The sequence below is a fragment of the Sphingorhabdus sp. genome (assembly GCF_046292425.1).
Lineage (GTDB): Bacteria > Pseudomonadota > Alphaproteobacteria > Sphingomonadales > Sphingomonadaceae > Sphingorhabdus_B.
Window position 1 is genome coordinate 1 of record NZ_JBKBQV010000006.1, and the last position, 57671, is coordinate 57671.

General features: G+C 54.7%; 56 protein-coding genes and 1 tRNA gene (1 of these 57 running past the window's edge). 25 read left to right on the forward strand and 32 right to left on the reverse strand.

Translation table 11 applies throughout. From position 1 onward, the window contains the following. A partial coding sequence (gene hemN / locus ACK4S7_RS02315) for an oxygen-independent coproporphyrinogen III oxidase (RefSeq protein WP_409644123.1) occupies positions 1-1224 on the forward strand: 1224 nt, incomplete at its 5' end. On the opposite strand, the gene ACK4S7_RS02320 is transcribed toward hemN, so the two are convergent. The 4 genes from ACK4S7_RS02320 to ACK4S7_RS02335 are packed head-to-tail and all read right to left on the reverse strand — an operon-like array spanning position 1208 to position 3946. Further along, complete coding sequence (locus tag ACK4S7_RS02320; protein ID WP_409644125.1) at positions 1208-2026, reverse strand: hydrolase 1, exosortase A system-associated; 819 nt, start codon at positions 2024-2026, stop codon at positions 1208-1210. The two genes, hemN and ACK4S7_RS02320, sit on opposite strands and share 17 nt — an antisense overlap. After that, complete coding sequence (locus ACK4S7_RS02325; RefSeq protein WP_409644127.1) at positions 2014-2706, reverse strand: hypothetical protein; 693 nt, start codon at positions 2704-2706, stop codon at positions 2014-2016. Before ACK4S7_RS02325 ends, ACK4S7_RS02320 begins: the two co-directional genes overlap by 13 nt. After that, positions 2703-2963: a phosphopantetheine-binding protein gene (locus tag ACK4S7_RS02330; protein WP_409644129.1), complete on the reverse strand. Its 261-nt coding sequence runs from the start codon at positions 2961-2963 to the stop codon at positions 2703-2705. The genes ACK4S7_RS02325 and ACK4S7_RS02330 overlap by 4 nt, the downstream gene beginning before the upstream one ends. A 14-nt stretch (positions 2964-2977) precedes the next feature. After that, positions 2978-3946 (reverse strand): GNAT family N-acetyltransferase, encoded by a 969-nt coding sequence (locus tag ACK4S7_RS02335; RefSeq protein ID WP_409644131.1) that lies wholly within the window; start codon positions 3944-3946, stop codon positions 2978-2980. A 105-nt stretch (positions 3947-4051) separates the two neighbouring features. On the opposite strand from ACK4S7_RS02335, the gene ACK4S7_RS02340 reads away from it, so the two are divergent. Together ACK4S7_RS02340 and ACK4S7_RS02345 are read left to right on the forward strand one after the other, a co-directional pair. Next, on the forward strand, positions 4052-5665 hold the full coding sequence (locus ACK4S7_RS02340; protein WP_409644133.1) for an acyl-CoA ligase (AMP-forming), exosortase A system-associated: 1614 nt from the start codon (positions 4052-4054) through the stop codon (positions 5663-5665). Continuing rightward, positions 5662-6888, forward strand: a complete 1227-nt coding sequence (locus ACK4S7_RS02345) for a pyridoxal-dependent decarboxylase, exosortase A system-associated (RefSeq protein WP_409644135.1) — start codon at positions 5662-5664, stop codon at positions 6886-6888. The genes ACK4S7_RS02340 and ACK4S7_RS02345 overlap by 4 nt, the downstream gene beginning before the upstream one ends. Positions 6889-6897: 9 nt before the next feature. Here the strand turns inward: ACK4S7_RS02345 and ACK4S7_RS02350 are convergent, their stop codons facing one another. Beyond that, positions 6898-7092 (reverse strand): zinc-finger domain-containing protein, encoded by a 195-nt coding sequence (locus ACK4S7_RS02350; protein WP_409644137.1) that lies wholly within the window; start codon positions 7090-7092, stop codon positions 6898-6900. A gap of 53 nt (positions 7093-7145) precedes the next feature. Next, complete coding sequence (locus tag ACK4S7_RS02355) at positions 7146-7700, reverse strand: DUF4402 domain-containing protein (protein ID WP_409644139.1); 555 nt, start codon at positions 7698-7700, stop codon at positions 7146-7148. A gap of 137 nt (positions 7701-7837) precedes the next feature. On the opposite strand from ACK4S7_RS02355, the gene ACK4S7_RS02360 reads away from it, so the two are divergent. From ACK4S7_RS02360 to ACK4S7_RS02370, 3 genes are all read left to right on the forward strand, one after another. Continuing rightward, a complete protein-coding gene (locus tag ACK4S7_RS02360; protein WP_409644141.1) occupies positions 7838-8755 on the forward strand; it encodes an ABC transporter ATP-binding protein in 918 nt (305 codons plus the stop codon). After that, positions 8756-10330 (forward strand): L-aspartate oxidase, encoded by a 1575-nt coding sequence (gene nadB, locus ACK4S7_RS02365; protein ID WP_409644143.1) that lies wholly within the window; start codon positions 8756-8758, stop codon positions 10328-10330. It begins immediately after the preceding gene. A gap of 69 nt (positions 10331-10399) precedes the next feature. Next, positions 10400-11641: a dipeptidase gene (locus tag ACK4S7_RS02370; protein WP_409644145.1), complete on the forward strand. Its 1242-nt coding sequence runs from the start codon at positions 10400-10402 to the stop codon at positions 11639-11641. A gap of 4 nt (positions 11642-11645) precedes the next feature. Here ACK4S7_RS02370 and ACK4S7_RS02375 read toward each other — a convergent pair whose 3' ends face one another. Continuing rightward, positions 11646-12848 carry a M20 family metallopeptidase gene (locus tag ACK4S7_RS02375; RefSeq protein WP_409644147.1) on the reverse strand — a complete coding sequence of 401 codons (1203 nt, stop codon included), beginning with the start codon at positions 12846-12848 and terminating at the stop codon, positions 11646-11648. A gap of 116 nt (positions 12849-12964) precedes the next feature. Here ACK4S7_RS02375 and ACK4S7_RS02380 point away from each other — a divergent pair, with 116 nt between their 5' ends. Beyond that, positions 12965-13165, forward strand: coding sequence for a hypothetical protein (locus tag ACK4S7_RS02380; RefSeq protein WP_409644149.1), 201 nt, complete (start codon positions 12965-12967; stop codon positions 13163-13165). Between the two features lie 29 nt (positions 13166-13194). Here ACK4S7_RS02380 and ACK4S7_RS02385 read toward each other — a convergent pair whose 3' ends face one another. From ACK4S7_RS02385 to hflK, 3 genes are all read right to left on the reverse strand, one after another. Next, the gene (locus tag ACK4S7_RS02385) at positions 13195-14691 is read right to left on the reverse strand and encodes a trypsin-like peptidase domain-containing protein (RefSeq protein ID WP_409644152.1); all 1497 of its coding nucleotides are present in this window, start codon (positions 14689-14691) and stop codon (positions 13195-13197) included. A 118-nt stretch (positions 14692-14809) separates the two neighbouring features. Then, positions 14810-15655 (reverse strand): protease modulator HflC, encoded by an 846-nt coding sequence (gene hflC / locus ACK4S7_RS02390; protein WP_409644154.1) that lies wholly within the window; start codon positions 15653-15655, stop codon positions 14810-14812. After that, positions 15652-16770 (reverse strand): FtsH protease activity modulator HflK, encoded by a 1119-nt coding sequence (gene hflK, locus ACK4S7_RS02395; protein WP_409644156.1) that lies wholly within the window; start codon positions 16768-16770, stop codon positions 15652-15654. Before hflK ends, hflC begins: the two co-directional genes overlap by 4 nt. A gap of 71 nt (positions 16771-16841) precedes the next feature. On the opposite strand from hflK, the gene ACK4S7_RS02400 reads away from it, so the two are divergent. From ACK4S7_RS02400 to ACK4S7_RS02420, 5 genes are all read left to right on the forward strand, one after another. Next, entirely contained in the window at positions 16842-17816 is a 975-nt protein-coding gene (locus tag ACK4S7_RS02400; RefSeq protein ID WP_409644159.1) for an Mrp/NBP35 family ATP-binding protein, read from the forward strand. Continuing rightward, entirely contained in the window at positions 17813-20089 is a 2277-nt protein-coding gene (locus tag ACK4S7_RS02405; RefSeq protein WP_409644162.1) for a molybdopterin cofactor-binding domain-containing protein, read from the forward strand. Before ACK4S7_RS02400 ends, ACK4S7_RS02405 begins: the two co-directional genes overlap by 4 nt. After that, positions 20089-21087, forward strand: coding sequence for a ferrochelatase (gene hemH, locus ACK4S7_RS02410; RefSeq protein WP_409644264.1), 999 nt, complete (start codon positions 20089-20091; stop codon positions 21085-21087). Before ACK4S7_RS02405 ends, hemH begins: the two co-directional genes overlap by 1 nt. A gap of 111 nt (positions 21088-21198) precedes the next feature. Next, positions 21199-21921 (forward strand): acetoacetyl-CoA reductase, encoded by a 723-nt coding sequence (gene phbB / locus ACK4S7_RS02415; protein WP_409644164.1) that lies wholly within the window; start codon positions 21199-21201, stop codon positions 21919-21921. 13 nt (positions 21922-21934) lie between these two features. Beyond that, a complete protein-coding gene (locus ACK4S7_RS02420) occupies positions 21935-22159 on the forward strand; it encodes a ribbon-helix-helix domain-containing protein (protein WP_409644166.1) in 225 nt (74 codons plus the stop codon). A 280-nt stretch (positions 22160-22439) separates the two neighbouring features. On the opposite strand, the gene ACK4S7_RS02425 is transcribed toward ACK4S7_RS02420, so the two are convergent. The 9 genes from ACK4S7_RS02425 to ACK4S7_RS02465 form a co-directional block, all read right to left on the reverse strand. Beyond that, on the reverse strand, positions 22440-23072 hold the full coding sequence (locus ACK4S7_RS02425; protein ID WP_409644168.1) for a LuxR C-terminal-related transcriptional regulator: 633 nt from the start codon (positions 23070-23072) through the stop codon (positions 22440-22442). Between the two features lie 76 nt (positions 23073-23148). Then, complete coding sequence (murA, locus tag ACK4S7_RS02430; protein WP_409644170.1) at positions 23149-24429, reverse strand: UDP-N-acetylglucosamine 1-carboxyvinyltransferase; 1281 nt, start codon at positions 24427-24429, stop codon at positions 23149-23151. A gap of 36 nt (positions 24430-24465) precedes the next feature. Next, a complete protein-coding gene (locus ACK4S7_RS02435) occupies positions 24466-25068 on the reverse strand; it encodes a 2-hydroxychromene-2-carboxylate isomerase (RefSeq protein ID WP_409644172.1) in 603 nt (200 codons plus the stop codon). Beyond that, the gene (locus tag ACK4S7_RS02440) at positions 25068-25796 is read right to left on the reverse strand and encodes an SDR family NAD(P)-dependent oxidoreductase (RefSeq protein WP_409644174.1); all 729 of its coding nucleotides are present in this window, start codon (positions 25794-25796) and stop codon (positions 25068-25070) included. Before ACK4S7_RS02440 ends, ACK4S7_RS02435 begins: the two co-directional genes overlap by 1 nt. Next, a complete protein-coding gene (gene clpS / locus ACK4S7_RS02445) occupies positions 25793-26134 on the reverse strand; it encodes an ATP-dependent Clp protease adapter ClpS (RefSeq protein ID WP_409644176.1) in 342 nt (113 codons plus the stop codon). Before clpS ends, ACK4S7_RS02440 begins: the two co-directional genes overlap by 4 nt. Positions 26135-26340: 206 nt before the next feature. After that, a complete protein-coding gene (locus ACK4S7_RS02450) occupies positions 26341-26973 on the reverse strand; it encodes a phasin family protein (protein ID WP_409644178.1) in 633 nt (210 codons plus the stop codon). A 100-nt stretch (positions 26974-27073) separates the two neighbouring features. Beyond that, positions 27074-28213, reverse strand: coding sequence for an acyl-CoA dehydrogenase family protein (locus tag ACK4S7_RS02455; RefSeq protein WP_409644181.1), 1140 nt, complete (start codon positions 28211-28213; stop codon positions 27074-27076). A 140-nt stretch (positions 28214-28353) separates the two neighbouring features. Next, positions 28354-29547 (reverse strand): acyl-CoA dehydrogenase family protein, encoded by a 1194-nt coding sequence (locus ACK4S7_RS02460; RefSeq protein WP_409644183.1) that lies wholly within the window; start codon positions 29545-29547, stop codon positions 28354-28356. Positions 29548-29610: 63 nt separating this feature from the next. Next, entirely contained in the window at positions 29611-31251 is a 1641-nt protein-coding gene (locus ACK4S7_RS02465; protein ID WP_409644185.1) for a PHA/PHB synthase family protein, read from the reverse strand. A gap of 99 nt (positions 31252-31350) precedes the next feature. Between ACK4S7_RS02465 and ACK4S7_RS02470 the strand changes: the two genes are divergently transcribed. The 4 genes from ACK4S7_RS02470 to ACK4S7_RS02485 all read left to right on the forward strand — a co-directional run bounded on the left by ACK4S7_RS02470 (position 31351) and on the right by ACK4S7_RS02485 (position 35698). Further along, a complete protein-coding gene (locus ACK4S7_RS02470; protein ID WP_409644187.1) occupies positions 31351-33177 on the forward strand; it encodes a DEAD/DEAH box helicase in 1827 nt (608 codons plus the stop codon). An 87-nt stretch (positions 33178-33264) separates the two neighbouring features. Beyond that, positions 33265-34476 carry an LL-diaminopimelate aminotransferase gene (locus ACK4S7_RS02475; RefSeq protein ID WP_409644189.1) on the forward strand — a complete coding sequence of 404 codons (1212 nt, stop codon included), beginning with the start codon at positions 33265-33267 and terminating at the stop codon, positions 34474-34476. A 1-nt stretch (position 34477) separates the two neighbouring features. After that, complete coding sequence (locus ACK4S7_RS02480; RefSeq protein ID WP_409644191.1) at positions 34478-34942, forward strand: acyl-CoA thioesterase; 465 nt, start codon at positions 34478-34480, stop codon at positions 34940-34942. Positions 34943-34969: 27 nt separating this feature from the next. Further along, positions 34970-35698 (forward strand): class I SAM-dependent methyltransferase, encoded by a 729-nt coding sequence (locus ACK4S7_RS02485; RefSeq protein WP_409644193.1) that lies wholly within the window; start codon positions 34970-34972, stop codon positions 35696-35698. Between the two features lie 6 nt (positions 35699-35704). Here ACK4S7_RS02485 and ACK4S7_RS02490 read toward each other — a convergent pair whose 3' ends face one another. Continuing rightward, positions 35705-36241, reverse strand: a complete 537-nt coding sequence (locus tag ACK4S7_RS02490; RefSeq protein WP_409644195.1) for an adenine phosphoribosyltransferase — start codon at positions 36239-36241, stop codon at positions 35705-35707. A gap of 239 nt (positions 36242-36480) precedes the next feature. Between ACK4S7_RS02490 and ACK4S7_RS02495 the strand changes: the two genes are divergently transcribed. Beyond that, complete coding sequence (locus ACK4S7_RS02495; RefSeq protein ID WP_409644197.1) at positions 36481-37389, forward strand: hypothetical protein; 909 nt, start codon at positions 36481-36483, stop codon at positions 37387-37389. An 82-nt stretch (positions 37390-37471) separates the two neighbouring features. On the opposite strand, the gene rplL is transcribed toward ACK4S7_RS02495, so the two are convergent. The 5 genes from rplL to rplK form a co-directional block, all read right to left on the reverse strand. Next, a complete protein-coding gene (gene rplL / locus ACK4S7_RS02500) occupies positions 37472-37843 on the reverse strand; it encodes a 50S ribosomal protein L7/L12 (RefSeq protein ID WP_409644200.1) in 372 nt (123 codons plus the stop codon). An 88-nt stretch (positions 37844-37931) separates the two neighbouring features. Further along, complete coding sequence (rplJ, locus tag ACK4S7_RS02505) at positions 37932-38447, reverse strand: 50S ribosomal protein L10 (protein WP_409644202.1); 516 nt, start codon at positions 38445-38447, stop codon at positions 37932-37934. A 289-nt stretch (positions 38448-38736) separates the two neighbouring features. Continuing rightward, the gene (locus ACK4S7_RS02510; RefSeq protein WP_409644204.1) at positions 38737-38865 is read right to left on the reverse strand and encodes a hypothetical protein; all 129 of its coding nucleotides are present in this window, start codon (positions 38863-38865) and stop codon (positions 38737-38739) included. Between the two features lie 1719 nt (positions 38866-40584). Continuing rightward, positions 40585-41280, reverse strand: a complete 696-nt coding sequence (gene rplA, locus ACK4S7_RS02515; protein ID WP_409644206.1) for a 50S ribosomal protein L1 — start codon at positions 41278-41280, stop codon at positions 40585-40587. Positions 41281-41284: 4 nt separating this feature from the next. Further along, the gene (rplK, locus tag ACK4S7_RS02520) at positions 41285-41716 is read right to left on the reverse strand and encodes a 50S ribosomal protein L11 (protein WP_409644208.1); all 432 of its coding nucleotides are present in this window, start codon (positions 41714-41716) and stop codon (positions 41285-41287) included. A 253-nt stretch (positions 41717-41969) separates the two neighbouring features. On the opposite strand from rplK, the gene ACK4S7_RS02525 reads away from it, so the two are divergent. Next, positions 41970-43247: a sensor histidine kinase gene (locus ACK4S7_RS02525; RefSeq protein WP_409644210.1), complete on the forward strand. Its 1278-nt coding sequence runs from the start codon at positions 41970-41972 to the stop codon at positions 43245-43247. A gap of 28 nt (positions 43248-43275) precedes the next feature. Further along, positions 43276-43728 carry a hypothetical protein gene (locus ACK4S7_RS02530; RefSeq protein ID WP_409644213.1) on the forward strand — a complete coding sequence of 151 codons (453 nt, stop codon included), beginning with the start codon at positions 43276-43278 and terminating at the stop codon, positions 43726-43728. A gap of 33 nt (positions 43729-43761) precedes the next feature. Here ACK4S7_RS02530 and nusG read toward each other — a convergent pair whose 3' ends face one another. Together nusG and secE are read right to left on the reverse strand one after the other, a co-directional pair. After that, entirely contained in the window at positions 43762-44298 is a 537-nt protein-coding gene (nusG, locus tag ACK4S7_RS02535; protein ID WP_409644215.1) for a transcription termination/antitermination protein NusG, read from the reverse strand. A 42-nt stretch (positions 44299-44340) separates the two neighbouring features. Beyond that, entirely contained in the window at positions 44341-44541 is a 201-nt protein-coding gene (gene secE, locus ACK4S7_RS02540) for a preprotein translocase subunit SecE (RefSeq protein WP_409644217.1), read from the reverse strand. A gap of 230 nt (positions 44542-44771) precedes the next feature. Here secE and ACK4S7_RS02545 point away from each other — a divergent pair, with 230 nt between their 5' ends. After that, on the forward strand, positions 44772-45677 hold the full coding sequence (locus tag ACK4S7_RS02545; protein WP_409644219.1) for a DUF808 domain-containing protein: 906 nt from the start codon (positions 44772-44774) through the stop codon (positions 45675-45677). Positions 45678-45730: 53 nt separating this feature from the next. On the opposite strand, the gene ACK4S7_RS02550 is transcribed toward ACK4S7_RS02545, so the two are convergent. Continuing rightward, on the reverse strand, positions 45731-46948 hold the full coding sequence (locus ACK4S7_RS02550) for a dicarboxylate/amino acid:cation symporter (protein WP_409644221.1): 1218 nt from the start codon (positions 46946-46948) through the stop codon (positions 45731-45733). 419 nt (positions 46949-47367) lie between these two features. On the opposite strand from ACK4S7_RS02550, the gene ACK4S7_RS02555 reads away from it, so the two are divergent. The 4 genes from ACK4S7_RS02555 to ACK4S7_RS02570 all read left to right on the forward strand — a co-directional run bounded on the left by ACK4S7_RS02555 (position 47368) and on the right by ACK4S7_RS02570 (position 49428). Further along, on the forward strand, positions 47368-47727 hold the full coding sequence (locus ACK4S7_RS02555) for a YidH family protein (protein ID WP_409644223.1): 360 nt from the start codon (positions 47368-47370) through the stop codon (positions 47725-47727). A 223-nt stretch (positions 47728-47950) separates the two neighbouring features. Next, complete coding sequence (locus ACK4S7_RS02560; RefSeq protein ID WP_409644226.1) at positions 47951-48712, forward strand: TonB family protein; 762 nt, start codon at positions 47951-47953, stop codon at positions 48710-48712. Positions 48713-48797: 85 nt separating this feature from the next. Next, on the forward strand, positions 48798-48944 hold the full coding sequence (locus ACK4S7_RS02565; protein ID WP_409644228.1) for a hypothetical protein: 147 nt from the start codon (positions 48798-48800) through the stop codon (positions 48942-48944). 76 nt (positions 48945-49020) lie between these two features. Beyond that, positions 49021-49428: a host attachment protein gene (locus ACK4S7_RS02570; protein ID WP_409644230.1), complete on the forward strand. Its 408-nt coding sequence runs from the start codon at positions 49021-49023 to the stop codon at positions 49426-49428. Positions 49429-49652: 224 nt separating this feature from the next. On the opposite strand, the gene ACK4S7_RS02575 is transcribed toward ACK4S7_RS02570, so the two are convergent. The 4 genes from ACK4S7_RS02575 to ACK4S7_RS02590 form a co-directional block, all read right to left on the reverse strand. Beyond that, positions 49653-49728 (reverse strand) — tRNA-Trp (locus tag ACK4S7_RS02575). 104 nt (positions 49729-49832) lie between these two features. Next, entirely contained in the window at positions 49833-52175 is a 2343-nt protein-coding gene (locus ACK4S7_RS02580) for a TonB-dependent receptor (protein WP_409644232.1), read from the reverse strand. 152 nt (positions 52176-52327) lie between these two features. After that, complete coding sequence (locus ACK4S7_RS02585) at positions 52328-53701, reverse strand: glutamate--cysteine ligase (protein WP_409644234.1); 1374 nt, start codon at positions 53699-53701, stop codon at positions 52328-52330. A 49-nt stretch (positions 53702-53750) separates the two neighbouring features. Further along, entirely contained in the window at positions 53751-55709 is a 1959-nt protein-coding gene (locus ACK4S7_RS02590) for a proprotein convertase P-domain-containing protein (protein ID WP_409644236.1), read from the reverse strand. 220 nt (positions 55710-55929) lie between these two features. On the opposite strand from ACK4S7_RS02590, the gene ACK4S7_RS02595 reads away from it, so the two are divergent. Further along, on the forward strand, positions 55930-57671 hold the 5' portion of the coding sequence (locus ACK4S7_RS02595) for a CshA/CshB family fibrillar adhesin-related protein (RefSeq protein ID WP_409644239.1). The gene runs 115 nt beyond the window's last position; 1742 of the gene's 1857 nt are visible here — the first part of the coding sequence; its start codon is at positions 55930-55932; its stop codon lies off the right edge, out of view.

Genomic DNA, 57671 nt, shown 5'->3' on the forward strand with positions numbered 1-57671 from the left:
TTTATAAAGGGTGTCCGCGATATATCGGCAGAGGCACCAATATCGCTGTATCTGCACATTCCCTATTGTCGCGAGATCTGTTGGTATTGCGGTTGCAATACGGGCGCGGCGTCCAAGGAAAAGCGGCTGACCAGTTATCTCGCTGCGCTTGAGGCCGAGATAATTCAGGTTGCAGAACGATTGGACGGCCGCGGCCGGATACGGCATATCGCCTTTGGCGGCGGCAGCCCCAATGCTATCGCGCCGGTTGAATTTGTCCGGTTGATGGACCGTGTACGGACCATGTTCAGGTGCGACGACCCGCAGATTTCGGTGGAACTTGACCCGCGCATTTTTAGTGTTGAATGGGCAGCCACGCTGGCCCGGTGCGGTGTATCAAGGGTCAGCCTTGGCGTACAAAGCTTCTCTGACTCTATTCAGCGCGCCATTGGGCGAACACAGCCACTGCACATGATTGAAAATTGTATCTGGCAGCTACGTGAAACAGGCATCAAGGGCATTAATTTCGACCTGATGTATGGTCTTCCAGGGCAGTCCCAGCAGGATCTGTTTGAAACACTGGAAATAACAGCGGGACTAGCACCCGACCGCATAGCGCTTTTTGGCTATGCCCACATGCCACAGCTTTTTCCCCGTCAGCGAAGGATTGACGATAGCGCATTGCCCAATTCTGCAGAGCGTTTTGCAATGGCCGAACTTGGATATAGATACTTCACAAAAGCGGGATACGCCGCGATTGGTTTTGATCATTTTGCTAAGCCGGACGATAGCCTTGCGATCGCGGCGCGGGTCGGAAAGCTTCGCCGGAATTTCCAAGGTTTTACCGATGACAACAGCGATATTCTGGTCGCGATGGGGGCAAGTGCAATTAGCCATTTTCCCGACTACATCATCCAGAATGCAAAAAATGTCGGCGATTACCGAGCGCTCGCATCGGCGCATCAAGTGTGCGCTGTACGCGGCGTGGTGCGTAATGCCGACGATCAATTGCGCGGTAAGCTAATCGAAAACCTCCTCTGCACTGGCAATTCGGGGCCTATCCCCGACGCAATGCGGGACGAGATTACCACTGGGATGCAGCCATTTGCCGAACGGGGTTTAGCGCGGCTGGACAATGGCTGTATCATCATTGAGGCAGATGGCGTGGCCTATGCGCGCGCAGTTGCGTCTCTGCTTGATGCCTATCGGCAGCCAGCAACGCGGCAATTTAGCCCTGCTGTTTAAGGACGTGTTCGACTTGTGCATATAGCCATGCCCGTGCAGGCGGCTCGGCAAAGCTGTGAGACGCTGTGTTGAAAGACACCAAAGCAATGTTCGCTTTTTTGCGCGCGGATCTAAACGCTTGTGATTTCCAGGCCGCCTGAAAAGCTATGGCCGTCGTATCGCCCTTGGCAAGGCATATCGTGATTGGCATGTCCCGCACCGCAAGTTGCTTTCCAAACCGCGCTGCAAGCTGTGAGGATGGGTTAAGTGTTATCGCACGGGCAATGCCTATTGCGAGTTTACTGATGTTAATCCTGCCGGCCAACAAGTCGTAAAAGCTTCTGGGGCTCTTTAGTCTCGCCCGGTATCGCGCGCGGATAGCGGCGGCGTTAATGGCCGGGTTTGAACCGCTGGCCTGCGCCGGATCAATGGTCCACGGGTTGGATAAAATTAGTGCGCAAAATTCTTCTGCGTGGGGGAACGATAAAAGCGCCGTGGCAGCGTCGCAATTGCCAATGCCGACCACGCGGCGGATGGCAGGTGCGCTTGCGCGAAATGCCGACAATGCCGCTGCTATGTCGTCGGCGCTGTTCTCGAAACCCGTGTTAAGCCCCTCGCTATCGCCAACACCGCGCCGGTCGAAGCGAAAGACAGGGTAGCCCAACGCCTGTATATGACGTGCCATGTCGGCCTGGCCTGCAAAAGTGCCACTACGGATTTCGTTGCCGCCGCTGATGATCAGCAATCCGGTTGTCCCGTCAGCCATGTCCAACGTGCCGGCAAGATGATCCACACCACATATAAAGCCGACTATCTGCCGCACGTCGCACTCCATGCATCAAGTCGCGCGGCAATTCCTAAGGACATGTCCACGCTCTCCGTCGGTTCTGCACGCCGCCAAAGCGGGGTTCCTGAAAGTTCTGCGAGCATATCCTCAGTGCTCAGGCCGGTGGAGACCGGAACGGCTGTCTGCAGTTCGGAAAGCATCTGAGGGCTAAGATGATGTCCGGCAAGGTGAACGCCGCGCCTTTGTCCTTCGGCCAGCAGCTGAGCGGCAGTGGTAGAAATGCCAGCCTCTTTGTCACCTGCAATCCGCGTGCGAAGCAGTGTTTTTACAAGCGTGGCGCCATTGACGGGGGCAAGCCGCCATTTCGGGATGCCGCCTACATCGTCGAGCAAACATCCACCCCTGATTGACGCAATATGCGTTACCCCAAATTGCTTGGCTGCTTCGGTAACCGCCAATTGCCAGCTGGTGATGGACTGATCAGTCAACGGGGCGTTACTTTCATTGCATCCCGGCAAATCCAGAAGGTAGGCAAACAATCCGCGCCGGGCCAAATCGCGCATGGCTTCTACAATCATGCGCCCTGTGCGGTTCATTTCGTCGAAGAGCGGCGGAACAATCAGAATTTTTCGATCCGTTTCTGTGTGGCCAAAGCCGAGGCAATATTCGCGATTGCCGGCACTTTCGTAATACAGGTGAACGGGGTCCGGGCTCACGCAGAAATCTTAGACTCGGCAAAGCGCACCAAATCACCGAAGGTGGCAAACAGCTCGCCATCTACCTCATCATCATCAACAATGATATCGAGTCTGTCTTCCAGCTCGGTCAGCAAACCAGCCACCGCCATAGAATCGAGCTCCGGAATTGCACCAAATAATTCGCTGTCGTCTGACAAGGCCGATACCTGTGCGCTCGTCAAGCCAAGCACCTCTGACAAGAGTATACGCACTGCATTTTCGATTTTATGGGACATTATTCTCTTTCAATTCAAGCAGCCTTGCCGCGCAACTGCCGGAGATGGTGGCGGGCAATGACTGGCCAGTTGGCCACATGACCGGGCAAGAGCAAATCGATTCGATATCGGGGCCGGATTTGTTCCATCCACGCTTGTTTATAAGGGTCGTTGCCCAGCCCGAAATCGATCTCCGCAACCCGGTCGATGTCAATGACATGACGAAAAAGCGCCGCAGACAACAATGTGCCTGGCGATGCGGCAACGTAATGTTCGTCATGCGCCAGCTTGTGGATCAGGGCGATGTCATTTTCGACTGTCCAAAACTGGGCAGCCACCGGCAAGCCATCGATATACGCAAGACCGAGCCGCAGATTGCCCGCGATGCCTTCTTGACGTGCCAGCGTCTCCAGAAACTGTGGGCTCCCTTCGGATGGCTTCCAACTGCGGGCATATACCTGTTGATAGTCTTCCCAAGCATTTTCATCGAACGTGCAATATATCCGCGTCGATACAGCAGCAGACTTGCTCTTGCGCTTTACGGTGCTGCGTAATTGGCCGGGCCGCGTTGCCCAATAGGTATCAAAGCTGCGGCCTTGCAGACGCACATAATGGTTTTGATTACATTCGGATAAATCTGCGAACCAACCAGAAGATCTGAAAGCTGCGGCAATGGCATGCGCCGATCCGTCTTCGCCGGGAACAGGTGCCAGGGTCAGCCTTTTGGTCAAATCTTTTGCACTGCAAGCAAGTTGACGAAGAAGCGACAGGCGGGTGTCTGCGTCGTATTCGCCACCGTAGATAGGGCGCCACAGGAAGGAATACCAATTGGCGAGCGCAACATGGTGGCCGCTTCCTTCTTGCATCAACGGCATCCATGCTTCGGCGCCATCCTGTTGTGCATGGAGGAGCAGAGGCGGCTTTCCGGGGAGAGCAAGCCGGTGCAGCGACTCCAGCCAGTCCATTCGGTCAAACAGGCATGGTTGATATGTGCGTTCCAACATGTCTCCTGTCGCGATCTGCGCCGAATGAAAGTTATCGTGATATTCACCTTTTATCGCTAAATTACTGAATGAAAACACCAATTTTAATTTAAACGAAGTGCCCTCATGCTGAACGATTTGCCGATGTTCCCCGTCGATCACCTGCCCCTATTCGGCGAACCGACGGCCATCGCGCTCACGATCCGTGACCGCAATATTAGCTATCAGGAGTTAAATCTCCGTACCGGCAGGCTAGCGGCCTTTCTGGCTTTGCAAGGTTTGAACGCTGGAGACCGCGTGGCGACTTGGCTTGGAAAAAGCGAGGTTGCATGCTTGATGCCGCTGGCTGCCGTTCGGGCTGCGTTAATACATGTACCAATCAACCCGTTACTTAAGGCCGCTCAGGTCGCGCATATCATGGCCGACAGCGGCGCGCGATTGTTGATTACCAACGGGGCCCGTGCAGAGGTTTTAACAGGCGACAGCGGAAATCAACCCAATAAGCCCCATCACCCTCAATTGGATTCAGGGTCTGATATATTGGTGCCGGAGAGTGACGTGCCGGAACATGCCCAGCATGAAAAGGGCAGTTTCGACATAATTGATGATATGACGCTGGTTCAGATATTGGACGATCCCAGTGCTCCCGTGCTTGACCCACTTCCGTCAACAACAAGTCCGGAAACGTTGGCCGCCATTCTCTACACTAGCGGCTCAACAGGTCGCCCCAAGGGCGTAATGCTAAGCCATTCGAACTTGGCAATTGGCGCGGCGATTGTGGCGCAATATCTGAAACTCGGGCCAGACGATACCACACTTGCTGTGTTGCCCTTAAGTTTTGATTATGGGCAAAACCAGTTGTTTTCGACTTGGCGTGTAGGGGGACGTGTTGTTCCGCTCGATTTCCTCACCCCACGCGATGTTATCAAGGCTTGTGTGCGGCATAGAGTGACTACGTTGGCTGCTGTTCCACCGTTATGGGTACAATTAACCGAGCAGGAATGGCCAGCGGAAGCATGTCATGATATGCGGAGGTTGACCAATAGCGGGGGCGCATTGACGCCCAAACTCGTAAAAATGCTGCGCAGCATTTTTGGGAGGGGCACAGACATTTACGCGATGTATGGCCTTACCGAGGCGTTTAGATCAACCTATCTTGACCCAGCATCAATCGATGCCAATCCCACCAGCATGGGTAGGGCAGTCCCTTATGCCGAAATCATGGTCGTCGCCCCAGACGGCAGCGAAGCTGCGCCGGACGAATCAGGCGAACTGGTGCACGCAGGGCCATTGGTTGCCCAAGGCTATTGGCGGGATCCGGAACGCACTGCGGGGCGGTTCAGGCCCGCGCCCGCTTTTTCCAGCTATGGCGGCATGGCCGTTTGGTCAGGCGACACTGTGCGGTGCGATGCCAACGGCCTTTTCACCTTCGTCGGCCGCGATGACGCGATGATCAAGACCAACGGTAACCGGGTGTCGCCAAATGAAATTGAGGAAACAGCCGTGGAAAGCGGACAAGTTGCCGAAGCCTGTGCCATTGGCCACACAGATGATCGGTTAGGCGAGGTTATCATTTTGTATGTGCGCGGTGAGGGAGAGGACGCAGCGCTCAAGGCATATCTGAAATCAGTTCTCCCCAATTTCATGCAGCCTGCGGAAGTGATCTGGTTGGACGTGTTTCCCACGAACGCGAACGGTAAACTGGACCGCAATCTTTTAGTATCAGGGCTTTCGGCATGAAGGCGACCGGACCAATTCCTGCGGGCTATTTTGCAGTTGAGGGCGAACTTGTCATTGGTGGCCTGACGGCGACCGCTCTGGTCGGGCAAGCGGGTGATACGCCGCTCTTTGTCTATTCTTCCGATCACGTGCGCCTGCGCATCGCTGACCTGCGCGCTGCGATGCCGCCACGGCTGGCCATTCATTATGCGATGAAGGGCAACCCCTTTCCTCCGGTGCTCGCGTTGATGAACAGCCTTGTCGACGGCTTCGATGTTGCGTCGGGGGGCGAGGTTGATCTGGCATTGGCTGCAGGTGTGAATGCCTGCGTGATTAGCTTTGCCGGACCCGGAAAGCGCGAGCGGGAGTTGGAGCAGGCGATTGCGCTTGGCATAACGCTAAATAGCGAGAGCGAAGGTGAGGTACAGCGCGCTCTGGCCATCGGCCAAAGGCTTGGTATTGCACCGCGGCTGGCAGTGCGCGTGAACCCCGACTTTGACCTAAAGGGCTCGGGCATGAAAATGGGCGGTGGGGCAAAACCTTTTGGTGTTGATGCTGAACGCGTTCCAACGCTTGTGAACCGCATTATCGCAGAGGGCGCTGAATATCGCGGATTCCATATCTACGCGGGTAGTCAGGCGCTGAAGGCTGATGCGATTATTAAAATGCAGGCGCAGACATTGGCGTTGGTCACCGATTTGACCGAGGCAATTGGGGTTTCGCCCCCACATGTTAATTTGGGCGGCGGCTTTGGCATCCCCTATTTTGCAGGGGACGAACCACTCGACATCCGCGCTGTTGGCGATGCCCTCGGTGCGGCATTGGACGCTTTGCCATTTGCACTTGCCCGAACGGATTTCTGCATCGAACTTGGCCGCTATCTTGTTGGCGAAGCTGGAGTATATCTGACGCGTATTGTCGACCGGAAAGTCAGTTGCGGCGAAACCTTCCTGATTACTGACGGCGGCTTGCACCATCAGTTGGCGGCCAGCGGAAACTTTGGCACTGTTATACGGCGCAATTACCCGGTTGCGATCGCAAACCGTTTTGGTGCCGGGGCGGAAGAAGTCGCGTCGGTTGTTGGCTGCTTGTGCACGCCGCTCGACAAGTTATCAGACAAGGCCCATTTGCCGCGGGCTGATGTGGGTGATCTGGTAGCAGTATTTTGTGCCGGCGCTTATGGCGCGAGCGCAAGCCCGGCCAATTTTCTGGGGCAGGGGCCAGCGCGCGAAATTCTCGTCTGATCGGCCAAGTTAGCCCTTACCGTTATCCGCTGGTCCGCCCACCAATACAAAATGCCGGTCGCAATAGCCGCAATCAACATAACCTTTTTCATCGATCTGAAGCCAGACGCGTGGATGGCCCAAGGCAGCGGGAATATCGCCACTGCCATCGCAGGAGATGCGGGGTTCGCGTACGCGGATTGTTTCAGGGTCATTGCTGTTCATAGGTTGCGCTTAGCAAAGCGAAAGCAGCGCTGCAACGGCCCAGAAATGATTGCTTATTGATAATCCAGCGTTGCGGTAAATGTACCTGAGTATGTGCCTGCGGGTTGGCTTGCACCCACGTTCAATTGTCCCCCGACGCTAAACGTGAAGATGCCATTTGCCGCAGCGATCCGGTAATTTGAAGACGAGCCCAGCTGTTGAAGCGTTGGCGCCGGTCCAATGACGAAATTGTTAACTGTCATGGCAGGGCCGGGTCCCGTCAGCGATATCGTCTCAGGCGCGATCTGGATACGCACACGCTGGTTCTGGGCGCCCATTCCGGCAAAACGGGCAACCTGAAAATCATTTCCCACCAAGACAATGCCGTTCGTGGCCGTCCGCACATTGTTGGTGGAAATGGCGACCGTACCCGCCACATTGGCTGGAATGATACGTCCAAAGTCCAGATTTTCATAATTCACGAACGACAAGGGTGTGACGATTGCAATTTGCGCTTCACCCGGTGTTGGGCCAGCCATGGCAGCCGATGGCATAAGACCCAACGCAAGCCCAAGCCCGAGAACGGGCGCTTTAAGATCCGACAAGCGAAAAGAGATGGGATCGTGCATGCAACGACCTTAGAAGCCAGGCCGTAACTTTAGGCTACTGAACATGGTTAACGATGCACTAATAACGGCTGCAACTCATTTCATCCCATTATGTCCATATGATTGCACAGATACAAAGCGTTCGCTATCGCACGTGCATGTCCGAACAAGCTATCTCCATTCAAAATCTGTCGAAAAAATACGCAGGCGGAAAACAGGCGCTTGACGACGTCAGTTTTAACGTTGCCCAAGGGTCGATTTTCGGGCTGCTCGGACCAAATGGCGCAGGCAAGTCTACCTTGATCAACATCTTGGCCGGATTGGTAATGAAGACGTCAGGTAGCGCGAGCATTTGGGGCTTTGATATCGACGCCCATCCGCGCAATGCCAAAGCATCAATCGGCATTGTGCCGCAGGAAATCATGTTCGACCCGTTCTTCACGCCAAAGGAAGCGCTTGAGCTACAGGCAGGTCTGTATGGCGTGCCCAAGGCAAAGCGGCGGACGATGGAGTTGTTGAAAGCTGTTCGGCTTGAGGACAAGGCGGATGCCTATGCCCGCACATTGTCAGGCGGGATGAAGCGGCGGTTACTGGTGGCCAAGGCGATGGTGCATGCGCCTCCAGTGATCGTTTTGGATGAACCCACCGCTGGCGTGGATATCGAGTTGCGCCAGCAACTGTGGGATTATGTGCAAGAGCTAAACCGTGAAGGTGTCACCGTCGTCTTGACCACCCATTATCTCGAAGAAGCCGAGCAATTGTGCGACCGGATTGCGATCATTAATCATGGGCAGCTTATCGCCAACAAGCCTACGCGGGAGTTGGTCGGTATGGCGCGGGAAAAGGCCGTTGTGTTGACCTTGGACCGCGACGTTGCATCTGCGCCAACACATGAAGCTTTCGAAAAAGCGGACTTGGTTGGCGATCGCACGATCGAAATTACCTATAACAAAGACCGTATGAACGCAGGCGAAGTTCTGTCTGTTATTCAATCGCTTGGCCTTGGGATTGTCGACGTTACAACCAAGGAGGCTGACCTTGAAGACGTGTTTCTCCGCCTTACGAGCGCCGCCTAAATGGACGCCGATGTACTGATCATTGGGTCAGGCGCAGCGGGACTTACGGCGGCGCTTCAATTGGCCGCAACGCGCAAGGTGGCGGTGCTGGCCAAGGCCTCTATATCCGATGGCGCGACCGCCTGGGCGCAAGGCGGAATTGCCGCGGTGCTTGAACCGGGCGACAATTTTGAAAACCATATTGAAGATACGATGGTTGCAGGCGCTGGCCTTAACAACCGAACTACAGTGGAATTCGTGGTCGAAAATGCGCCTTTGGCAATCGAGCGATTGGCAAAGCTTGGCGTGCCGTTCAATCTTGAAGGCAATGACTGGCATTTGACGCGCGAAGGCGGGCATAGCCACCGCCGGATCGTCCATGTCGACGACGCGACAGGCTGGGCGGTGCAACAGGCGCTTGAGGCAGCGGCAAGAGCGCACCCGAATATCATACTGGTGCCCGACATGGTTGCGGTCGACTTGATTTCCGGACGGCATCAGGAGCGCTTTTCCACCTCAGGTCGAATCCACGGCGTGTATGCACTCAACCGCAAGACGGGACAGGTGGAAACCTTCACGGCCCGCGCAACGGTCCTTGCCAGCGGCGGTGCGGGGCGGACGTATCTATATTCCACTGCGCCGCGCGGCGCGACGGGTGATGGCATTGCAATGGCGTGGCGCGCCGGCTGTCGTGTGTCGAACATGGAATTCATGCAATTCCACCCGACCTGCCTGTACAATCTTGAGGTCAAGAATTTCCTCATTACCGAAGCTGTGCGTGGCGAAGGCGGCATTTTGAAAAACCCGAAAACCGGGCACCGCTATATGCCCGATTATGACGATCGCGCCGAGCTTGCGCCGCGCGATATTGTCGCCCGCGCCAACGATGCTGAGATCAAACGTGACGGCCTCGATTATGTCCATCTAGATATCAGCCACAAGCCGGCGGAGTTTGTTAAAGCCCATTTTCCCAACATTTATGAAAAGCTGCTTGGCTTGGGCATCGACATTACACGTGAGCCGATCCCGGTTGTGCCAGCGCAGCATTATACCTGTGGCGGCGTGCTCGTGGATCTGGATGGCCGAACTGATGCGCCCGGGCTTTATGCTGCCGGGGAAGTGACGCAAAGTGGCTTGCATGGGGCAAACCGCCTTGCATCAAACTCCTTGCTCGAATGCTTCGTCTTTGGAGATGCTTGTGCCCGACACATTGAAGCTAGCTGGGACAGCTTGCCGGCACCACCGCCTATCCGCAACTGGGACGAAAGCCGCGTCACCGACAGCGACGAGGAAGTGGTCATTGCCCAATGCTGGCGGGAAATTCGGCAGTTCATGTGGAACTTCGTCGGAATCGTGCGCACCACCAAGCGCCTGGAACGCGCGCAGCACCGGATCGATCTGCTGCGTAGTGAAGTCGCCGATTATTACAGCCATTTCCGCGTCACGCCTGATCTGATTGAGCTGCGTAACCTGGTAGAGGTCGCAGCGCTTATTATTCGATCTGCGCTGTCGCGGCATGAAAGCCGTGGGTTGCACTATACGCTCGATTATCCCGAGCTAGCAGAACAGGCACTCGACACTATTTTGGTGCCGTAAGAACAAAACACTTTCCTACAGATGCTAAAGTCAGGCAAAGTCGTGGCTGGTTATTTGCAGGGGGTTTTCATGGACGACCAGAATCGCGGTTCAGCTTTAAACTTGCGCAGATTGATGCAGTTGCCTCTCTTGATGGCGTTGGCGGCATCCGCAATCCCTGCCGTGGCCGCAACGCCGGAAGAAACCGCGCGTGAGGTGCTGGCAAAGTCCCCCGTTATTGACGGTCACAATGACACGCCGCACCAGATCGCGGAGTTGTTTGACCGTGATTTTTCCAAGTTCGACCTGAACGCCCTGTCCGCCGAAGTGCTGGCCAAAACACACACTGATCTGAAAACAGCGCGCGCCGGGTTTCTCGGCGGGCAATATTGGTCGGTGTATGTCGATGCAGCGTTACCCAAGCATGAGGCGGTGACACGCACCATCCAGCAAATTGACGTCGTGCGGCAAATGATGGCACGTTATCCCGGTGCCTTCACATATGCATCGACTGCAGCTGAGGTAGAGGCCGCCATGAAGGCGGGCAAAATCGCATCGCTGATTGGCATGGAGGGCGGGCATTCCATCGGCGGTTCATTGGAGATTCTAAGGCAGACTTATGCGCTGGGCGCGCGTTATATGACCATCACGCACAGCCTGACGACCGATTGGGCCGACAGCGCCACCGACGCGCCCAAGCATGATGGGTTGTCGCCCTTTGGCTTTGAAGTGTTGGCCGAAATGAACCGTTTGGGGATGATTGCCGACATCAGCCACGTGTCCGAAGCAACGATGCACGACGTGCTGGATAAATCGACAGCGCCGGTGCTGTTCACGCATAGCAACGCCCGTGCCGTCACCCCGCATCCGCGTAATGTGCCTGATTCTGTGCTCACGCGTCTTCCGCAAAATGGCGGCGTCGTTATGGTGACGTTCGTTCCCGGTTTTACATCGGCCGAGCGGCGCCAGTGGGAATATGAACGTTCCGCAGTCGCTGGCCGTGCCAAGACCGAATTTTCTGGAAATCCAGTCGGTGAAAAGGCGGCTGTCGACGCATGGATCGCCGCGAACCCGCAGCCCAAGGCAACGCTTGCCCAAGTCGCTGATCATATTGACCATATCCGCAAGGTTGCCGGCGTCGACCATATCGGCATTGGCGGTGATTTCGGCGGCGTCGATGAACTACCCGTTGGTTTAGAAAATGTCTCGACCTATCCAGCCTTGTTCGCCGAGCTGGTACGCCGTGGTTATTCGAAAGCTGACCTAGCCAAAATCGCCCAAGGTAACGCACTTCGCGTGATGCGCGGCGCCGAAAAGGCTGCGCGGAAATAGGCGTTCAATCAAACCCCTCGGCCAGATAGCGCTCTGCGATTGCAGCGTGAAGCGCCGCGCCTCGGGCCATGACGCTATCGTCCAGAACCATGCGGTTCGAATGTAGGCCGCAGCAAGTGCGCCAATCATCCCCTTCGTGTGATGCCCCGAGGAAGAACATCGCGCCGGGGACTTTTTCGAGGACATAAGCGAAGTCTTCGGCTCCCATGATCGGGGTGTCGAGTGTGATCCAGCTTTCCGCGCCGAACATATCCTCAACCACGGCCTTGCCGAATTGGACGGCGCGGTCGTCGCATACAGTCACGGGGAAGCCCTGTTCGATGTGAACCTCAGCGCTGCAGCCATGGGCCGCGGCGATTCCGGGGGCGAGGCGGTGCAGTTCTTCGGCTACGCGCGCCCGCTGCTGCGGCGATAGCGTGCGGATCGTGCCGAGCAAATGCGCAGTTTCTGGAATTATGTTGTTGGTCGTGCCGGCGGAAATCTTGGCGATGGTAATGACCGCCGGATTGAATACCGAAATCTTGCGCGTCACCATCGTCTGGATGGCGGACACGATTTCGCAAGCAACTGGGATTGGGTCGATCGCGTCATGCGGCATGGAGGCGTGGCCGCCCGCGCCCTTGACGGTGATGGTCAACACGTCTGACGATGCCAGCAATGGCCCGCTTCGGCCACTGAACACGCCGCGCGGCGCGTTGGGCATGATGTGCAAGGCAAATGCCGCGTCGGGCAGCGGATCAATCAGGCCGTCATCCAGCATGAAGCGCGCGCCGTGATGGCCCTCTTCGCCGGGCTGAAACATGAATTGAACGGTACCGGCCAATCCATCACGTTTGGCGCACAACATCTTGGCCGCACCAACGAGCATCGCGACATGGGTGTCATGCCCACATGCGTGCATCGCGCCTTCGGTAAGCGAGCTATAGTCGAGGCCAGTGTCTTCATGCAGCGGCAGCGCATCCATATCGCCGCGCAACAATACTGTGCGGCCATTGGCGGGGCCTTTGAGGGTCGCGATAAGGCCAGTTGTCGATGGCCCTTCACGAAATTCCAGAGGCAGGCTAGCAAGCGCGGCCTTTATTTTCGCTAAGGTTTTGGGGTTTTGCAGACCCAACTCCGGCTCGGCATGAATTGCCCGGCGCAGGTCAACGAGGTCGGGAAGAGTATTTTCGGCGTCGTGGCGCCAGTGCTCGGATAAAATATTCATATGTCGATGTCCTAGGTATCATCAAACGTTGTAAGCACAGTAGTCTTGGCGTTGACTCATTGTTTTTATTAAATATTTTCCCATTGGGATGATTTTAAAAATGGGAGAAATTTAATATGCTAACCGAACTTACCAACAGCGAAATTGATTCCGTTTCTGGCGGAAACAATGGTCAGATCGACCAACAAGTCGATAACTGGATGCGTAATAATCCAAATCGTCAAGGTTATCACTGGCAGGCGGACTACACCTATGATACCAACTGGCAAATTACGGGCGTGACCGTTTATGAGGTTCAAGACGCTGTATTTGCCTAAGCTTTTTTCTGGATAGAGGAGATGTTCCTCTATCCAGTTATTCCGACCGCTACATATTGTTGAGGACCACCAAGGCGTCTCACCCCTAATAGAACATTCTCCCGCCCGTTCTTTTTGGCCAACGCGATTTGCGCCACCAAATCCGTTATATCAGCTATTGGTTTATAGTTGACTGATACAATGACGTCACGGCGCGTAAGGCCTGCAAGGGCACCCGATCCAACTCCTGGAACGGCGACCGCAACACCTTTGGTTTCTGGAGCTAGTCCTAACTGGCGAGCGATCTCTGGTACGATCGTCACGCCAGTTACCCCGAGAAAATCTCTGAGCTGTTTAACGTCCGAACTTTCGTTTGTATTTGTCTGGTCGTTTCCATTGTCTTCAGGGAAAGTTGCTTGCGCCAGTTTTTCCTCAGTCGGGCGAGTGCCCACCAAGGCGTTCAGACTCATTGGCTTTCCTTCACGCAGGATATCTAGCGGAATACGTGTACCGGGTTTGATGTTTGCAACAATGTACGATAACGTTGCTTCGGGAGTGACCTCGCGACCGTTAACGCGAATTACAATGTCGCCTTCCTTTAGCCCAGCCTTGTCTGCGCCTTCGCCCGACACTACCCTGGCAACAAATTCGCCACGATTTTTTTCAAGACCAAGGGCATCGGCAAGTTTCTCGTTCACTGGCGTAATGCTGATGCCCAGATAGCCACGCTCGGGACGAACACCCTTTTTCAAAGATTCGACAACCGGAACGGCTTCTTCGGCAGGAATGGCAAAGCCGACGCCGATATTGGCACCCACTGGAGAAATCAGACGGTTGTTAATGCCAACCACCTCTCCCTTAAGGTTGAACAACGGGCCACCGGAGTTTCCGGGGTTAATCGCGGTATCGGTTTGGATGAAGCGGTCATAAGCACCCCCGGCGCCGATATTCCGCTGCAATGCCGAGATGATTCCCGCCGTCACAGTGTTACCAAGGCCAAGCGGGTTACCAATTGCGATCACCCAGTCACCCACGCGGCTCTGCTTGGAATCTGCCATTTTTACAAATGGTAAGCCAGTAGCGCGGATTTTTAGCAATGCGATATCTGACGACGGATCACGGCCGACGATCTCGGCCTGATATTCTTTGCCATCAAAAAGCGTCACGGTCACGCGGTCGACAGCATCGCCAGCGGGCCCACCGGCAACCACATGATTGTTAGTAACAATATAACCGTCACTTGAGATCAAAAAGCCCGAACCGCCGCTCGCTTGTTCCTGGGTCACGGGGCGACGTTCGCCAGTAAACGGGTTGAAGCTGGTCGCTACCTGTACTTTCTGGCGCGTGGCAATGTTGACGACCGCTGGCTGCAATTGGGCAGCGAGATCAGCAAAACTCGAAGGCGCGCCGCCTGGAGCGAGGTTAACCTGTTCCGAAACGGCAAGGCCAGTTTGCGCGGTGACGGGATTACCGTTTACTAAAGCAACGGTGCCGCCAGCCATCAGAAGCGCGGTGGTAACTGCATAAGCGTAACGCACGGATATCATTCCTCTCGTCTATTCAAATGGGCAATACGCCCGAAAATCTTCCAATCGTTGGCGCGGCAAAGCTTAACGCCAATTGAATGGGCGCCGGGTCAACCGGCAAACGTGTGTGATCCTTCGACTAACGTCCGTTGCGGAATTTTTCCAGATAGGCATTCTGTGGCGACAGGATCACATTTGTTGCACCTTCGCCGTTCTGGAACGTCTGACGATAGCTCTGCATCGCACGATAAAAATCATAGAAGTCAGGATCCTTGCCGTAGCTAATAGCATAGATACGGGCGGCTTCTGCTTCGGCGTCAGCGCGGATAATTTGCGCCTCCTTCTGGCCTTCAGCATCGATGGCGATCGCTTCCTGGTTTCTGGCGCTGCGCATGCGGTTATAGGCCGACTGCAACGTTGCTGCGGGCAAATCAGCCCGTTTGATGCGGACATCGATCACTTCGGCGCCGTATTTGCGCGCTTCACGATTGAGGGCGGTCTGGATATTCTCCATAACTTCTCCACGTTCCGCACTTAACAGGGCTGCAAAGGTTCGCTTGCCAAGTTCATTGCGGAGCGACGATCCCAAAATAGTGCGCAACTGGTCGCGCAACCGATCTTCGGTTCGAATAGTTCGGTACATCTGTGCCGGTTCTGTTATCCTGAAACGCGCAAAGGCATCAACCTGAAGCCGAAGTTGGTCTGTGGACAAAACTTCTTGCTGTTCCATCTGTACACTCAACACCCGCTTATCGATCATTTGAATCTGTTCAACAAACGGAATACGAAATGTAAGGCCCGCGCGGGTTTGACCGAATTTTTCACCCGGCTGGTAAGCGTTTACGATACGGTCGACCTTGCCATAGCTGCTGATAATGGCCTGTTGCGTTTCAGGCACCACGTTCACTGACATGCTCATCAAGATAAGCGCGCCGATTGCCGTCATTGCAAGATAGATCGGGTTGCGCAGGAAGGTACTGATCATTGCTTGTTCCCTGTCACGGTCACGGGCTCGGTCTTCGGAGCGGCCCTTTTCTGGAATTCAGGTATCGGGAGGTACGGCGTCACACCGCCAGTTTCGACAATTGTCTTATCGACCTTACCAAGCACTTGCTCCATGGTTTCATAATAAAGTCGGCGCTTGGTTACTTCAGGCGCCTCACGATATTGTACGTAGATTTTGTCGAACTCGGCGGTTTCACCCAGCGCAAGTTCGGTCACCCGGCTGGCATAAGCGCGGGCGTCGTTAAGGTAGCTTTCGCGGCGTTGCTGCGCAGCGTTCACTTCACGGAACGCGTCGTTGACTTCCGCTGGGGGATCCGACTGACGTATCGAGATACTCTGGACCAACACCCCTGCGCGATACTCGTCAAGTACTTGCTGCATCCTGCGGCGAACCTCTAATTCGATAGCGCCACGGCCAGGGCCAATAGCCTGTGTGAGGTCGAAGTTGGCGACCGCGGCACGCATGGCACTTTCGGCAACTTCCTTGACCGTGTCTTGCGGACTGTCGAGCTGGAACAGATAAAGCTCCGGATCTTTAATTGACCAACGGACGTCATACGCCATGTCTATGATGCTCTGGTCTCGCGTCAGAACCAGATTCTCGCTGCTTGCCTTAGGCGAGCCTATGGACGTTGTCTGAATTTGCCTCGTGTCTATCTTAGTGATGTTCTCTATCGGCGCGGGCAAGGTAAATTGAATGCCCGGCTGCACCGTGCGGGCATATTTACCCAGTTGCGTAACAACACCCTCTTGCTCAGGACCAATCCGGTGCACACTGGTCCAGATAAGCCATAAAGCGAAAAATGCTCCGATAAGGAGCGGCCACCAGCTCTTGCCGTCTGGACGCTGCGGCAATCCACCAAATCCGCCGCCTTTTCTGCGCAGCAGTTCTTCTAATGACGGACCGCGCGAGCGTGCGCGGGCAGCCGGTTCAGTTGATGGATCCCAAGGGTTAACCGGATCGGGTTTGGGGCTGCCGCCGCGTCCGTTTGAACTGCTTGCTGCTCCGGTGTCTGAGGAATCCGGCGAATCCCACGGTCCCTTGCCATCTGTTGCCAAAGTTACGGGTCCCTGCTTGTCGATTTTTTTGCTCATAACACCTTTATAGGAACGGTTTTTCAGAAAAACAGTGTCAATCCCGCAATTCTGAATCTATTCGGCAAGACATGTCCGATTTTACCACCTTTTCTGATGCGATCGCTGCTGTTGTCGGGAGCCGTGCGAGCGGGTTAAAGGTCGCCGACAATTCAGTTTCACTGATGCTTGATGTATCCGGTCTAACTGCAGAGCAACGCACAGAAATTGAAAGCGATGTCCGCTCCGCCGCCGAGCAAGTTGGCGCGCAGTCCGTGCGTATAATGTTGACCGCAGAACGCATCACGCCGCGCCTGATCGCTGTTGCGAGCGGCAAAGGCGGTGTTGGAAAATCAACCCTCTCGACAAACCTCGCTATTGCCATGGCCCGCGCAGGGCGATCGGTCGGTCTGGTTGACGCTGATATATATGGCCCGTCGCAGCCAAGGCTGATGGGCGCGGAAGGCGTAAAGCCGGAAGCTGAAGGCAAAATGATGATACCTGTCATAGGCGCAGGGGGGGTTCCGTTCCTTTCTATGGGGCAATTGGTCAATCCAGGGCAGGCCGTTGCGTGGCGGGGTCCGATGGCAGGCAATGCGCTGTCGCAGCTTGTCGACGCCAAATGGGGCAATGTGCGCGATATCGTGGTTGATTTGCCGCCAGGCACCGGCGATATCCAGTTATCGATGATTCAAAAGCATAAGCCTATCGGTGCAATTATTATTTCAACGCCGCAGGACCTTGCGCTGATGGATGCGATGCGCGCCATCAGTTTTTTCGATACCGCCAAAGTTCCGATCATTGGTCTCGTCGAGAATATGGCGGGATATTTATGTCCGCATTGCGGTGAAATGAGCGATCCCTTTGGCTCCGGCGGGGCGGAGGCGGCTGCGAAGGAACTAGGCATCCCCTTTTTAGGCCGAATACCGCTCGACATTAAAATACGTATGGAAAGCGATGCTGGTACGCCGCCTGCATTAGGTGAAGGCCCAATCAGCAGTGCTTATGCCGCGATTGCGCGGCAGGTCATCACATGGATTGATTCGCCGAAAGACGGCGCTGCATGAACGAAGCGCAAGCGCACAAAAATGGCATTGACCGCCGAAAACTGCTAGTTGGCGGCGGCGTTGGTGTTGGGCTTTTGGTGGCGTGGGGACTTTGGCCACGGCGTTACGCGCCCAATTTGCGCGCTGCAGACGGGGAGCATTTGTTCGGTCCTTGGTTGAAAATTGGCGAGGACGGAAAAGTTGTCATCGCCATCCCGCAAAGCGAGTCAGGACAGGGCGTATATTCCACACTCGCGCAAATCATAGCTGGCGAATTGGGTGCTGACTGGCGCTCAGTCGCGGTGCAGCCCGTTGCTCCTAGCCCGATATTTGCAAACGCCTTATTGGCACGAGAATGGTCGCCGGCATTTTTGCCCGAGAATGTCGCGATCGATGTCAATAGCGGCTTTGTGGCCGGCAGCATTAACGAATTGGCCCGTCGCGAAATGTTTGTCGTAACTGGCGGATCATCATCTATCCGGCAATTTGAAAAGCCATGCCGCGAAGCAGGGGCCGTAGCACGTACTTTGCTGTGTCAAGCTGCAGCTGCGCGTTGGGATATTGCATGGGAGCAATGTCAGGCCGACCGGGGTTTTGTCACCGCAGGAAAGCGCCGCTTGTCGTTCGCAGAACTGGTGGTTGAGGCCGCTGCTCTTGATGTGCCATCGCCGATTCCGTTGAATCCGTCTCCCAGAAACCGGCTTTCTGGCCGTGACGCCCCGCGGCTTGATCTGTCTGCCAAGGTTGATGGAAGCGCAAGCTTTGCAGGTGACGTGCGTTTGCCTGACATGCTTTTCGCTTCAGTCCGGGCAGGGCCAGCAGGGGACACTAGCCTGCTCTCGGCGGACACGAAAGCAGCGGTCAAAATGCGTGGCGTGGTTCAGGTTGTGAAGAACGACAGCTGGGTCGCGGCAGTGGGCAGTAATTGGTGGGCGGCAAACAACGCTCTTGATGCAATGTCGCCAGTGTTCCGCACCAAAGGGCAAATGGCAAATAGCAGCGAAATTGCACAGTCAATATCCAATGCGATTGCCAAAGGTCCGGGTTTTCGAGCGACAAAAATCGGAGATGTTGATGCCGCCATGGCGCCTGAAACGGCAACGCGGATATTTAAGGCGGATTATTCAGTCGGGGCCGCTTTGCATGCACCCATCGAGACGCGTTCGGCGACGGCAGAATTTCGGAGTGGGCGCCTGCAACTTTGGTTGGCAACGCAGGCACCACAATCTGCGCGGCTGTCAGCAGCAAAGGCCATTGGCATCAGTGCTGATGACGTCGTCCTGTATCCGGTATTGGCCGGCGGCAGCTTTGACCGCAACTTCGATAACCTCATTGCAGCGCAGGTCGCAGTCATTGCCAAGGAAGTTGGCCGACCTGTCCAATTGACTTGGTCGCGTGCAGAAGATCTGCTCCGCGATCATGTTCGCAGTCCTGCCCTGGGCAGGCTGTCAGCGGCTATGAATGAGGAAGGGGCGGTTACGGGCATTGCCTTGAAGGTCGCCGCTGCATCCACTATGCGCGAACTTGCCAATCGGATTGATGGCCAATCACAGGATGAGGCGCGCAAGTCCGCGTCAGGTGAATTTGACGTGCTAGCAGTTGACGGCGCGCAGATTCCCTATGCCATACCCAATATCAGCATAGATCATTTTCCGGTTTCCATGCCGATGCCAACGGGTCCATGGCGCGGACTGGCGAACAGCTACAACTGCTTTTTTGTTGAGGGATTTATCGACGAACTGGCGCACAAAGCGGGTGTCGAACCTTTGTCATTCCGTATGCAGATGTTGGTTGGCCAGACACGACTGGCCCGGTGCCTTACGGGTGTTGCAACGATGGCTGGATGGGATGGCGGCGTCGCGGGCAGCGGTCGAGGTATCGCCTGCCACAGCATGCGTGGCAGCCACATCGCCGTGATCGTCACCGCACGGACCAGTGAGACTGGCGTACGTGTCGACCGGATTCATGCCATGGCCGATTGCGGTCGTCTAATTAATCCCGACGTGGCCCGGCAGCAGATTGAAGGCGGCATCGTCTTCGGTTTGGCACAAGCGTTGGGCTCCGCCACTGATTTTGAAAGCGGCCTACCCACCGCTCGCCGCTTGCGCGACATTGACCTTCCGAAATTGGCAGACGTTCCCGAGATTACCGTTGAATTCGCGCGCAACGACGAAGCGCCTGGCGGAGTGTCCGAACTTGGCGTGCCTGCTGTTGCGCCCGCCATTGCCAACGCCCTATTCTCCGCAGCCGGTATCAGGCTTCGCGAACTGCCTTTATTGTCCCGAGGACTATGATGACATTACCGATTGATCACCCCCCAATAGCGACGCCAAAAATCGGCGTTTTGCTCGTTAATTTGGGGACCCCGGACGAACCGACGACACCTGCCGTGAAACGCTATCTAAAGCAGTTTTTGTCCGATCGCCGTGTAGTCGAGATTCCGCCTTTGATTTGGCAGCCAATCTTGCGCGCCATCATATTGAACACGCGTCCCCAGAAATCCGCAGAAGCTTATGCAAAGGTATGGACCGAAAAGGGATCGCCGCTCGCATTTTTCACGGCAGGACAAGCGGAAGCACTGCAGGTCCGGATGGGCGATAGTGCCGACGTCCGCTACGCAATGCGCTACGGCAACCCGTCGGTCGCTGATCAGCTTGCCGCAATGAAGACAGCAGGTTGCAACCGAATTTTGATTGCGCCAATGTATCCACAATATTCTGGCGCAACCACCGGGACCGTTCTTGATGAGGCATATGCAACGCTGACAATGATGCGGTGGCATCCTGCCATTCGGACATTGCCTGCCTATCACGATGATGCGGCTTACATTGGTGCTCTTAAGACGTCCATTGAAGGGTCTTTGGCCAAACTTGACTTTGAACCAGAAGCCATTGTCATCAGCTTTCACGGCATGCCCGAACGCACATTGCATTTGGGGGACCCCTACCACTGTCATTGCCAGAAAACCGCGCGTCTGCTGTCGGAAGCCATGGGTCGTGACCTCGTCGTCAGTTTTCAGTCGCGCTTCGGCCGCGCGAAGTGGCTTGAGCCAGCGACGGATGATACGCTCATGCGTTTGGCGCGCGAAGGCACAAAGAAAGTTGCGATCTTTGCCCCCGGATTCTCGGTCGACTGCCTCGAAACCCTTGAAGAGCTGGCAATGCAGGGACACGAGCAGTTTGAAGAAGAAGGCGGCACTCATTACGCTTATCTGCCCTGCTTGAACGATAGCGATGTCGGCATGGACATGGTTGAAGTAATCGTGCGCCGTGAGCTTGGCGGCTGGCTTTGAGATCACATACAGCGTTGCAGAAAATTTCCCAGACTAACGTTTACGGTAACTTGCGCTTGCCCACTGGCACGGTAATCATCGTAAAAAAGGAATGAACGAGGAGAGCGGTGCATGACACGAGTTGCGGTGGTTACTGGGGGAACCAGAGGTATCGGCGAGGCGATCAGCTTAAAATTGAAGGAAAAAGGAAGGTTGGTCATCGCCAATTACGGCGGGAACGAGGCAGCAGCCAAAGCCTTTTCAGAGCGCACTGGCATTGCCGTGCAAAAATGGGATGTCGGCGACCATCAAAGCTGCCTTGACGCGTGCGCCGCAATTGAGGCGGAATATGGTCAAATCGATATCATGGTGAATAATGCTGGGATCACCCGCGACGCCACCATGGTCAAGATGACCTTCGAACAATGGGATGAAGTTATCCGCGTCGACCTCACAGGTTGCTTCAACATGGCAAAGGCGGTTTTTGCCGGAATGCGCGAACGCAAATGGGGCCGTATTGTCAACATTGGCTCCGTCAACGGTCAGGGCGGGCAAATCGGGCAGGTTAATTACGCCGCGGCAAAGTCCGGTATCCACGGCTTCACCAAATCGCTTGCGGCAGAGGGCGCGCGGTACGGTGTAACGGCCAATGCCATTGCCCCTGGATATATTGGCACCGAAATGCTCGCGACTATCCCTGAAAACGTAATGGAGAAAATCGTCGCGCAAATTCCGGTTGGTCGCCTTGGAGAGCCACAGGAAATCGCGCGCGGAGTTGAATTCCTCACCAGTGACAATGCAGGTTTCATCACCGGATCGACGTTATCGATCAACGGTGGACAGCACATGTATTGATGGTAGTTCAAGCTTGAGCATTTACCACCCGCCTGTGAAGCGCAGTATGACAGTAGCGGGACATCAGACGTCGATCAGCCTCGAGCCATTTTTTTGGGATAGATTGCGCGCAGCAGCCGAGCGGGAGAGGTTGCCGGTCAACGCCGTCGTAGCGCAGATCGACGCTGCACGACTGGAATCGGATACACCGTGCGGCCTGGCCAGTGCAATACGGCTGTGGCTAATGGCCCGCAGTTAAAAAAGTACCGCCACATCATCGATGTGGCGGTACGAATAACAGCTTGGAACTAACGAAACTTCCAAGGAGCTTAACTTAACTTTCGGTCACAGACGAAGGCGGCTGGCTAATTGAAGGCTGGCAAAGGGTACCAGATAATGTGCCTCAATGTGGAGGGGGAACTTGAAACACATTTCGCCTTCAAGCCCGCGCTGTTGGCCTGTGCAAGTATAATGCCCGTTCGTACAAAAAAGTGAAATACCGCATATGCACTGTAGTCAGGTTCAATGACGTAAGCGGATCAAAGTCCTGCTTCGACGGCAATTCTAACTGCATCTGCGGCGTTTGAGGTCGACAGCTTTTTAAACATCAGCATCCGGTGCATCTGAACCGTTTTTTCGCTTAGCGACAGGCGATAGGCAATTTGTTTGGTGCGGAAACCCCGCGCCATCTGCTGCAATATTTCGCGTTGGCGGGGAGACAGACGATCAACAATTTGCGCCGCCCTCTGCTGCCGCACCAGGCCGATGCTTTCTTCCTCTGGAAGCACTTCAATCTGCGAACCGACAAACAGTTCAAGATTACCCTGATCATCAAACAGGGGCGCAATCATTACGGCATTACGGAACGGTGAGCCGTCCTTACGGTAGTTAATAAGCTCCGCCAGAGCCGGACGTTGCCCGTGTACAGCAGACCGCAACTTCTCTGTTTGGCCGTTTTCAGTGTCGGGGCCACGCAAAAAACGGCAATTGCGGCCAATCGCTTCGGATTCAGAGTATCCGGTGAGCGCACAAAATGCTGCGTTGACCGCAATAAGAGGATTGTCTGTTTTGGTAGGGTCGCTCACGACGGTTGCAATCGGGCTAAACCGTATAGACTCCAGAACTGGATGCGGCTTGGCTATGTCGGGCTGCGAGGCGAGGTCTAATTTCACTTTGATGCAAGATGCCGCAAAATTGTCCATCTGGCAACAGTTGCTTCATTTCATCCGCTGTATGTGCTGCAATAGATTACTCCGCGCCCACCCGTTCAACGTCAGCGCCGACAAGCTGCAGCTTCTCTTCAAGTCGCTCATAACCGCGATCCAGATGATACAGGCGGCTAACATGTGTTTCCCCCTCTGCGACCAAGCCAGCGATCACCAGGCTCATCGATGCCCGAAGATCAGTCGCCATAACGGGCGCGCCTGTGAGCTTCTTGACGCCATGCACGATAGCCGTCCGGCCTTTGGTTTCGATATGTGCGCCCATGCGATTCAATTCCGGGACGTGCATGTAGCGGTTTTCAAAAATGGTTTCGGTCAGTACGCTGGCGCCGTCTGCCATGCACAGCATCGCCATAAATTGGGCCTGCATGTCGGTGGCGAATCCTGGATATGGCGCAGTGGAGATCGTCAACGGCCTCAATTTGCCGTCGGATGATACGCGAATGCCAGTCCCCGTATCCTCCACGGTGACGCCCGCTTGGCGCAAGGCATCAAGTGTCGCGTCCATCTCGCTGGCCTTGGCGCCGACCAGTTCAACATCGCCGCCTGTTATCGCCGCAGCACAAGCATAGCTGCCGGCTTCGATCCGGTCACTCATCACGCGATAAGTCGCGCCGTGCAGGCGGTCTTTGCCGTGAATAATCAGGTCTGACGTTCCGATGCCTTCAATCTGCGCGCCCATGGCGACAAGCAAATTGCACAGGTCAACAATCTCGGGCTCACGCGCAGCGTTGTGCAGAACGCATGTGCCTTTGGCGAGGCTGGCGGCCATTAGGGCATTCTCTGTCGCGCCGACCGACACGACAGGGAAAGTGTAAGTCCCGCCCGGAATGCCTTTCTTCGCAATTGCCTTCACATAGCCCGCCGCGACTTCTATCTCGACGCCAAAGGCCTCAAGCGCCTTGAGATGGAGGTCAATCGGACGGTTACCTATTGCGCATCCGCCGGGAAGCGAAACTGTCGCCTCGCCTGCGCGGGCCAGCATTGGGCCAAGGACAAGAATCGACGCGCGCATTTTGCGGACAAGGTCATAAGGCGCCACGTTGCTGGTGATCCGCGTTGCTTCCAATGTCATGACGCGGCCAAAATCTTCGGGACGTGATCCGGCAACCGTGGTCGATACTCCGAATTGGTTCATTAAATGCTGGAAGCCATCGATATCCGCGAGGCGGGGCAAATTGCGCAACGTCAGCGGCTCATCGGTCAGGAGCGCACAAGGGATCAGCGTCAACGCGCTGTTCTTCGCCCCTGAAATGGGAATTTTGCCTTTTAGTGCGTTGCCGCCACGTACGATTATCTTATCCATCGCAGGGTATTTAGCGGGAATTAAATGCGGCGCAACTTAGGATTTGGTAAGCGCTGCCTCAACCTGCCCCAGCCGTTCCTTGCCCCAGAACATATCCTCACCCACAAAGAAGGTCGGCACGCCAAATGCACCGCGTTTTGCAGCGGCTTCAGTGTTGGCTATTAGCGCAGCCTTCACCTCTGGGTGTTCGGCTAATGTAAGCAAAGCAGAACTGTCGAGGCCAGCCTTATTGAGCACATCGCGCACAACATCAACGTCGCTGATGTCCGCCGCGTCGCTCCACATCGCCGTCATGATCGCGTCAACATATGGCGCGAAGCAACCGAGCCGCTGGGCGGCGATTGCACCGCGCATCACATATAGCGAGTTTATGGGAAAACGCGGGTTCATCCTGAACGGGATCGCATGTGCTTTCACGAAACGGTCAAATTCCAGCATCTCATATTTCTGCTTGGCCGGCGTCTCGGCATAGCGAAGCATTGGCGCTTGGTTGTTCGTGAGCTTGAACAGCCCGCCAAGCAAGATGGGCACATAAACGGCTTCCGCGCCAGTTCGCGCGCAGAGTTCGGGCAATATTTTGTGCGCCAAATAGCTATTGGGCCCGCCGAAATCGAAAAGGAACTCAAAACTTTGGGTCATTAGAAAGTCTCCGACCAAGGCCGCAGGTCCATTTCATGCGTCCAAGCGCTGCGATGTTGTTTGTGCAAGGCCACATATTGCAGCGCGATGGCCTCGGGTGACAATATCCCGTCTCCGGCTTTCGCAGTCTCAAAATCGGGACGGATGCCCCGGATGAAGGCCGTATCGATGCCACCATCGATGATGACATGTGCGACATGGATATTTTGCGGTCCAAGCTCACGCGCCATCGACTGGGCAAGCATACGCAGCGCGCCCTTTGCGCCTGCAAAGGCCGAATACCCTTTGCCGCCTCGAATGCTCGCGGTTGCCCCTGTAAATATGATCGTGCCCGACTGGCGTTCAACCATGCGGCGCGCAGCCTCGCGCCCCATGAGAAACCCTGCGAATGCGGCCATCTCCCAAACTTTGCGATAAACCTGAGCTGTCATGTCCAGCACCGAGAAATTAACATTGGCTCCAATATTGAACACCGCGACTTCAATTGGCCCGACGTCGCGTTCAATCGCTTCGACCATCGTGACCACCTCATCCTCGATACGGGCGTCTGCAGGATAGGCCCGTGCTTCATATCCCTCTGCGCGAATCGACTGGGCCAGCGCTTCAAGCTGTTCTGTGTTGCGTGCACGGCGGTTGACACATGCCACATAGCCTTCGCGGGCGAAAGCTTTGGCAATCGCGCCGCCAGTTGCATCACCCGCCCCAACGATAAGGGCGGCCTTAGTCACGCTTTTTCAAGCGTGCACTGCAGTGGATGCTGGTTCTTCTGGGCGAAGTCCATCACCTGAGTCACTTTTGTTTCGGCAACTTCATAAGTAAAGATACCGCAAACCCCGACGCCCTTCTGGTGGACATGCAACATCACGCGGGTCGCCTGATCCGTATCCATCTGAAAAAATGCCTTAAGCACATGCACAACAAATTCCATCGGCGTGTAATCGTCGTTCAGCAGCAGCACTTTATACAGGCTTGGCTTTTGCGTCTTGGGACGCGTGCGCGTGGCAAGTCCCACCCCGGGGGTGCCGCCTGGTTTATCATCGTCATCCTGCGCCATGAAAGTCTGCATCTGCCTAAAATAGGATAGGGGAGGGTGACTCTGCAAGCCCCGTTCATCATCTATTCTGTCGTACCAAAAAGAAACCGCCCTTTCCGCAAGGGAAAGGACGGTTCTTTGTTGGATTGCACCGGCTGATCTCGACTGCCTGCCACCAAAAGGAGGAGAGAGAGAAGGTGGCAAGTGCATGACCCGCCGGAGCAATAGCGTGTAAAAGCTTATGCAGCTTTCTTGAAAAGCTCAGTCGTTGCCGCAATGCGGTTCGAGATTGGCTGGAACATTTCGCTGACCAGCTTGACCATCGCTTCGGTATTCTTCGAACCCTGTGCAACGGCGGTATCGAAGCCCTTACGAGCCAATTCACTTTGAAGCTTAACGAAATCTGTTGGCGACTTGACCGAAGTCAGTTCCTTGACGGCAACCTGAACTTCTTCAAAATTCTTCTTGGCGAATTCCATGTTGGTCTTGCCCATTTCCTGAGCGCCCTTGGCAACAATTTTACCGGCTTCAACGATGGCTTCGACGTTTGCCTTATTGAACTCGACGGCTTCAGCGGCAAATTTCTTGCCCTTTTCCGTAGCTTCAACAGCCTTTTCACGAACGTCGGCAAAAAACTCCGTTGCCTTTTCAGTGGTTTTTTCAGCAGTGGCTTTAACAGTGTCAGTCATTTTTGATACTCCTTGAGCAATCGGTGTTGATTCAACAGGCACGGTTTTGGGAGCCGACGAAGCAACAGGCTCTTCCGCCTTTGTCTTCGCAACGGTGCTAGGAGCAGTTTTCACGGCAACGTCTTTCGCAACCGCAGCTTTTGCAGTTTTCGTTGAACCGTTGGTTTGTGTTTTACTGGTCATTTCTGAGCACCATTTCTGTTGTGTTGCACTGCACAATAATGATTGGTGCCGTGTGTGTCAACAAGAAATGGTGCAGTGCACAAAAATTGTGAAAGGCGCTTTAATCTGCCAATGTCAGCCGCTCAAAACGTTCATAATGATGATCCGCAGAACCGAATTGATTTTCAATCATCGTCGCCCGTTTGAAAAAATGGCCAATGGCCAGTTCCTGCGTAATACCAATGCCGCCATGCGTCTGGATTGCATTCTGCCCGACGAATTTCGCGGCGCGTGAAACCTTCGCCTTGCATGCGGACACTGCTGCCATGCGTTCAGCCGCTGGCAGATCAAGCTTCAGTGTCGCCATTGTGGTCATCGACTTCGATTGTTCGACCTCCATGAACATATCGACCATGCGGTGCTGAAGCACCTGGAAGCGCGAAATAGGTTGCCCAAACTGGTTGCGCTGGCGCGCATATTCCAATGTGCCCTGATGTAATTTCGCAGTCACGCCACAGGATTCAGCGCAGACGGCAACCGTTGCTTCGTCGACAATGCGTTCAATAAGCGGCAGGCCAGCGCCTTCGTCACCCAACAGGGCGTCCGCAGGGATGGTCGCGTTTTCGAAGTAGACTTCTGAGGCCTGAAAACCGTCCACGGTTGGATAATCGCGGCGCACAATACCCTTTGCATTTGCGTCGATCAGAAACAAGGATACTCCGTTCACATCGGTATTTGCGCCGCCAGTGCGCGCAGTGACGAGCAAATGCGTCGCCCATGGCGCAGCATAGACCACGCCCTTGTGACCGTTTAAAACATAACCGGCGCCATCCTTCTTCGCTGTGGTGCGAATATTGGCGAGGTTGTAGCGGCCTTGCGGCTCGGCATATGCAAAAGCGATGATGACATCGCCGCTAATGATGCCGGGAATAACTGCGTCGGCAACTGCCCCGCCAACAGCCTTCAACGCGCCACCACCCAGGACGACTGTCTGGAGATAAGGTTCAATGGCTATAACTTTGCCCAGTTCTTCCATAATCAACGCGTTTTCGAGATAGCCCCCACCAAGGCCACCGTGATCTTCGCTGAACGACGCGCCCAACATACCAAGATCCTGCGCCAGTGCCTTCCAGATACCGGGGTCACGCCCTTTGCTGCTCGCAATCATCTTGCTGCGGCTGTCGAAATCATACGTGTCCGCCAAAAAGCGGCTCAGGGTTTCGCGGATCATGTCCTGCGTTTCGGTGTAGCTGAAATCCATGTGAAGTGTCTCTCCGTCGTCGCCTTATTGGCGGTTCATTTCCCCCCTCCCGTCTGCGGGAAGGGCCGGGGAGGCCAAGTCACGTCTCTTGCGAAAGTGATCCTCCCCCTTTCCCCTCCCGCGAACGGGAGGGGGAGCGGTTAAATTCCCAGTACCATCTTTGCGATGATGTTGCGTTGGATCTCGTTCGACCCGCCGTAAATCGTCGTCTTGCGGGCATTGAAATAGGTCGGTGCTGCGCGATGCGAGTAATCCGGACCGATTGGGTGTTCATTGTCACCATCGCCAAAGCCACGGAAGTAAGGCGCACCATAATGGCCCACCGCTTCCAGCGCGAGTTCGGTAATGCGTTGCTGAATTTCCGACCCCTTGATCTTCAGCAGGCTCGACTCAGGGCCAGGGCCCTTGCCCGACGCTTCGCCGGCAAGGCTGCGCAGTTCAGTAAATTCAAGCGCTGTAAGGTCGATTTCTAGTTCCGAAATCTTGCGCTTGAAGAATGGGTTTGCGATCAACGGGCGGTCGCCGTCCTGTTCGGTGCGGGCAATTGCCTTGATCTTTTCCACGCCGCGCTTGGAACGTGCGACTGCGGCGATGCCAGTACGTTCATGCGCCAGCAGGAACTTGGCACAGGTCCAGCCCTTGTTTTCTTCATAAACGCGGTTTTCGACGGGCACGCGCACGTCCTCTAACCAGACTTCGTTGACTTCATGCTCACCGCCCAGAGTAATGATCGGGCGCACAGTGACACCGGGCGACTTCATATCGATCAACAGGAAGCTAATGCCTTCCTGGGCCTTGGCGTCGGGATCGGTGCGCACGAGGAAAAAGCCCCAATCCGCATACTGGGCCATAGTCGTCCAAGTTTTCTGACCATTGACAATATAGTGATCACCATCACGCACGGCCTTGGTGCGCAACGAAGCAAGATCGGAACCGGCGCCTGGCTCGGAATAACCCTGACACCACCAGTCATCGCCCGACAAAATGCCGGGAAGGAAACGGGCTTTTTGCTCGGGCGTACCAAAAGTGTAAATTACCGGCCCGACCATCGACAGGCCGAATGGCATCGTACCAACGCAGTCAGCTGCCGCGAGTTCTTCAGACCAAATGAAGCGCTCAGTGGCCGTCCAGCCAGTGCCGCCATATTCAACTGGCCATGCAGGCGCGATCCAGCCTTTTTTGGCAAGAATGCGGTGCCATGACAGGAAATCTTCTTTGGAAAGGTCATGCCCTTCGTCCTGAACAGACCGGAGGTTCTCGGGATAGTTTTCGGCAATGAACGTGCGCACTTCCTGCTGGAAGGCGATTTCTGCGGGGCTGAATTCCAGTTGCATCACGATTCTCCTAAAAAGCTTAATCTCGACCTAGTAGACGTTTACGTAAACGTCAACTGAATCTCACCGGGCTTTGACATAGCTTCCTGGAGCTGATTCCAGAGCCTTCAGAGTGCCTTGGCCAGGCTGGCGCGCTCCTGTCGCTGGCACGCACGTAGAGCCCTTTTCTGTCAACCAGGAGAACCAATCGGGCCACCAGCTGCCCTTGGTCTCGGTCGCTCCGTCAATGAAGGCCTGAAGCGAGGTCGGCGAAGCGCCATTGGTCCAATATTGATATTTCATTTGGGCGGGCGGATTGACCACGCCAGCTATATGTCCGCTGCCGGCCAATACGAATTTCGTTGGACCGCTAAAATGCTCCTGCAACTTCCAGACACTTTCAGCAGGTGCGATATGGTCCTCGCGTCCAGCCTGAATATAGGTTGGCGTCTTTACAAGGCGCAGGTCAATTTGGGTGCCGAGTGCCGACATGTCATTCGGCTTCACAAGCCGGTTATCGCGATAGAGGTCGACGACATAATTGCGATGCCATTTCGCGGGCAGGTTGGTAACGTCCCCATTCCAGTGCAGCAGGTCAAAGGCGGGATAATCCTCACCCAGCAAATAATTTTTCACGACCGTCGACCAGATCAGGTCCTTGCCGCGCAACAGGTTGAAAGTCAGCGCAAGGAACCGGCCATCCATATAACCTTGTGGCGCGCTCAGCGCTTCCATCATGGCGATCTGTTGGTCGTCAATAAAATGCAGCAGTTCGCCGCCGTCGCTGAAATCGACTTGAGCCGTAAAGAATGTTGCACTCCTTACCTTGTCAGCAGCATCGGTGGCGGCAAGAATAGACAGGGTTGCGGCCAAGGTTGTACCGGCGACGCAATAACCGATCGCGTGGACGTCCTGCACATCAAGGCCAGAGCGAACCGTATCAATCGCGTCGATCTGTGCGGCAATATAATCGTCCCAGACAATGTCCTTCATCGAGCTGTCCGCCGACTTCCACGACACGACAAAAACCGTGATGCCTTGATCGACACAATATTTGATGAAGCTTTTTTCTGCCGTGAGGTCGAGAATGTAGAAGCGGTTGATCCATGGCGGAAAAATGATCAGCGGCGTTTCCAGAACATTTTCCGTTGTCGGGTCGTACTGAATGAGCTGATACAAGGGCGTCTGGTGTACAACTTTGCCCGGCGTTGCCGCAATATTTTCGCCAAGTTTGAAGGCACCGGAATCGGTATGCGTCAATTGGCCGCGTTGTAAATCCTGCATGAGATGCTGCATGCCCGACATCAGGCTCGCGCCTTTGGATTCCATCGCCCGCTCAAGGGCCACTGGATTGGTAAAGGGCGAATTGGCCGGGCTCATTGCTTCGATGATGCTGCGCAGTGCAAAGTCCATTTTGGCTTTGTCATTTTCCGCCAAGCCTTCAAGCTGGTCTGCCGCAGCCAACATATATTCAGACATGGCCTGATAGCTTTGGCGAACCAAGTCGAAAACCGGATGCTCCCACTGTGGTGCTGCAAAGCGGCGATCGGTCGTATCGACCTTGTCCCGACCTGACCTTGCGAGTGGTTCCAACACTGTTCCCCAAGCATCCAGCGCCGCATGATAGGCCTTAAGCGGGTCAGTGCTGGTGACGGCTGATTGCTCGAACAATCTCAGGAACTGGCTGGAGTCCATGAACGGCGGGATTTGAGATGAGTCGGCCATACTGACAGGCATATCAAAGCAAATGAAATTGTCGAAGATTGTTTTGTTGTGCAGCGCAGCATGGACATTCGATAAAAAAGAGCGCAAAGGCGCGAAATAATGACATTTGAAAATATACCTCCGCTTCTTGATGAAGCGCTCACCGCGCGTGGATATACCACGTTAACTCCAGTTCAAGACGCTGTTATTGCTGAGGAAGCGATAGGACGCGATCTGGTTGTTTCCGCGCAAACCGGCTCAGGAAAAACTGTAGCATTTGGTCTCGCTATGGCGCCCCAGATTCTTGATGGCGGGCTCGTAAGCCTTGCACGAGAACCTGCTGCCCTCATCATTGCGCCGACCCGCGAGCTTGCATTGCAGGTGAGTCGCGAACTCATGTGGCTATATGCAAAGGCTGGCGTGCGCATCGCGACTTGCGTCGGCGGTATGGATGCTTCGAAGGAACGCCGCGCGTTGAACCAGGGGGCGCAGATTGTCGTCGGTACCCCCGGACGGCTTCGCGATCACCTTGAGCGCGGCGCGCTTGACCTGTCGGCATTAAAGGTCGCGATTCTCGATGAAGCCGATGAAATGCTCGACATGGGCTTTCGCGAAGAGCTTGAAGAAATTTTGAATGCAACGCCGGAAGGTCGTCGGACATTGCTGTTTTCGGCCACCATGCCGAAGCCGATTGTATCGCTCGCAAAACGCTATCAGCGCGATGCACTGCGCATTTCGACCGTTGGTGAGGACCGCGGGCATGGCGACATTAGCTATCAGGTGGTTACAGTTGCTCCGCCGGACATTGAAAACGCGGTCGTTAACCTGCTGCGTTTGCATGAGGCGGAAACCGCTATTTTGTTTTGCGCAACGCGCGAAAACGTCCGTCGCTTGCACGCCAGCCTGACCGAGCGAGGATTTAATGTTGTTGCCCTGTCGGGTGAGCATTCGCAGTCCGAACGGAACCACGCGCTTCAGGCCTTGCGGGACCAGCGGGCACGCGTTTGCGTAGCGACTGATGTTGCTGCACGCGGGATCGACTTGCCGAACCTCTCTTTGGTCGTTCACGTTGAATTGCCGCGCGATGCCGAAGGTCTTCAGCATAGGTCGGGTCGCACGGGCCGTGCGGGCCGCAAGGGCACAGCGGTACTGATCGTGCCGTATCAGCGCCGCAAGCGTGTCGAATCCATGTTGCGCGGCGCAAAGATTGAAGCGGACTGGATCAAGGTGCCAACTGCGGCGGATATCCGTGCAAAAGACCATGATCGTCTGCTTGAAACACTTTTAGCTCCCGTAGAGGTGGAAGACGAAGATCGGGCGCTGGGTGCCAAATTGCTTGAAACGATGTCTGCAGAAGACATCGCTGCGGCTTTGGTACGTGTGCATCGCGCCAAAATGCCGCAAGCAGAAGAACTGCTTGATGACGGGAGCCGGGAGCGTCCACGCGACGACCATCGCGCGGGATTTGACGATTCTGTCTGGTTCAAGCTGAATGTCGGACGCCGTAACAATGCCGACCCTAAATGGATTTTACCGCTGCTGTGCCGACGTGGCGGCGTGACCAAGAACGACATTGGTGCCATTCGCATTGCCGCGAATGAAACGCATGTTGGCATTGCTGCTGCTGCAGTCGCAAAGTTCACCAAGGCGATTGCGCAGCCGGGGCATGACGAAGACAATGACGTAGAGATCGTGCAGGCCAATGGTCCGCCACGAGAGGCAGCGCGCGCGAACAAGCGTATGGGCCGTGATGGCGACCGTCCGCAGCGTGCCCAACTGGGCGTAAACCCGCGCAGTGATGGTCCGCCACGTGGCGGCAACTATCGCGGTGACGGACCGCGTGGCGGCGGTTCGAACCGCGACGGCGCGCGCCCATTCCGCAAGGATGGCCCACCCCCGTCGAAGCATGGTGTGAAACACAAGGCAAAGGGCAACCGGCCACGTTGATCGATGCCTGACATAGTTTTTCTGGAAATGCGCTAAAACTTCGCGCATGAGGGCGGTCTTGAACTAACCAACCCGAAACGGGAGCCAATGTCCGAAGAATTCTACCGCATCAAACGCTTGCCGCCTTATGTCATCGCTGAAGTCAATGCGATGCGTGCGGCGGCCCGTGGCGCGGGTGAGGACATAATTGATCTGGGCATGGGCAACCCCGATTTGCCCCCGCCGCCACATGTGATCGAAAAACTGTGCGAAGTCGCGCGGAAGCCCGATGCTCATGGCTATTCGGCGTCCAAGGGTATTCCAGGTCTACGCAAGGCGCAGGCCAATTATTATGGCAGGCGCTTTGGCGTTGACATCGATCCTGAAAATGAAGTCGTCGTGACCATGGGGTCGAAAGAAGGTCTAGCCAGCCTCGCGACGGCCATCACTGCGCCGGGCGACGTCGTTCTGGCGCCAAACCCCAGCTACCCAATCCATACATTTGGTTTCATCATTGCAGGTGCAACGATCCGGTCGGTGCCTACCACGCCTGATGAAAATTACTTTCTCTCTTTGGAACGCGCCATGGCCTTCACCGTGCCACGTCCGTCAATTTTGGTGGTGAACTATCCGTCCAACCCGACCGCCGAGACCGTTGATCTTGCCTTTTATGAACGGCTGGTCGCTTGGGCAAAAGAGAATAAGGTCTGGATTTTGTCCGACCTTGCATATTCAGAGCTGTATTTCGACGGCAACCCGACGCCTTCGATTTTGCAGGTCAAAGGCGGCAAGGACGTCGCGGTTGAATTCACATCCTTGTCCAAAACCTATTCGATGGCCGGTTGGCGGGTCGGCTTTGCCGTTGGCAACCGTGACCTGATTGCGGCGATGACACGCGTAAAAAGCTATCTTGATTACGGTGCGTTCACACCGATTCAGGCGGCTGCCTGTGCGGCGCTCAATGGACCTCAGGATATTGTCGAACAAAACCGCCAGCTTTATCACAAGCGCCGCGATATCCTTGTAGAAGCGTTCGGGCGGGCAGGATGGGATATCCCGGCACCGCGCGCGTCGATGTTTGCCTGGGCACCGTTGCCGCCTGCGCTGGCGCATCTGGGCAGCCTTGAATTTTCCAAGCAATTGCTCACCGAAGCGAAGGTCGCGGTCGCGCCGGGCGTTGGCTATGGCGAAGATGGCGAAGGTTATGTGCGTATTGCAATGGTGGAAAATGAACATCGGCTTCGGCAAGCTGCGCGCAACGTGAAGCGTTATCTGCAGTCAATGGGCGTCAATACGCCTGGACAGTCGAAGGCGATCTGACATGGCGCGTACCGATTTTGCCTTCCACCATCGCTTCCGCGTGCGCTGGTCTGAAACCGATGCGCAAGGCGTCGTCTTCAACGCGCGCTATCTCGATTATGCTGACGTTGCCATTACTGAATATTGGCGTGCCGTTAAATTCCGCGAATATGCCAATGGTGCGCCGATGGAATTTCACGTCAAGAAAGCCACTGTCACTTGGTTTGCCCCGATTAAACCCGATGAGTTGATTGAGGTCATGGCCCGCACGATAGCAACTGGCCGAACGAGCATGACGCAGTTGGTGGAAATTCATGGCTGCACCGAAGACGGTTCCGATGATCTGCGTGCGACAATCGATTTGGTCAGTGTGCATGTGGACCTCGACATCCACCGCCCCATTCCTTTGCCTGACTGGGTGAAGGACGTTTTTAATGCCTTTGATAGCCAAGCGGCCCAGACGCCGTCTGCGCTGGCCGAAGCCTGAGGCGTCGGCAAGATGCGCCGGAAGGTTATGACTAATAAAATCGCTGCGCTCACCCTTGGGTTAATGCTGGTCAGCGGATGCACCCCCGAGAGCACGTCCGACGAGCAAAGCACAACGTCGGTTGAGTTTCCTCGCGCTGATCGGTTGGTGTCCGAAATTGGCGATACTCAGTTTTCCACTGAGGCAGCGCGAGACGAAGCAGGCGAATCTGAATTCGTCATGGATTGGGCGGGTATTCAGCTCGGCACAACTGTCGCCGATATTGGAGCAGGCGAGGGATATTACACAATCCGGCTCGCCGAAAGGGTTGGCCCCAGGGGCCGCGTATTGGCACAGGATATCAACCGGGGAGCTCTGGACCGCCTTGGCGAACGTGTCACCCGCGAGCAATTAGACAATGTGGCAATCAAGGAAGGCGCTGTTGATGACCCCCGGTTGCCCGAAAACAGCTTTGACCGGATCTTCATGGTCCACATGTACCATGAAATTGAGGAGCCATACGCATTTCTGTGGCGGATGCGGCCGGCCTTGGCAAAGGGTGGGCAGGTTATTGTCGTCGATCGCGACCGCCCGACTGACCGCCATGGAATTCCGCCAAAGCTGTTATTCTGCGAATTTGATGCCGTCGGGTACCGTCTCACCGGTTTTACCGAGCAATTGAAACTCGGCGGCTATATAGCGCGGTTCGAAGTCAGCGGTGCACGTCCTGATCCATCAGCTATCCGAACGTGCGCCAGCCGTTACCCGCAATCCTGATATTCGTCAGTCGCCATCGAAATCGATGAGCGCATTAACACGAATATTCTGAGCACGTAACTTTTCAGCGCCGCCCAGATCGGGCAAATCGACAATGAACAACGCTTGTTCCACCTTGCCGCCACCTTGCCGGATAAGGTCAACGCCCGCCAATGCGGTTCCACCCGTCGCAACCAGATCGTCCACAAGAAGTACTTTCTGGCCGGGCTTCACATGGCCAACATGCATTTCAATCCGGTCAGTGCCATATTCCAGCTTATAATCCGTGCCGATTTTTTCCCCTGGAAGCTTGCCTGGCTTGCGGAGCATCAGTTGTCCCAGTCCCAGGACATAAGCCAAGCCAGAAGCTACTATGAATCCCCGCGCCTCAATGCCGGCAACCAGCGTTGTGTCTTCGTCAACCAACCCCGCCAGCCGGTCGATTGTCATGCGGTAGCCTTTTGCATCCAGAAGCAAACTGGAAACATCGCGGAACATGATGCCCGGTTTAGGGTAATCTGGAATGCTGCGGATTAGAGCGGAAAGATCTTCATTTTGTGTCATCCCCGCTACGTGCCTTTGTCGTCGGCAAATTTCAAAGAAAAAACTGATGGGAACGACAATGGGGGCATGCCCGTCGCTCATTATCAATATGATGTAGAGAGGAATTTTTGGCTGAACGGCGGGTGAACCGCCGCCCTTTTCACTCATCTCATCGCCAAAGCTGCACGTCACAGCGGTGCAAGCGGGGCCGAGAATTGTGATGAGCCGTTGGCACTCTGTTAGTCTTTAGGAGAATAGATATGACGAACGCACGTTCTGTGAAGTCATTTACTAAAACAGCATTGGTCGCAGCACTTTTAAGCGGATCGTGTCTCGCTGCGGCACAAGAGGCTCCAATCGTAACTTCGACACCTGCACCCGTCCCACAGGCGGAAGTTCAGCCTGCCCCGGCTACGACGGTAGCGCCGCCACCACTTGTGCGGACACTGCCTACGGAGAATGATGTTGTGAACCCCGCAGCGCAACAACAGGCTGCAGAGGAAGCGAATGCGCGGGCGACCCCGGCGCCAGTTGCACGCAGCAGGGTTGCGGCTCCGGTGCAAGCACGTCCAATACAGCCCCAAGGTGGAAGCCCCGCACCAGCGACACCTTCCGCGGAATCGACGATATTCAACGAACCGGCGATTTCGACTGCCCTTCCTCCCGTGGAAAATGCAACCAGCACCGTGACAAGTCCACAAAACGCTGGTTCCGAGGCTGAGGCTGCACCTGCAGTTGAAAGTGCGGATAATGATCTGCCGCTATTCGCTGGCTTAGCGGCTGCACTGGCGGCGCTTGGGCTCGGCGGCTTATTTATGGCACGTCGTCGACGCGTTCCTGAGGATGAGCGGCAAACTATCGGCCACAAGCATATTGCACACGCGACCGTGGTTCCAGTTACGCCGACACAGGCGCAGGTGCCTATACAGACGGCCGTCGCTCCTCAAGAGCGGCCTAGGTTACGCGAGTCGGTCAACAGTCGGCCCGACATACCGGTTACCGATCCATTGTTCAGCACGCCGGTTGTCGCAGGACCAATTACCGATCCTATGTTCGCACCGCGCAATGATGTGCAGACGCCAATAACTGACCCGCTATTTGCAAAACATAAGGGTTTTGCAGGACGTCTGCGGGATTCACGGCCCAACTTGACGCCTGAAACCGTCTGACACATGGCTGCCATGACAAAAAAAGGGCGGTGCCGAAGCGCCGCCCTTTTGAATGTTGAAAAGATGAACTTTTCGAAACGAATTACTTGAGTTCGACGGTTCCGCCGGCTGCAAGGATCTTCGCCTTGATTTCTTCGGCTTCTGCCTTGTTGACGCCTTCCTTGATCGCCTTTGGCGCGGACTCAACAAGAGCCTTTGCTTCGGTCAGACCAAGTGCAGTGATCGCACGGACTTCCTTGATGACTGCAATCTTGTTGCCGCCATCGCCGGTCAAGATAACGTCAAATTCTGTCTGCTCTTCAGCAGCAGGTGCAGCGGCGGCAGCAGGGCCAGCAACAGCAACAGCAGCAGCGGCGCTAACGCCCCACTTTTCTTCCAAAGCCTTTGCAAGTTCAGCCGCTTCGAGAACGGTCAACGCCGAAAGTTGGTCTACGAGCTTTTCAATATCAGCCATTTAAATAACACTCCGATTTTCTGTCATATCTGTAGGGCCCGCCCAGCCGGTTAAAAACCATGGGACGCAGCCGGTTTCACTAAAAAAGTTACGCTGCCTCTTGGTCAGCATAGGCACCAAAAACGCGTGCCAATTTCGCAGCTGGTGCGGTCGACAACTGGGCAAGCTTCGTTGCCGGTGCTTGTACAAGCCCGATAATCGTAGAGCGCAGTTGATCGAGCGATGGCAACGAAGCCAACGCCTTTACACCGTTTACATCGAGGAAAGTGTCACCCATCGCGCCGCCGACAATTTCAAGTTTGTCATTGGTCTTGGCGAACTCGACCGCAACTTTCGCTGCAGCGACCGGGTCCGACGATGTGGCGAGCGCTGTAGGTCCGGTGAGCAATTCTGCTACCGAACCATAAGACGTTCCCTCAAGGGCGATTTTGGCAAGACGGTTCTTGGCGACCTTATAGGTTGCGCCCGCATCGCGCATCTTCAAACGAAGGTCCGTCGATTGTGCAACCGTCAGCCCGAGATTCCGGGTGACGACGACAACCGCCGCTTCATTGAAAGTGGCGTTCAGCGATGCAACTGTTTCGGTCTTTTCAGAACGGTTCATGCATTACTCCTTATTCGGGCCGTTCCGGCGAACCGGGCAAGCCCAACACGAAAAGCGAAGCACCCAGATGGGCGCTTGCGCTGACTTGGTCCGTGGGGAAGTTTCATGCCGAGCCGCGACACAGGTCGGAGCATTGGCGAAGGACGGCAAAGCCAATCCTGAAATCTCTATCCCCGTCTAGGCTGGACATTAAGAACGGCAAATTCCGTTCACCAACTGTCTCGGACGGTTGCCGGTGGAGCCGTCGCTCCACCGAACAGGGGTGCCACTAGCAGGGTTGGGGGGAGAGTCAAGGGCGGAAGGGCGTTCGCTTGGCGATACACAGGAACGCGGTGCCATTTTCGTTCGCATCGAGCGCAGTCGAGATGTCCTGCGGGCGTCGCGCAACGACCAGGGGTGTCTTGGCTTCGCGCGACACGAACGGGGTAGCCCGCGCTGCTGATTTATGCGCAGTTGCGCCGGAAGGTCACACTAAGGTCTCACCAAAACAGTTTGTGAACGACTTCGGCTGATTAAATGCCCCTGCAGCCACTGGGCGGTCAATGATGTCGTGGTGCGAAGATGACAGCCCAAATCCTACATTGCAAGGGAGCAGTACAAATTTCAAGCAGTGCTGAAAAGCTGCCATTTGCTAATTAGAACGACGAACGCCTAGTGAACGACACAGATAAACAGTATCTCCAACGAATTAGAATGAAGTAGAGTTATTTGTAACGCCATCGCCATTAAGCTGCGGATATGTCTTGGATCTTGCCATCAAACATAACAAGAATGCGGTCGGCAGCAGCAATGGTCTCTTGCCTATGCGCAGAGCGCAACATCACCGAGGAGGCTGCTTTGCTTCTGGGACAAACGATTGATGCGGAACAATTTTTACATTTTCTCAAGTCAAGTATAGTTTTATGACGTATGGAATATTGTGCAATATGTGGATTATCATTATGCCAGATGTTGCAAATAATATGCTGCGCTTGTAAATAATAATTGTCCTAAAAAAGAATATAGTTTGAAAGAAAAAGCCAATTGTTGGCCATACTGATGACATTACGGCGCCATGAGCAAAAAAAGCGATTAGAGTAGTTAAAATAATGAAAGAAGCTATTTTAAAATTTTGCCTCATATTTAAATTATCGCATGTAATATAAATTAAAGCTACTATTGCAGATTCTGCAAATGGTGAAATAAATATAGTATCTAAAGAGTCTACAATATTACTGAATGGATAATCCGACGGTTTGCGTATCTTGTATTTTTGAGAATAAATAAAAAAAGAAAACAAAAATAAGGGAATATATATTAGAATCCAGTATTTTAATGACCGGATGACAATATCCATAAAAAATGGACGACTTTTTAATATTCTTAATTTTAGATGATATGTGCCGCCCATTATAATACTACTTAATATTTCGAATGCCGTTAGCGCGGTAAGTTGTTGTGCCGACCCAATGTATATCTATCATAAAATCAACAAACCTTCCCGCTGATCTCCATGGACTGTCGGCTGCTTCCCCTACTGATTCCCAAAAACCGCATCCATTGACGGCTCCAATCTCATCAGAGCTTAATTCCTGAATACCACTCGCAGGCGCAAAGGCGGCACTATGATCAACGTAAGACATACACACTCCCTTATCTAGAATTACCACGGTCGTGGCAGGCACAATTTTCCTTCAACCGGTTGAAGTGTCAATTAAGCTGTGTGTAAAATTTGATAAATTATCCTATATTTACATGGTGTTAATAGTGGGGGAGCGTCTGCTTTCCAGAACGGAATCGTTTAAACCTCAGACAGCGTTTGGTTTGGCTAACGGCGGCCCCTCGAACGATATCACTGATATGGTCGGCAAGTTCATTGAGCCGTTAGCCCGAGTTTCCATGACATCGACGAAGGAGTGGCTTAGGAAACGCCGCAGATAAGAATGTGCGTTGAATGAGCTGCCTTGCCGCACGCAGCGGCACCGCGGGGTTAGGTTTTAATGCGTGATGGATCCCGCCTTCGCGGGGATGACTGAGTAAATTGGGGATGACGAGGTCATTCGGTAACGAGGTGGTTTCGCGGTTGAACTCTATGATTGCACAACAAAAAAGGGCCGGAGGTTTCCCTCCAGCCCTTTTTGTTGATTACCCGAAAGTCTTAGGCGCCAGCGACGTCGGCCAAGTCAATCTTGAGACCTGGGCCCATTGACGAGCTGATGGCTACGCGGCGGACATATTTGCCCTTTGATCCGCTTGGCTTGCTCTTGATGACCGCGTCGACCAACGCGTCGAAATTCTTGCGCAGGTCGGAATCGGAGAAGCTTTTCTTGCCGATGCCGCTGTGGATGATGCCTTGCTTTTCCACGCGGAATTCAACCTGGCCAGCTTTTGCAGCCTTGACGGCTTCAGCAACGTCCATGGTAACCGTGCCCAACTTCGGGTTTGGCATCAGGCCTTTTGGACCCAATGTCTTACCCAAGCGGCCAACAATGCCCATCATGTCAGGCGTTGCGATAACGCGGTCATAATCGAGATTACCAGCCAGCATGTCTTCCATAAGGTCTTCAGCGCCGACCTTGTCAGCACCAGCAGCCGTCGCAGCAGTGGCCTTGTCGCCACGTGCGAAGACAGCAACCTTCATCTCCTTGCCGGTACCGGCAGGAAGCGAAACCATGCCGCGAACCATCTGGTCAGCATGACGTGGGTCAACGCCGAGGTTCAACGCGACTTCAATGGTCTCGTCAAACTTAGCGGTCGCCAGTTCCTTGATCGTCTTCAGCGCTTCATCAACGCCATAGAGCTTGTCAGCATCGAGATGCGCGAGCGACTTTGCTTTTTTAGTCAGCTTGGCCATGTTCTCAGCCCTCCACGATTTCAAGGCCCATGGCGATTGCCGAGCCCGAGATGATTTTCACTGCCGCGTCCATGTCGTTCGCGTTGAGGTCGGCCATCTTGATGGTCGCGACTTCTTCCAGTTGCTTGCGGGTAATTTTACCTGCCGACAGCTTGCCAGGTTCTTTTGAACCGGATTTCAGGCCCAGAACCTTCTTGATCAGATAGGTCGCAGGCGGTGCCTTCATGGTGAAGGTAAAGCTTTTGTCAGCGAATACCGTGATTTTCGTTGGAATCGGCGTGCCTTTTTCCATGTCGGCGGTCGCCGCATTGAACTGCTTGCAGAATTCCATGATGTTCACGCCGCGCTGACCCAATGCTGGGCCGATTGGCGGGGATGGAGTGGCTGAACCTGCAGCAACCTGCAGGCCGATATAGCCGTCAATTTTCTTGGCCATTAAAGGCGTCCTTTCATTCTTTTCCCAAAAATGCCGAAGCACAATGGGTCAAATTAAGCGGTCAAACAGTCGCGTCCAAATTTCTTTGGCAACAACCTCCCGCACGAGAATCCCAAGGTTGAACTCGGGAACGAGGGCCGATAGACGATACTACGTGCTTTGGAAAGACTTTGTTGTCCGACATTAGCTTTGTTGACCAATTTGGCTTGTTGGGTCATGGCAAGTGTCGAGGAGATTGCGATTGGAACAACTGTTGAAACCTCTCGCTCTCTGGTGGTCTCGGAACCTGCCGAAAATCACGTTGTTGCTGCTTATCGCGACATTTGCGGGCACAGTATATGTTTTCATAACAACCAACGCAAACGAGCGAACAATCCGGGCGCAGTCAGTCCAGATTACCGAGACCTTAAGCGATTTACGCGAGATTGTCCGCGTTGGTGTCGATGCCGAAACCGGCGCTCGCGGCTATGTCCTGACGGAAGATAAGGAATTTCTGGAGCCTTATAATCAGGCGTATCGCATATGGCTTTCCGATATTGATGAACTTCAGGCCAAGTTTGAGAAAGCAGGCGAAGAGGAGGATGCTGTCGCCGTCGGGCAAATCCGTTCGTTAGCCGAGAAGAAGCTTCAGTTCATCGATCAAATCGTGACCCTAACGGCGCAAGGGCAGCGCGACCAAGCCATTCGGGAAACGGAGACCAAGTACGGGAAATTATTGCTGGATAACATCAGGGATGCTGTCAATCGGCTGGAGATGAAGCAACAGCGCAAACTCGCTGAGACCATCGGCCGCGCCGACAACATCCAAATTGGCGTTTTTGCCATTTTGATGACTTCGTTGCTGCTTGTCGTTGCGCTAGCTTATTTCAGCTTTGTGCAAGAACGGCGCGCGAGCAGAGTTGCACTGCTCGATCAGCAGGCGACGCTTCTTCGTCAGGGTAAGGAACAAGCCGATCTGGTTGCACAGGAACTGAACCACCGGGTCAAGAACCTGTTTGCCGTGATTTTATCCTTAGTGACATTGTCGGCGCGCGGTAGCAAGGATGTCCCCGAAACCGTTGAGAGAATTCGCAACCGGATTCACGCGTTATCTCTTGCCCATTCCGTATCGCAAGGGACAGGAGGGATCAGTTCCGTTGACCTGAAAGAGTTGCTGACCGCAACACTCGCGCCATATCGAAATGCTGCAAATGTCATCATCGACGATGGAGGGTCAGTCAGCTTGCCAGTCGGCGCAATGACGCCATTGGGGCTTGTCGTACACGAACTCGCCACCAACGCTTTGAAATACGGGGCGCTTTCGACTGCCGATGGAATGCTGAAAATTTCTTGGGAAAAATGCGGTAGTGCAATATCGCCAGAAGTGCGTATCACTTGGCGGGAATTTGGTTTCTATGGAACGAAACCCAAAGACTCAAAAGGCTTTGGGTCTAAAATGATTTCAGCTTCGACACAGCAGTTGAAAGGTCGCGTGGAGCAACGCTGGCTGGACGACGGAATGGAGCTTTGCCTGCAATTTCCAGTTTCGTGACGGCAAGGGTGATTTAAAGGAAAATATAGTGGTCGTTGGTTTTGGTTCTTTACACGCATCCGGGCAGTACACTCCGAATATTACGTCCGTACCCGGATTTACCTCAGAGCATGATGAACTCCGGCTCGCCAATCTACGCATCATGGTTGTCGAAGACGAGGTTTTGGTTGCCATGGCGATTGAAGATGCACTCGTTTCCGCGGGCGCTACTGTCATTGGCCCGGCGATGACTGTTTCGAGCGGGCTGGTGTTGTTGGACCGCGAAGACGAAATTGATGGCGCAATTCTGGATATCAACGTCGACAACGAACTCGTATTTCCGATTGCCGAACGTTTGCGCGATCAGGGGATTCCGGTCATTTTCCATACCGCTTATGCCAACAATGTCGAAATGCAGGCAACATTTCCCGACGCAATCATATGCACAAAGCCAGCGCTGAACGAAGAGCTGGTGGCAGTGGCTGCAGCGCGATTTGGATAATGTAAGTTCGGCGATAATATCGCCGAACCAGCGTTACTTCATCAATTCGACTTCTTCGAAATCCAGCTCGACCGGTGTTGCGCGGCCGAAGATGCTGACTGACACCTTGACGCGGTTCTTGTCGAAATCGAGTTCTTCGACCAACCCGTTGAAACTTGCAAACGGACCGCCAAGCACCTTTACCTGATCGCCAATTTCGTAGTCGACCGACACGCGCTTCTTTGGTGCGGATTCGAGTTCCTGCTTGGTATTGAGAATGCGGGCAGCTTCGGATTCGCTGATCGGCTGTGGTTTGTTACCAGCGCCCAGAAATCCAGTGACCTTCGGCGTGTTTTTCACCAAGTGATACACATCGTCATTCATGTTCAGTTTTGCCAGAACATAGCCGGGAAAGAATTTGCGTTCCGCCTTGATCTTCTTGCCACGACGAACCTCAGTGACCTGCTCGGTCGGAACCTCGACAGCTTCGACCAATTGTGAGAGGCCAATGCGCTCAGCTTCGGAAAGAATCTGATCTCGGACCTTGTTTTCAAAGCCAGAATAAGCGTGAATGATGTACCAGCGTGCCATAATATCTATTCTTTTCCCCAAAATTCTCTGGAGGGGCTTCGCTTAGCCTTGAGCAAGCGCGAGCAGTCCCTTTACGATTGCGGCAAATACCGCGTCGACGCCTAAAAAGAAGATGGCAAGGATGATCGTCATGATCAACACCATGATGGCGGTCTGCACGGTTTCCTGCCTTGTGGGCCATACTACCTTGCCAATTTCAGTCCGTACCTGACGGATGAACTCACCGGGGCTTGTCTTTGCCATATCGTTTCTTCCTGTTCGATCCCGAGGATAGCCGCCAGCGCTCCGACCGGCGGGTCGAGAGCGATATAGGTTCCGATTTCGGAAAGACTAGGCCTTTAGCGAGGGAATCGGTGTGAGGCAAGTCCGTTTCGGAAAGTGCACTCCAACAAGCCGACATTGTCGAACAGCCTTGAACTATTAAGTCTTTTGGTTATTTCCCGTGCCTTCAACCCGCCAAGGAAACACCCCAAATGCCATCCGGTCTTGCTGCTTTACTCGACGATATCGCCACGATTGCAAAAGTTGCAGCCGCCTCCGTCGACGATGTCGCTGCTGCTGCGGGCAAGGCCGGAAGCAAGGCCGCAGGTGTTGTCATCGATGACACGGCTGTCACCCCGCAATATGTCACAGGGTTCACCCCCGACCGGGAATTGCCGATCATCTGGCGCATTGCCAAGGGTTCTTTTTTCAACAAGCTGGTGATCATATTGCCGGTCGCGCTGCTGCTCAGCCTGTTTCTGCCCTGGGCGATCACCCCCATTTTGATGCTGGGTGGTGCATATCTGTGTTTCGAAGGCGCGGAAAAGGTTTGGGAAAAACTCGTCCCGCACGAAAAAGAAAATCTGATCGAAGAACTGGCTGAACTGACCAGCGCCGAGCATGAAGCAGCCATGGTGAAGGGCGCAGTGCGCACCGACTTCATCCTGTCGGCAGAAATCATGGCGATTGCGTTGAACGAGGTCAAAAACCTTGCCGAAACTTCAATCTGGCTTGAGGCAGGCGTGTTGGCCATGGTTGCCATTGCAATCACCATCGCGGTATATGGTGTCGTTGGCCTGATCGTTAAAATGGATGATATCGGCCTTCACATGGCGCAGCGCGAGAATGGCGGTTCACAGGCCATTGGGCGCACTTTGGTTAAAGCTATGCCCAAATTGCTTGCCGCATTGTCGACTATCGGAACAGCAGCAATGCTCTGGGTCGGCGGACAGATTATCGTCCACGGCTTTGGTGTGCATCCTGCGGAGTTTTTCGGTCTATATGAAGGCGGGCTGGCATGGGTGGTCGACGCAGCATTGAGCGGCATTGCCGGGCTTGCAATCGGTGCGGTAATTGTTTTGGTGCATCATCAGTTTGCAAAGCCCAAGGCGCATTAATATCGCGACTGCGTCAGGCGAGGGCCTGACCGCAATCGCCATTTCTAACTGAGTTAGGTCGGATGGTTACCCGGCTTATGCCCGGCCAGCCGCATGACGGTGAGATCAGCAGTGACATTACCCAAAGTGCGAAAGACGTCTGGCAGCGTTTCAATCGCAAGCAACAAAGGGAGCAGCGTTACGGGTACACCCATGGCAACGCAGACAGGCGCGATCACGGCAAAAAAAGAAACCTGCGCGGGAAGCCCGACTGCACCGACGCTGACGGCGGCGGCAACCAGTGCGCCTGCGATGAAGGTGCCGGTTGTGATCGGCACACCGTGAAGCTGCGCAAGATAAACAGCAACCGCGACATTGGCTGCGGCGCTCGCTGCACGGAATAACGAGACCGCAAGCGGCAGGATAATTCCCGCGCTGGCAGTATCGACCCGGAGCGCTGGTGCCGCTGACAGCATCACGGGCAAAGATGCGAGCGACGATTGCGTCGACATCGCCACTGCCTGAGCGGGGATCACGGCCCGCGCAAACTTAATCACGCCAGCCAGCCCTAACGTCGCAGCAAGTATGTGCATCATGGTCGCAATGGTCAGGCAAACCAGAATGATGACGATGACATAATGCAAGAGAATGCCCGCTGCACCGGCTCCGAGTGCAACCCCGACGCCAAATGCGAGGGCAAGCACGCCAATTGGTGCAATCCATAAGACCCACCCGACAATGACCAGCATCGTTTCTGCAATGCCCCGAAACATTCTGGCAATATTTTCGCCATGATCGCGGTCGATGCGCGTAAGCGCAAAGCCAAAGAGCAATGCGAACACGACGAGGGGTACCATCGCGGTGTCTGCTGCTGCCTTCACGATATTGGCAGGAATAATGTTATCAGTCCAAGCGCCGGTCGTCATTGGAACCGGCGCGGCTACAGCGGCGGTTAACCGCGCTGCCTGATCTGGAATGGGCGATAGCTGAAGCAAGCCCAAAGCCACCAAACCGCCGAGCAACGATACAACAACCAGCAATCCGGCAAACCACGCCATGGCACGTCGCGCAATGGCATTGCCGCCACTTTGGCCCGCCTCGAACACGCCTGCAATCAGCAGTGCGGTGACGAGTGGAACGACCGTCATTGTCAACGCATCAAGCCAGAGCTTACCTATGGGCCGGGCTACCGAAAGCAGCGGACCTTCATAATTAGTGCCTGCGAAGAGTGATCCGGCCGACAATCCCACAGTCAGCGCAATCAGGAGCCGTATTGCTGGCATATTCAGCATGGCGGATGCAGAAATCACGATGTTCGCTCAACTAGTGGCACGGCTATCCTTTTTTCGTAAGCACCTGTCAGCCTTTTTGTCTGCGTGAGGAGTGCGGGTGGGAGTAAACGCTGCAACCGGCTAACCTAGCCGTTGTTCCGTTGTCTTTCGGCAGCCGGCAACTTTGATCGGGGTTTGCACCCCCTCTTGATTCAATCGCCGTCGACACTTGGGTAATTGCAAGTTTCATGCAAAATATGGCGTCCCTCAGCCAGTGGCGGCGGACGCGGCGCCACCTGCCTCGCCTGACCGACCATCCCATGCTCTCTTACCAGATGGCAGGGTTCAGAAGCTTCGGCGCGCCGTATAGGTTTACTTAAGGAACACATATGTTCGGTGCAGATTATTGAAAAGTGACTTTATTTTTTATGGAGCGGAAGGTGACTGACGGGCCAAGCCGGAACGATTTGTCGGAAGATCGTACAATTCTTGCAAATGAGCGGACCTTTGGCAGCTGGATGCGGACCAGCCTGGGGTGCGTTGCTATTGGTGTCGGATTCCAAGGTCTTTTTCCTTCCATGGAGCCCCCCTGGGTGCCGCGTGCCATTGCAACAGGCTTCCTCATTCTAGCTATGCTCGTTATAATTCTTGCGCAGCGCAGGGCAGCCGCGGTGATCAGCAGGCTTGATGCGCATGCCATAGTAAACGCGCGCGCGATAAACTTACAGATATTCGCAATGCTGGTTTGTGTTGGATCCATTGCGCTGATTGCAGCAATCTGGACGGTCAAAATCACATGACAAACGCCATTTTAGGCTAGTCTAGCTGTGATTATTTTCGAAACCCTTGACCACGTCGCTCCGATAGCGTGCGCTTTGGCTTCGACAGGGAGCGCCGTCGGTTGTACTTTGCGTCATTCTTGGAGGCTTCACGTCCGCGCGTTAACGTGGCGGAATTATGGGGGAGCAACTGGCGTTTCGGGTTTCCCATGCAAAAAACGACAGGCTGAAGTCCGCGACCGCGGTGGCACTGATTCACATTGTGGTTGGCTATGTGATCCTGAACGCATTCGACTACCGCCCTGGCGACGTGGTGAGGGCATCGCTGGACAGCTTGCATGTGTTCGACGTTTCAATTCATTCCTTCGTGCCGGACAATAAGCCTATACAGGCATCGCCCGAACCCGAAGGCGCGGCGTCGGCCGCTAACCTCAAAAAGACAAGCGCCCCGCGTGAAGCGCCCAAACGCATAATCGAAATTCCCCAGCCAAAGTCGCTGCCGGCAGCGCCGAAGGCAGGCAGCGGCAACGACACTGACGCAGGTGCGGCCGATATCCCTGGCCAAGGCACGGGCGCAGGTGGTGTAGGATCAGGCTTTGGCAGCGGCAACAGCGGCGACGGCCCAGGCGGAGGCGGTCTTGCGTCTCGCGCCGAATTGATCCGCGGCAGGATTACCAATGCAGATTATCCCAAATCGGCAACTGCAGCGCGGCAAGGCGGCTCGGTTACCGCGCATTTCACCGTCGGCGCCAATGGCGTTCCGAGCAAATGCCGAGTGGTGAAATCGAGTGGCAATGCAGATATTGATGCCACCACCTGTCGCCTCATTGAACAGCGGTTCCGCTATGAGCCGGCGCGCAACAAGGCAGGACATCCGATCAGCGATGTCGCCGGCTGGCAACAGACATGGTGGCTTGAACGCGGGAAGCGCAGATTCATTCGCCCTGAAGACGACCTGCCGAAGCCGCCGCCAGTCTATGTGCCTGCGCCAGGCGATAAAGGATGAACGAAAAAGGGTGCATTTAGGGCGATTGTCCTAATGTCGGAACATCGCAGCCGCCTCCCGGTTTTCTTGCCATAGGAGAAGTGACATGACCGACCAGAAGAAAAAAGGCGATCGCAGGCAGTGGGAAAATGAGGACGTTGGAGGCAATCGTAAACAGGATAACTCCGACGAAGCCAGCCGCAGCAATACCGATACTGCCAATCAGAATAGCGGCACCGGTAAGCGAGATTAGGCGCGCGTCTCGCCCAACTATTTAGGCGTCCGCAAATAACATCAGTATATAACTTTAATAACGATGGACCATTTTTATGAAATTGCCTCACGGAGCCCATGTTGCAGTAGTTGATGGGTCAAGATTTATATGGCTCTCCAATATCGGTGACGACGTCCACCCGCAGCTAAACCATCTAGGTTCGCCCGATCTTGACCCGACCAACCGTAGCCAAGGCAAGATGCGCCATTCCATTACAACAAGTCAGAATGCTGGCAACGACCTAGATGAAGCAGCGCACGTCGCGGCGGCCGCAGACTGGATCAACCACCAAGCAATGACGAACAAAATTGAACAGTTGGTGATTGTTGCGGATAAGCGATCATTGGGCGAATTGCGGCGCCATTATCATCTTGAGCTGGAAAAACGCTTGATCGGCGAGGTAGGCAAGGCCCTGACCAACCATCCCCTCACAGATATCGAGCAAGCAATCACTGATGCCTGACACCAGAACCCGGCGTTGCGGGCGGGGCCTTAATTGTTCGGCTCAACGGTTCGGGTCATTGCTTCGGGAGTAAAATATTAAAACCCGTAAGGGCGCTGGGCATCGTTACCGTATCGTCCGTGGGGGCTTCGTTTTCACTGCGTTCTGCTCCACCAGATTTGGCAGTTCACACGATGCTGACGGCAAGGGGGCCGCTCACCAGATTGAAAAACATGAAAACAAAATGGCAGGAGTTGGGGGACTCGAACCCACGACCCTCGGTTTTGGAGACCGATGCTCTACCAACTGAGCTAAACTCCTGCACTCCGCATTCATGCGAAGGAGAGTGCCCTTAACGCCGATATGCGAACGGGGCAAGTCTGCTTTCGCAAACCGACCCTGTTCCTGACGCATTTTGTCTAGTATTAAAACCTGAAGCCGGCTTCAACGCCCCAGATGCGCGGTTCGTTAACGAAACCGGTCAGGTTGTTGAAGTCGATTCCGCCGACAGCCGACGTATCCTTGGTGATGTTGCGGACAAAGGCCGAAATATCGAATGCATCGGTCTTGTAGCCAACGCGGACACCGCCTTCGAGCATGTTTTTGTCCTGAAACTCAACCGATTCATACAAGAAGAAGTTGATCTTCGAACGATAGGCCCAATCGGTGAAGGCATAGACTTCGCCATCGCCCACAGGCACTCCGTACCGTGCTGACCAGTTGGCAATCCATTTGGGGCTTTGAGGCAGGCTGTTGCCATTGATGTTGACGATTGCAGCCGAGAATGGAGCTGCTGCAACGACGATCGGATCCAGCGGGGTGCACAAGGACACGTTCGGGAATGTATCCACACGCGTGGCGCCACAGGCTGCGGTTGTGAGGCCAGCATCGCGGATGCTGGTGTTGTTGTAGCTAAGGCCAGCGGTTAAAAGCAGTTGCGGTACAGGCTTGAACTCCACGTCGGCTTCAAAGCCATAGCCACGGACCTTGTCCGCATTGATCAGACGGTTGGCGTTCACGCCGCCACCGACTGCCGTCAGTTGCGCATCTTTTAGCTCGTAATAAAAGCCGTTGATGTTGAAACGCGCACGTCCGTCGAGCAGCGTCGACTTGATGCCGCTTTCATAGGATGTGATTGTTTCCGATTTGCCGATCGTCACGCCGCTTTCCAATGGGGTAGCTGTTGCTGGCGGGAACAGGATGCGGCCCTGAATCGATGGCGCCCGATATCCACGCGCAACGCGGGCATACAGGTTAACGTCATCCGTCGCTGCATAAGTGCCGCTTAAATCCCAAGTCAGGTTGTTGTCGCTGACATTGCGCCTCACGGTACCGAGCGGATTTTGCAGGAAGCCCGGAAACTGGCTGTCCTTGCTGCGCACGGCGACGAAATTACGCTTGTCGTCATTGTAGCGAAGCCCGCCCGTAACGCTGAACTGATCAGTCAACTGATAGGTCATTGAACCGAACAGGCCATAGGCCTTGCTCTTTTGGGACTGCGACACGACGATGTTGACGCCGTCCTTTGCATTGTTCGGATCGCCAAGCGTCGAATAATTTTCAGAAACGATGTCCAGCGTTTCATTGAAGTAGAAGACACCCGCCTGATAGCTCAAGGGGCCGTCGCCGTTGCTGGCAATACGGAATTCCTGCGTGAACTGCTTCAAATTTGGAACGCTGTCGCGGGTTTCGGCCGTGAACGGAATTTGGCCAGGGCCATACAGGTTCGGCGGCAGGAAGTTGGCGCCGAAGCCACCATCGACATCACCAACCGATGTTGCATCGCCCTGCCAATAGCTGGTTACCGAAACGAAGGACACAGGGCCTGCATCATAGGTCATGCGCGCGGCCATATTCTGCGTATCGACACGCTGTTCGTTCTTGCCGTCGGTGGAGACGCGATAGCGGTTGAAATTTGCGTTCAGGCCTTCCTGGCCCCGCGTAAACACGTTGGCGCGGAACAGGCGAGCAGTGCCATCCAATGAACGGAACTGGCCGGTCAGCAAAATGTCAAAATCGTCGCTTGGCTTGATCAGGAACTGCAGGCGGGCCGCATATTCCTTATATCCTTCAAATGCATCCTCGGTTGTCTTGCCAGGGACGACATTGTCGACATAATCATCCTGCCGTTGGTACATGCCCGACACCCGGACGCTGACTTTTTCGCCCAATGGTCCGCCAAAGCCGCCCTCCACATTAACCGCGTTAAAGCGGCCGTAGGAGATCTTGCCATAGCCGCCAGCAACATCCCCTGGTTTTACGCTGTCGAACTTGACGATGCCGGCAGTGGTGTTGCGGCCGAACAAGGTGCCTTGCGGACCACGCAGCACTTCAACGCGCTCCATATCGAAGATCGGGAAGCCCTTGAGGATCGGGTTTTCGAGAACGACGTCGTCATAAATCAGGCTCACAGGCTGCGATGCGTTGAAGTCAAAGTCGGTATTGCCAAGACCGCGGATATAAAAACGCGGGAAAGTGCGGCCGAAGGACGATTCGACCAGCAGGCTTGGCACGCGGCCGGACATGCCGCGAATATCAACACCACCAGCGGTAAGTGCGCCAAGCTGATCACCACTCACAGCGGTGACGGACAGAGGCACATCTTGCAGATTTTCTTCGCGGCGCTGGGCAGTGACGACGATTTCGCCCAAAACGGCGCTGTTCTGAGCTGTTTCGTCCTGCGCGTAAGCGGCAGGTGCAATGAAGAGGCCAGTGGTAGCAACCGCAATAGCGGCGCTGGATGCCATGAGTGAGCGGACAGAGCGCATGTTATTCTCCCGAAGTGACGACGAAGGAGGCGGAATCATGGTCGCACTCCCGATACTCGCTTGCGCCTTTACGTCGCGATGCCTTCCGGTCAACAAAGGTTTGCATTCGTAGCACAATTTTGTGCTAACTGTGGCAGTTGCGCACTAATCCGTCAGAAGCTCATTTCGTCATAGACACGGGAAAGATCGCCGCCCCAGTCGCCCGAATATTTCTCAAGCAATACTTCCGCGACGGTTTTGCCGCTGGCGACGATTTCGCGTAGCGGGTCGAGATAGCCCGTTTCATTGTCGCCGCTTGCATTCAGGCAGTTACGCGCAGCAAGGCCAGCAGACGAGATGTCGAGAATCCGTCCGGCCAGATCCAACAGCTTACCGCCGCCGGGAATTGCAGCGTTCAGCCCTTGGGCAGGCACTGCGCTGCGCAAGGTCTCGCGTTCTTCCATCGTCCAATGCTTCACCTCGTCCCACGCGGCGTCCAAAGCGGTCTGATCATATAAAAGCCCTACCCAAAAGGCAGGAAGCGCACAAATCCGGTTCCATGGGCCACCGTCTGCACCACGCATTTCTAGAAAACTTTTGAGCCGCACTTCGGGGAAAGCGGTGGACATATGGTCTTCCCAGTCGCTGACCGTGGGCTTTTCGCCCGGCAGCACGGACAAATCACCTTTTAGAAAGTCGCGAAAATCAAGGCCAGCCGCATCGATATATTTCCCGTCGCGATAGACGAAATACATCGGCACCTTGAGCATGTAATCGACATATTGTTCATATCCGAAATTGGCGTCGAACACGAAGGGCAGCATGCCTGTGCGATGAGGATCGGTGTCGGACCAGATATGGCTGCGGTATGACAGGAATCCGTTTGGCTTGCCTTCCAGAAAAGGCGAATTGGCGAACAGGGCAGTGGCCAGCGGCTGAAGCGCAAGCGACGTTCGGAATTTGTGCGCCATGTCAGCTTCGCTCGAATAATCGAGGTTGACCTGAATGGTGCAGGTCCGAAGCATCATATCAAGGCCCATGCTGCCGACGCGCGGCATGTGGCGCAACATGATATCATAGCGGCCCTTGGGCATGATTGGCAGTTCAGCGCGAGTCTTGTCAGGCCACAATCCTAACCCGAGAAATCCTGTGCCGGTCTTGTCGCCAATGGCTTTCACTTGCTTCAAATGTCGACCGGTTTCTGCGCAGGTCTGATGCAGGTTTTCGAGCGGCGCGCCGGATAGTTCAAGCTGGCCTGCGGGTTCAAGGCTGACCGTGCCGTCGCTGCCGCTCATGGCGATGACTTTGCCGTTTTCGTATACGGGCTCCCAACCGAACTCGGTCAGCGCCATTAACAGGTCGTGGATGCCCCCCGGCTCGTCATAGGACGGTGCATGATGGTCCTTGCGATTATAAACGAATTTTTCGTGTTCGGTACCGATCCGCCAGCGATCCTTGGGCTTTTCTCCCTTGGCAATCGCCGCGACCAATTGATCGCGCGTTTCTATGACGGGATCCTTGCGGTCGGAAACTGTTTTTGTGCTCATGGCGGCGGTTTAGAAATGTCACCGCTATATTGCCAGCAGATTTATTGGATCACCTTATCGCCGTATCGAAGCTAATGGCGAAAGCCGAGCCTGGACCGAGTGTCGTCGCCCTTCCTCGAACGACCCCATCTAATATTATCCCGAACTGATCCGGACCTATCGAAGCTCCAATCGGGTCGGTTTCGTCAGCGCCTATTGCATCGTCATCTTCCAATGATTTGACCGTATTGCAATTTGGACCAGATGTCATTGATCCCGTGACGTATCGGAGCGTTGCGGGAATAGTGTCGTCGAACGCGAAATTTGTCACGGTGCTGCTGCCTGTGTTGGTCGCCAGAATGCAATATCTGACGATCGCGTCGGGCAGTGCCTTGTGGTTGGCACCACTGACGCCATCGCTGACTACCCTGCTCGTTTTTGACAGGGTAACGTTACCCTGCGGGCGGCAGAAGGTGAAATCGAAGATGGAAATTGCCTGCGACAATGGATCTGCAGGTGCCAGGCTGAAGTTGCCATAGTTGATGACCACAGTATCTACGGGCGACGAAAATGTGACAAAAACAGTGCCGTCGGCGCTATTGGATGCCGCATTGCCATCCCCATAACCATTATTTCCAATAACATAGTTGGCCAAGCTGTTGGTCAGCGTGGGCGATACGGAAGCCCCGTTGAATGTCCCCGTTATTGTCACGCGGTCTGCAAACTCGGCGGCGGCATAATCCACATCAAACAACCGGAATTGAACGCCAGGCACTGCGGTGGGCAAGGTGAGTGTCGTGGTCACGCTTCCTTCCTTATTAGTGAAATTCACCAGTTGGATCAGGGAAACCTGGTTCGGAGACAGCCCGCCTGTAAAGTTTGTCTGGCGTGCCGGTGACTGGCCACCCGTTGGGGGGTTATTCAAAAATGCACCGTTGGAAATGGATATGCTGAAATTGATCGTGCCGATGCCCGCTACAGGATAGCTGCCGCTTGTCGCCCCGGCAGGCCAGGAAATGACGTCCCAGTCGAAAATAGATGTGCCTGCAGGGCACACCAATGTCGGGGGCGTTCCCGCGGTTCGCGCACTGCTTACGATGAAGGAAACAAGTGCGTAATCGTCTTCAGTCGTTGCCCCATTGTTGGGCGTAGAATCGATGTCGGACGCAGATGAAGCCAGAATTTCCGCGATGTTTGTAACCGTCGTGCCATTTGAGGCCGTGACGGTAACTATAATATTGATCGTTGCACTGCTGTTGGCCGCGATTGTCCCGACGGTCCAAACGCCTGTCGCATTATTATAGGAACCTGTTCCCGTGGCGCTTACGAAAGTGACGCCAGCGGGCAAAACATCAAGCACTGTTACCCCGGTTGCGCTTACATTCGATGTCGACGCGCTGGACACCGTAAGCGTGTATGTGATGTTTGACCCGCTGCTAGGGTTCCCGTTGCTCACCGTTTTGGTCAGGGACAGATCGGCAAAACTTGTCGGAGCTTGCGTGATATAGATATCCGCGCGTGTAAATGTTCCGGTGTCCTGCGCTGCCAGGTCGCAGATCGTCATAGTCCATGTGCCCAGTGCATTTTGCCCGTCAAATGCACTCAGTGCCGCGCTTGGACGGAATGTGCGCAAATATGGCGGCACAGTACCTGTGGTATCATCTGCCGTGTGCGTGCTAATCGCAGACGCAGCCTCATCATCAAACAGGACGTTCAAATTGTCTGCGGCACTGCCGACGGCGTTAATCAGTTGAACCGTTGTCCCTGTTGGTGAAGTCAAGGTTATCCGCAGATCCGCGCGATATGTGTGCGTGAGACGCACGCCAATATTAACATCAGAAACGTTAAAGCTGGTGCCGACTGAAAAACTGCGGGTCAAAGTCGTGGTACAAGTGGGCGAGTCAACGATGCTGCCGCTCGTGCTGTTTGTAAACTGGCTAACGGTCTGGGCCGAAGCTAGCGATGGCACCAAACCCAAAATCATAAACGCAATGATTGCGCTGATGCGGAATCCCCATTTGCTCCGCATTGGATAACAAGCTGCCATTACCGCGAACTTTCTTCATATTTCAGACCGTTTCGCGTAAAATTAAAAAATTAAATTAATCATAAAAAACAATGATTCAGCCCATTAATCTCATCCAAAATGGGCATCAAAATGGATGATTTATAAACAAGCTTACCCGTTATTAACCACGCCAACCTAGCATGGGGCATTGGCAATGTGCCTTTGAATTGGGATGTGTTCAATGGACCGGATGACGCGCCTATTTAGTGCACTGGCTGGCCTGTGTGCCCTGTGGCTTTGCCTGTTGGCAACGCCAGCACAGGCGCAAAGTTGCGCACCAGCAAACAGTCCCGGCAGCGCGCCTGCAGGATGGGAGACTTATTGCTGGCTGGATTTTTCGACGTATAACGACGCAACGGCGCGTTCAGGTGCCGGGCAGAATTTTTCTTTCAACCTTAATGACGGTTCAGTGCTGTCTTTCAACCTGCGGGTGACGCCAACGAACCAAACCGCCTTTGGCGCAATCGCTGCGCCGTCATGGACCGGCGCAGCCGTTGGTAACTCTGCCTTTATTGGCATTCCCGGACGTCCCGTCCTGTATACGGCGACGGCAGGTAGTCGATCCATAATCATTTCAGCTATTAAAATTACCCCACCGCCCGGTGTGCAAGCGGTAACCGCCTATTCGTTTGTGGCGGCCGATGCAGAATCTACGAACGATAACGAAAATCTGCAATTTGTGACCAATGGTTCCGGGTGGCAAATATTGGATCAGGTCAATCCGATAAGCGGAAATATTTACCCGACGATCACAGGCGCTGGGACGAGTACTTTTACAGAAACGGGGGTTGCAGGCACGGTCGGTAGTTACATCGTCGGCACGAACAGTCCGACAGCAGTGACCGTAAATATGCAGGCAGGCGGTTTGCAAGGAGCTATGTTTGCGGTGCGTTTTGCTTCCATCCGGCTACGCAAGACGATCACAGGGGCGCGGGTCGACCCGGCTGACCAGTTCAACTTTCGCGTGACGGCTACTTCAACAGGCACTGTGTTGGCCAATGGCACGACCAGTGGGACTGGCAATGGTCCATTTACAGCAGCGCCATTGTCGCTGGCGTCGGGAATATCGCTTACCTTGTCTGAGACAATGGCCGTCGGCAGCGTCAGCCCCCTCTCCAAATATCAAAGCCGGTTGACCTGTACGAACGGAACGGAAAGCTCGACTACGGCCCTGCCAAATAATGTCCTGACCACCAATTATGTCCTCGGCACTCTGCAATTTGGGGACTCTGTGATCTGTTCTTTCAACAATGCAGCGACACCACATATCCGACTGCGCAAGGCACTTGGTTCCAACCGGCGCTTTTCAACCGATCAGTTTACTGTACAGATTAATGACGGAACCTCAGTTATGGGTTCGTCGACGACCACCGGCAACAATTCCAATGTCAGCGGAGGGGATACCGGATTTGTGCAGCTTTCCCCCGGGACGACTTATTCGCTACGCGAGATCATGTCCGGGCCCGGCAGCCTGACACAATATTCGGCGACGCTTGTGTGCATAAATGCGACCAACGGTGTGACCACTGTTTTTCCCACAACAGTACCGGGTAATATTATTCCCGTACTGGGCGACATCATTGCCTGCACGATCACCAATACCCGCCTCAATGCGAACGCGACTCTGGTGTTAACAAAAACGTCTACGGTATTGAGCGATGGTGTGAGTTCGGCGAACCCCAAGGCGCTGCCCGGTGCGCGCGTTCGTTATACCGTCACCGTGCAAAATACGGGTAATCTGGCGGTCGACGCCAACAGCATCATCATTGCCGATTCCTTCCCACCCAATTTCACACTTGATGCATCGACACCGATGACCATGAATGTAGGGACAAGTGGGCTTGGCGCATTCAATCAGGCAACGATGGTAACATATTCGAGCCAGCCGGGAGGCGCCGCGCCGTTTACAGCGTCACTCGGGAC

Excerpts from the sequence above, each read along its gene's own strand:
- ACK4S7_RS02590 (WP_409644236.1), bottom strand. The coding sequence starts at position 55,709 with ATGCGGAGCAAATGGGGATTCCGCATCAGCGCAATCATTGCGTTTATG.
- ACK4S7_RS02565 (WP_409644228.1), top strand. The coding sequence starts at position 48,798 with ATGACCGACCAGAAGAAAAAAGGCGATCGCAGGCAGTGGGAAAATGAG.
- hemH (WP_409644264.1), top strand. The coding sequence starts at position 20,089 with ATGACATTACCGATTGATCACCCCCCAATAGCGACGCCAAAAATCGGC.
- ACK4S7_RS02485 (WP_409644193.1), top strand. The coding sequence starts at position 34,970 with ATGACTAATAAAATCGCTGCGCTCACCCTTGGGTTAATGCTGGTCAGC.
- hflK (WP_409644156.1), bottom strand. The coding sequence starts at position 16,770 with ATGAGCAAAAAAATCGACAAGCAGGGACCCGTAACTTTGGCAACAGAT.
- ACK4S7_RS02470 (WP_409644187.1), top strand. The coding sequence starts at position 31,351 with ATGACATTTGAAAATATACCTCCGCTTCTTGATGAAGCGCTCACCGCG.
- ACK4S7_RS02385 (WP_409644152.1), bottom strand. The coding sequence starts at position 14,691 with ATGATATCCGTGCGTTACGCTTATGCAGTTACCACCGCGCTTCTGATG.
- ACK4S7_RS02380 (WP_409644149.1), top strand. The coding sequence starts at position 12,965 with ATGCTAACCGAACTTACCAACAGCGAAATTGATTCCGTTTCTGGCGGA.
- ACK4S7_RS02335 (WP_409644131.1), bottom strand. The coding sequence starts at position 3,946 with ATGTTGGAACGCACATATCAACCATGCCTGTTTGACCGAATGGACTGG.
- nadB (WP_409644143.1), top strand. The coding sequence starts at position 8,756 with ATGGACGCCGATGTACTGATCATTGGGTCAGGCGCAGCGGGACTTACG.
- ACK4S7_RS02405 (WP_409644162.1), top strand. The coding sequence starts at position 17,813 with ATGAACGAAGCGCAAGCGCACAAAAATGGCATTGACCGCCGAAAACTG.
- ACK4S7_RS02580 (WP_409644232.1), bottom strand. The coding sequence starts at position 52,175 with ATGCGCTCTGTCCGCTCACTCATGGCATCCAGCGCCGCTATTGCGGTT.
- ACK4S7_RS02375 (WP_409644147.1), bottom strand. The coding sequence starts at position 12,848 with ATGAATATTTTATCCGAGCACTGGCGCCACGACGCCGAAAATACTCTT.
- rplK (WP_409644208.1), bottom strand. The coding sequence starts at position 41,716 with ATGGCCAAGAAAATTGACGGCTATATCGGCCTGCAGGTTGCTGCAGGT.
- ACK4S7_RS02340 (WP_409644133.1), top strand. The coding sequence starts at position 4,052 with ATGCTGAACGATTTGCCGATGTTCCCCGTCGATCACCTGCCCCTATTC.
- ACK4S7_RS02345 (WP_409644135.1), top strand. The coding sequence starts at position 5,662 with ATGAAGGCGACCGGACCAATTCCTGCGGGCTATTTTGCAGTTGAGGGC.
- ACK4S7_RS02435 (WP_409644172.1), bottom strand. The coding sequence starts at position 25,068 with ATGACCCAAAGTTTTGAGTTCCTTTTCGATTTCGGCGGGCCCAATAGC.
- ACK4S7_RS02330 (WP_409644129.1), bottom strand. The coding sequence starts at position 2,963 with ATGTCCCATAAAATCGAAAATGCAGTGCGTATACTCTTGTCAGAGGTG.
- ACK4S7_RS02370 (WP_409644145.1), top strand. The coding sequence starts at position 10,400 with ATGGACGACCAGAATCGCGGTTCAGCTTTAAACTTGCGCAGATTGATG.
- ACK4S7_RS02495 (WP_409644197.1), top strand. The coding sequence starts at position 36,481 with ATGACGAACGCACGTTCTGTGAAGTCATTTACTAAAACAGCATTGGTC.
- ACK4S7_RS02455 (WP_409644181.1), bottom strand. The coding sequence starts at position 28,213 with ATGGATTTCAGCTACACCGAAACGCAGGACATGATCCGCGAAACCCTG.
- murA (WP_409644170.1), bottom strand. The coding sequence starts at position 24,429 with ATGGATAAGATAATCGTACGTGGCGGCAACGCACTAAAAGGCAAAATT.
- hflC (WP_409644154.1), bottom strand. The coding sequence starts at position 15,655 with ATGATCAGTACCTTCCTGCGCAACCCGATCTATCTTGCAATGACGGCA.
- clpS (WP_409644176.1), bottom strand. The coding sequence starts at position 26,134 with ATGCAGACTTTCATGGCGCAGGATGACGATGATAAACCAGGCGGCACC.
- rplJ (WP_409644202.1), bottom strand. The coding sequence starts at position 38,447 with ATGAACCGTTCTGAAAAGACCGAAACAGTTGCATCGCTGAACGCCACT.
- ACK4S7_RS02475 (WP_409644189.1), top strand. The coding sequence starts at position 33,265 with ATGTCCGAAGAATTCTACCGCATCAAACGCTTGCCGCCTTATGTCATC.
- ACK4S7_RS02550 (WP_409644221.1), bottom strand. The coding sequence starts at position 46,948 with ATGCTGAATATGCCAGCAATACGGCTCCTGATTGCGCTGACTGTGGGA.
- ACK4S7_RS02570 (WP_409644230.1), top strand. The coding sequence starts at position 49,021 with ATGAAATTGCCTCACGGAGCCCATGTTGCAGTAGTTGATGGGTCAAGA.
- phbB (WP_409644164.1), top strand. The coding sequence starts at position 21,199 with ATGACACGAGTTGCGGTGGTTACTGGGGGAACCAGAGGTATCGGCGAG.
- nusG (WP_409644215.1), bottom strand. The coding sequence starts at position 44,298 with ATGGCACGCTGGTACATCATTCACGCTTATTCTGGCTTTGAAAACAAG.
- ACK4S7_RS02545 (WP_409644219.1), top strand. The coding sequence starts at position 44,772 with ATGCCATCCGGTCTTGCTGCTTTACTCGACGATATCGCCACGATTGCA.
- ACK4S7_RS02400 (WP_409644159.1), top strand. The coding sequence starts at position 16,842 with ATGTCCGATTTTACCACCTTTTCTGATGCGATCGCTGCTGTTGTCGGG.
- ACK4S7_RS02480 (WP_409644191.1), top strand. The coding sequence starts at position 34,478 with ATGGCGCGTACCGATTTTGCCTTCCACCATCGCTTCCGCGTGCGCTGG.
- rplL (WP_409644200.1), bottom strand. The coding sequence starts at position 37,843 with ATGGCTGATATTGAAAAGCTCGTAGACCAACTTTCGGCGTTGACCGTT.
- ACK4S7_RS02350 (WP_409644137.1), bottom strand. The coding sequence starts at position 7,092 with ATGAACAGCAATGACCCTGAAACAATCCGCGTACGCGAACCCCGCATC.
- ACK4S7_RS02460 (WP_409644183.1), bottom strand. The coding sequence starts at position 29,547 with ATGCAACTGGAATTCAGCCCCGCAGAAATCGCCTTCCAGCAGGAAGTG.
- ACK4S7_RS02360 (WP_409644141.1), top strand. The coding sequence starts at position 7,838 with ATGTCCGAACAAGCTATCTCCATTCAAAATCTGTCGAAAAAATACGCA.
- ACK4S7_RS02585 (WP_409644234.1), bottom strand. The coding sequence starts at position 53,701 with ATGAGCACAAAAACAGTTTCCGACCGCAAGGATCCCGTCATAGAAACG.
- rplA (WP_409644206.1), bottom strand. The coding sequence starts at position 41,280 with ATGGCCAAGCTGACTAAAAAAGCAAAGTCGCTCGCGCATCTCGATGCT.
- ACK4S7_RS02355 (WP_409644139.1), bottom strand. The coding sequence starts at position 7,700 with ATGCACGATCCCATCTCTTTTCGCTTGTCGGATCTTAAAGCGCCCGTT.
- ACK4S7_RS02490 (WP_409644195.1), bottom strand. The coding sequence starts at position 36,241 with ATGACACAAAATGAAGATCTTTCCGCTCTAATCCGCAGCATTCCAGAT.
- secE (WP_409644217.1), bottom strand. The coding sequence starts at position 44,541 with ATGGCAAAGACAAGCCCCGGTGAGTTCATCCGTCAGGTACGGACTGAA.
- ACK4S7_RS02465 (WP_409644185.1), bottom strand. The coding sequence starts at position 31,251 with ATGGCCGACTCATCTCAAATCCCGCCGTTCATGGACTCCAGCCAGTTC.
- ACK4S7_RS02450 (WP_409644178.1), bottom strand. The coding sequence starts at position 26,973 with ATGACCAGTAAAACACAAACCAACGGTTCAACGAAAACTGCAAAAGCT.